Origin of the sequence: Vibrio qingdaonensis (assembly GCF_026191675.1) — a bacterium.
GTDB classification, from domain to species: domain Bacteria; phylum Pseudomonadota; class Gammaproteobacteria; order Enterobacterales; family Vibrionaceae; genus Vibrio; species Vibrio qingdaonensis.
In genome coordinates this window covers 173,015-230,685 of the sequence record NZ_JAKRRY010000001.1, presented here as the reverse complement: position 1 = coordinate 230,685, position 57,671 = coordinate 173,015, and the positions used below count along the sequence as shown (strand labels likewise).

Annotated in this window: 52 protein-coding genes and 1 riboswitch (2 of these 53 running past the window's edge); of the genes, 22 read left to right on the top strand and 30 right to left on the bottom strand. The window is 44.1% G+C overall.

Annotation, left to right across the window (positions count from 1 at the left end; translation table 11 throughout):
- The 6 genes in view from MD535_RS00980 to MD535_RS00955 are tightly spaced (at most 11 nt apart) and all read left to right on the top strand, a layout consistent with a single transcriptional unit that may run on beyond the window.
- A protein-coding gene (locus MD535_RS00980; protein WP_265673026.1) for a flagellar hook-length control protein FliK crosses the window boundary here: on the top strand, positions 1 to 99 show its 3' portion. It extends 1,254 nt beyond the left edge of the window; the window shows 99 of its 1,353 coding nt (coding positions 1,255-1,353); the start codon falls outside the window, past its left edge; the stop codon is at positions 97 to 99.
- Positions 100 to 101: 2 nt separating this feature from the next.
- Entirely contained in the window at positions 102 to 536 is a 435-nt protein-coding gene (locus tag MD535_RS00975; protein ID WP_265673025.1) for a flagellar basal body-associated FliL family protein, read from the top strand.
- Between the two features lie 7 nt (positions 537 to 543).
- Positions 544 to 1,251: a sigma-70 family RNA polymerase sigma factor gene (locus tag MD535_RS00970; RefSeq protein WP_265673024.1), complete on the top strand. Its 708-nt coding sequence runs from the start codon at positions 544 to 546 to the stop codon at positions 1,249 to 1,251.
- A complete protein-coding gene (motA, locus tag MD535_RS00965) occupies positions 1,239 to 2,111 on the top strand; it encodes a flagellar motor stator protein MotA (RefSeq protein ID WP_265673023.1) in 873 nt (290 codons plus the stop codon). Before MD535_RS00970 ends, motA begins: the two co-directional genes overlap by 13 nt.
- Before the next feature lie 11 nt (positions 2,112 to 2,122).
- A complete protein-coding gene (locus MD535_RS00960; protein WP_265673022.1) occupies positions 2,123 to 3,109 on the top strand; it encodes an OmpA family protein in 987 nt (328 codons plus the stop codon).
- Positions 3,102 to 3,392, top strand: coding sequence for a hypothetical protein (locus tag MD535_RS00955; protein ID WP_265673021.1), 291 nt, complete (start codon positions 3,102 to 3,104; stop codon positions 3,390 to 3,392). The genes MD535_RS00960 and MD535_RS00955 overlap by 8 nt, the downstream gene beginning before the upstream one ends.
- Before the next feature lie 47 nt (positions 3,393 to 3,439).
- On the opposite strand, the gene MD535_RS00950 is transcribed toward MD535_RS00955, so the two are convergent.
- The 20 genes from MD535_RS00950 to MD535_RS00855 form a co-directional block, all read right to left on the bottom strand.
- Positions 3,440 to 4,093, bottom strand: a complete 654-nt coding sequence (locus MD535_RS00950; protein ID WP_390902877.1) for a lytic transglycosylase domain-containing protein — start codon at positions 4,091 to 4,093, stop codon at positions 3,440 to 3,442.
- A gap of 250 nt (positions 4,094 to 4,343) precedes the next feature.
- Positions 4,344 to 5,135 (bottom strand): protein kinase domain-containing protein, encoded by a 792-nt coding sequence (locus tag MD535_RS00945; protein WP_265673018.1) that lies wholly within the window; start codon positions 5,133 to 5,135, stop codon positions 4,344 to 4,346.
- A 1-nt stretch (position 5,136) separates the two neighbouring features.
- Positions 5,137 to 8,595, bottom strand: a complete 3,459-nt coding sequence (tssM, locus tag MD535_RS00940) for a type VI secretion system membrane subunit TssM (RefSeq protein ID WP_265673016.1) — start codon at positions 8,593 to 8,595, stop codon at positions 5,137 to 5,139.
- Positions 8,596 to 8,673: 78 nt separating this feature from the next.
- A complete protein-coding gene (icmH, locus tag MD535_RS00935; RefSeq protein ID WP_265673014.1) occupies positions 8,674 to 10,038 on the bottom strand; it encodes a type IVB secretion system protein IcmH/DotU in 1,365 nt (454 codons plus the stop codon).
- 4 nt (positions 10,039 to 10,042) lie between these two features.
- The gene (tssK, locus tag MD535_RS00930) at positions 10,043 to 11,374 is read right to left on the bottom strand and encodes a type VI secretion system baseplate subunit TssK (RefSeq protein ID WP_265673012.1); all 1,332 of its coding nucleotides are present in this window, start codon (positions 11,372 to 11,374) and stop codon (positions 10,043 to 10,045) included.
- Between the two features lie 50 nt (positions 11,375 to 11,424).
- Positions 11,425 to 11,916, bottom strand: a complete 492-nt coding sequence (gene tssJ / locus MD535_RS00925) for a type VI secretion system lipoprotein TssJ (RefSeq protein ID WP_265673011.1) — start codon at positions 11,914 to 11,916, stop codon at positions 11,425 to 11,427.
- Positions 11,913 to 12,866: a type VI secretion system-associated FHA domain protein gene (locus MD535_RS00920; RefSeq protein ID WP_265673010.1), complete on the bottom strand. Its 954-nt coding sequence runs from the start codon at positions 12,864 to 12,866 to the stop codon at positions 11,913 to 11,915. The genes tssJ and MD535_RS00920 overlap by 4 nt, the downstream gene beginning before the upstream one ends.
- Positions 12,867 to 12,868: 2 nt before the next feature.
- Positions 12,869 to 13,609, bottom strand: coding sequence for a type 2 periplasmic-binding domain-containing protein (locus MD535_RS00915; RefSeq protein WP_390902872.1), 741 nt, complete (start codon positions 13,607 to 13,609; stop codon positions 12,869 to 12,871).
- 210 nt (positions 13,610 to 13,819) lie between these two features.
- Positions 13,820 to 16,501, bottom strand: coding sequence for a type VI secretion system ATPase TssH (gene tssH, locus MD535_RS00910; protein WP_265673009.1), 2,682 nt, complete (start codon positions 16,499 to 16,501; stop codon positions 13,820 to 13,822).
- Between the two features lie 154 nt (positions 16,502 to 16,655).
- Positions 16,656 to 17,726, bottom strand: coding sequence for a type VI secretion system baseplate subunit TssG (locus MD535_RS00905; RefSeq protein WP_265673008.1), 1,071 nt, complete (start codon positions 17,724 to 17,726; stop codon positions 16,656 to 16,658).
- Positions 17,717 to 19,477 carry a type VI secretion system baseplate subunit TssF gene (gene tssF / locus MD535_RS00900; RefSeq protein WP_265673006.1) on the bottom strand — a complete coding sequence of 587 codons (1,761 nt, stop codon included), beginning with the start codon at positions 19,475 to 19,477 and terminating at the stop codon, positions 17,717 to 17,719. Before tssF ends, MD535_RS00905 begins: the two co-directional genes overlap by 10 nt.
- Entirely contained in the window at positions 19,470 to 19,892 is a 423-nt protein-coding gene (locus tag MD535_RS00895; protein ID WP_265673005.1) for a GPW/gp25 family protein, read from the bottom strand. Before MD535_RS00895 ends, tssF begins: the two co-directional genes overlap by 8 nt.
- The gene (locus tag MD535_RS00890) at positions 19,889 to 21,295 is read right to left on the bottom strand and encodes a type VI secretion system contractile sheath domain-containing protein (RefSeq protein ID WP_265673004.1); all 1,407 of its coding nucleotides are present in this window, start codon (positions 21,293 to 21,295) and stop codon (positions 19,889 to 19,891) included. The genes MD535_RS00895 and MD535_RS00890 overlap by 4 nt, the downstream gene beginning before the upstream one ends.
- Before the next feature lie 60 nt (positions 21,296 to 21,355).
- Entirely contained in the window at positions 21,356 to 22,834 is a 1,479-nt protein-coding gene (gene tssC, locus MD535_RS00885) for a type VI secretion system contractile sheath large subunit (protein WP_265673003.1), read from the bottom strand.
- A complete protein-coding gene (gene tssB, locus MD535_RS00880) occupies positions 22,831 to 23,337 on the bottom strand; it encodes a type VI secretion system contractile sheath small subunit (protein ID WP_265673002.1) in 507 nt (168 codons plus the stop codon). Before tssB ends, tssC begins: the two co-directional genes overlap by 4 nt.
- A gap of 20 nt (positions 23,338 to 23,357) precedes the next feature.
- Positions 23,358 to 23,879 (bottom strand): type VI secretion system tube protein Hcp, encoded by a 522-nt coding sequence (locus MD535_RS00875; protein WP_265673000.1) that lies wholly within the window; start codon positions 23,877 to 23,879, stop codon positions 23,358 to 23,360.
- A 32-nt stretch (positions 23,880 to 23,911) separates the two neighbouring features.
- Complete coding sequence (locus tag MD535_RS00870; protein WP_265672999.1) at positions 23,912 to 25,324, bottom strand: type VI secretion system protein TssA; 1,413 nt, start codon at positions 25,322 to 25,324, stop codon at positions 23,912 to 23,914.
- A gap of 235 nt (positions 25,325 to 25,559) precedes the next feature.
- Complete coding sequence (locus tag MD535_RS00865) at positions 25,560 to 25,862, bottom strand: PAAR domain-containing protein (RefSeq protein ID WP_265672998.1); 303 nt, start codon at positions 25,860 to 25,862, stop codon at positions 25,560 to 25,562.
- Positions 25,859 to 26,440: a DUF6931 family protein gene (locus MD535_RS00860; RefSeq protein WP_265672997.1), complete on the bottom strand. Its 582-nt coding sequence runs from the start codon at positions 26,438 to 26,440 to the stop codon at positions 25,859 to 25,861. Before MD535_RS00860 ends, MD535_RS00865 begins: the two co-directional genes overlap by 4 nt.
- Before the next feature lie 3 nt (positions 26,441 to 26,443).
- Positions 26,444 to 28,435, bottom strand: a complete 1,992-nt coding sequence (locus tag MD535_RS00855) for a type VI secretion system Vgr family protein (protein ID WP_265672996.1) — start codon at positions 28,433 to 28,435, stop codon at positions 26,444 to 26,446.
- Positions 28,436 to 28,736: 301 nt separating this feature from the next.
- Here MD535_RS00855 and MD535_RS00850 point away from each other — a divergent pair, with 301 nt between their 5' ends.
- Positions 28,737 to 29,372, top strand: a complete 636-nt coding sequence (locus tag MD535_RS00850) for a hypothetical protein (RefSeq protein ID WP_265672995.1) — start codon at positions 28,737 to 28,739, stop codon at positions 29,370 to 29,372.
- Between the two features lie 99 nt (positions 29,373 to 29,471).
- On the opposite strand, the gene MD535_RS00845 is transcribed toward MD535_RS00850, so the two are convergent.
- The 3 genes from MD535_RS00845 to MD535_RS00835 form a co-directional block, all read right to left on the bottom strand.
- Positions 29,472 to 30,998, bottom strand: coding sequence for a tripartite tricarboxylate transporter permease (locus MD535_RS00845; protein ID WP_265672994.1), 1,527 nt, complete (start codon positions 30,996 to 30,998; stop codon positions 29,472 to 29,474).
- A gap of 8 nt (positions 30,999 to 31,006) precedes the next feature.
- The gene (locus MD535_RS00840) at positions 31,007 to 31,504 is read right to left on the bottom strand and encodes a tripartite tricarboxylate transporter TctB family protein (protein ID WP_265672993.1); all 498 of its coding nucleotides are present in this window, start codon (positions 31,502 to 31,504) and stop codon (positions 31,007 to 31,009) included.
- Positions 31,505 to 31,814: 310 nt separating this feature from the next.
- Positions 31,815 to 32,789 (bottom strand): tripartite tricarboxylate transporter substrate binding protein, encoded by a 975-nt coding sequence (locus tag MD535_RS00835; RefSeq protein ID WP_265672992.1) that lies wholly within the window; start codon positions 32,787 to 32,789, stop codon positions 31,815 to 31,817.
- A 291-nt stretch (positions 32,790 to 33,080) separates the two neighbouring features.
- On the opposite strand from MD535_RS00835, the gene MD535_RS00830 reads away from it, so the two are divergent.
- From MD535_RS00830 to MD535_RS00805, 6 genes are all read left to right on the top strand, one after another.
- Positions 33,081 to 33,767: a GntR family transcriptional regulator gene (locus MD535_RS00830; RefSeq protein ID WP_265672991.1), complete on the top strand. Its 687-nt coding sequence runs from the start codon at positions 33,081 to 33,083 to the stop codon at positions 33,765 to 33,767.
- Between the two features lie 66 nt (positions 33,768 to 33,833).
- A complete protein-coding gene (prpB, locus tag MD535_RS00825) occupies positions 33,834 to 34,730 on the top strand; it encodes a methylisocitrate lyase (protein WP_265672990.1) in 897 nt (298 codons plus the stop codon).
- Between the two features lie 103 nt (positions 34,731 to 34,833).
- Positions 34,834 to 35,964: a bifunctional 2-methylcitrate synthase/citrate synthase gene (prpC, locus tag MD535_RS00820; RefSeq protein ID WP_265672989.1), complete on the top strand. Its 1,131-nt coding sequence runs from the start codon at positions 34,834 to 34,836 to the stop codon at positions 35,962 to 35,964.
- A 24-nt stretch (positions 35,965 to 35,988) separates the two neighbouring features.
- Complete coding sequence (gene acnD / locus MD535_RS00815) at positions 35,989 to 38,601, top strand: Fe/S-dependent 2-methylisocitrate dehydratase AcnD (protein WP_265672988.1); 2,613 nt, start codon at positions 35,989 to 35,991, stop codon at positions 38,599 to 38,601.
- A gap of 9 nt (positions 38,602 to 38,610) precedes the next feature.
- On the top strand, positions 38,611 to 39,786 hold the full coding sequence (gene prpF / locus MD535_RS00810; protein ID WP_265672987.1) for a 2-methylaconitate cis-trans isomerase PrpF: 1,176 nt from the start codon (positions 38,611 to 38,613) through the stop codon (positions 39,784 to 39,786).
- A gap of 19 nt (positions 39,787 to 39,805) precedes the next feature.
- Positions 39,806 to 41,686 carry a propionyl-CoA synthetase gene (locus tag MD535_RS00805; protein ID WP_265672986.1) on the top strand — a complete coding sequence of 627 codons (1,881 nt, stop codon included), beginning with the start codon at positions 39,806 to 39,808 and terminating at the stop codon, positions 41,684 to 41,686.
- 25 nt (positions 41,687 to 41,711) lie between these two features.
- On the opposite strand, the gene MD535_RS00800 is transcribed toward MD535_RS00805, so the two are convergent.
- Complete coding sequence (locus tag MD535_RS00800; RefSeq protein ID WP_265672985.1) at positions 41,712 to 42,074, bottom strand: hypothetical protein; 363 nt, start codon at positions 42,072 to 42,074, stop codon at positions 41,712 to 41,714.
- 173 nt (positions 42,075 to 42,247) lie between these two features.
- Here MD535_RS00800 and MD535_RS00795 point away from each other — a divergent pair, with 173 nt between their 5' ends.
- Together MD535_RS00795 and MD535_RS00790 are read left to right on the top strand one after the other, a co-directional pair.
- Positions 42,248 to 42,745: a GNAT family N-acetyltransferase gene (locus MD535_RS00795; protein ID WP_265672984.1), complete on the top strand. Its 498-nt coding sequence runs from the start codon at positions 42,248 to 42,250 to the stop codon at positions 42,743 to 42,745.
- A 13-nt stretch (positions 42,746 to 42,758) separates the two neighbouring features.
- Positions 42,759 to 44,291, top strand: coding sequence for a bifunctional NUDIX hydrolase/phosphatase PAP2 family protein (locus tag MD535_RS00790; RefSeq protein ID WP_265672983.1), 1,533 nt, complete (start codon positions 42,759 to 42,761; stop codon positions 44,289 to 44,291).
- A gap of 345 nt (positions 44,292 to 44,636) precedes the next feature.
- Here MD535_RS00790 and MD535_RS00785 read toward each other — a convergent pair whose 3' ends face one another.
- A complete protein-coding gene (locus tag MD535_RS00785) occupies positions 44,637 to 46,004 on the bottom strand; it encodes an alanine/glycine:cation symporter family protein (protein WP_265672982.1) in 1,368 nt (455 codons plus the stop codon).
- 127 nt (positions 46,005 to 46,131) lie between these two features.
- Positions 46,132 to 46,245: riboswitch (glycine riboswitch) on the bottom strand.
- A gap of 387 nt (positions 46,246 to 46,632) precedes the next feature.
- Here MD535_RS00785 and MD535_RS00780 point away from each other — a divergent pair.
- From MD535_RS00780 to MD535_RS00765, 4 genes are all read left to right on the top strand, one after another.
- Positions 46,633 to 46,791: a hypothetical protein gene (locus MD535_RS00780; protein WP_265672981.1), complete on the top strand. Its 159-nt coding sequence runs from the start codon at positions 46,633 to 46,635 to the stop codon at positions 46,789 to 46,791.
- 118 nt (positions 46,792 to 46,909) lie between these two features.
- Positions 46,910 to 47,653, top strand: coding sequence for a chromosome partitioning protein ParA (locus tag MD535_RS00775; protein WP_265672980.1), 744 nt, complete (start codon positions 46,910 to 46,912; stop codon positions 47,651 to 47,653).
- 224 nt (positions 47,654 to 47,877) lie between these two features.
- Positions 47,878 to 48,741 carry a DNA ligase gene (locus tag MD535_RS00770; RefSeq protein ID WP_265672979.1) on the top strand — a complete coding sequence of 288 codons (864 nt, stop codon included), beginning with the start codon at positions 47,878 to 47,880 and terminating at the stop codon, positions 48,739 to 48,741.
- Positions 48,742 to 48,851: 110 nt separating this feature from the next.
- Complete coding sequence (locus MD535_RS00765) at positions 48,852 to 49,208, top strand: VOC family protein (protein ID WP_265672978.1); 357 nt, start codon at positions 48,852 to 48,854, stop codon at positions 49,206 to 49,208.
- An 86-nt stretch (positions 49,209 to 49,294) separates the two neighbouring features.
- On the opposite strand, the gene ppsA is transcribed toward MD535_RS00765, so the two are convergent.
- A complete protein-coding gene (gene ppsA, locus MD535_RS00760; protein ID WP_265673247.1) occupies positions 49,295 to 51,688 on the bottom strand; it encodes a phosphoenolpyruvate synthase in 2,394 nt (797 codons plus the stop codon).
- Between the two features lie 157 nt (positions 51,689 to 51,845).
- Between ppsA and ppsR the strand changes: the two genes are divergently transcribed.
- Together ppsR and MD535_RS00750 are read left to right on the top strand one after the other, a co-directional pair.
- Positions 51,846 to 52,679, top strand: a complete 834-nt coding sequence (ppsR, locus tag MD535_RS00755; RefSeq protein ID WP_265672977.1) for a posphoenolpyruvate synthetase regulatory kinase/phosphorylase PpsR — start codon at positions 51,846 to 51,848, stop codon at positions 52,677 to 52,679.
- A 139-nt stretch (positions 52,680 to 52,818) separates the two neighbouring features.
- Positions 52,819 to 53,463, top strand: a complete 645-nt coding sequence (locus MD535_RS00750; RefSeq protein ID WP_265672976.1) for a TPR domain-containing protein — start codon at positions 52,819 to 52,821, stop codon at positions 53,461 to 53,463.
- A 317-nt stretch (positions 53,464 to 53,780) separates the two neighbouring features.
- Here the strand turns inward: MD535_RS00750 and MD535_RS00745 are convergent, their stop codons facing one another.
- Together MD535_RS00745 and MD535_RS00740 are read right to left on the bottom strand one after the other, a co-directional pair.
- Positions 53,781 to 54,836, bottom strand: coding sequence for a 3-oxoacyl-ACP synthase III family protein (locus MD535_RS00745; RefSeq protein WP_265672975.1), 1,056 nt, complete (start codon positions 54,834 to 54,836; stop codon positions 53,781 to 53,783).
- Positions 54,833 to 55,522 carry a hypothetical protein gene (locus MD535_RS00740; RefSeq protein ID WP_265672974.1) on the bottom strand — a complete coding sequence of 230 codons (690 nt, stop codon included), beginning with the start codon at positions 55,520 to 55,522 and terminating at the stop codon, positions 54,833 to 54,835. The genes MD535_RS00745 and MD535_RS00740 overlap by 4 nt, the downstream gene beginning before the upstream one ends.
- A gap of 173 nt (positions 55,523 to 55,695) precedes the next feature.
- Between MD535_RS00740 and MD535_RS00735 the strand changes: the two genes are divergently transcribed.
- The gene (locus MD535_RS00735; protein WP_265672973.1) at positions 55,696 to 56,469 is read left to right on the top strand and encodes a ferredoxin--NADP reductase; all 774 of its coding nucleotides are present in this window, start codon (positions 55,696 to 55,698) and stop codon (positions 56,467 to 56,469) included.
- A 62-nt stretch (positions 56,470 to 56,531) separates the two neighbouring features.
- Here MD535_RS00735 and MD535_RS00730 read toward each other — a convergent pair whose 3' ends face one another.
- Both MD535_RS00730 and nrfA read right to left on the bottom strand, forming a co-directional pair.
- Entirely contained in the window at positions 56,532 to 56,963 is a 432-nt protein-coding gene (locus MD535_RS00730) for a hypothetical protein (protein WP_265672972.1), read from the bottom strand.
- Between the two features lie 214 nt (positions 56,964 to 57,177).
- Positions 57,178 to 57,671: the end of an ammonia-forming nitrite reductase cytochrome c552 subunit gene (gene nrfA, locus MD535_RS00725; protein WP_265672971.1), read on the bottom strand. 922 nt of this gene lie beyond the right edge of the window; the window shows 494 of its 1,416 coding nt (coding positions 923-1,416); the start codon falls outside the window, past its right edge — the gene reads right to left on this strand; the stop codon is at positions 57,178 to 57,180.

Below are 57,671 nucleotides of genomic sequence, written 5' to 3'. Positions count from 1 at the left end.
GGTAAAGATTACGATGACTTAATCCATGAGGTTGCTGAATCTACAGAGAAAAACGCTCAAGTACCACGTGAATACCGCGTGTATATTGCGAGGGTGTAGTGATGATCAAGATAGTAGTGACATGTATTGTGGCGGTTGCGTTGTCCGTATCGGGTTTTGTGTTGTATCAAAACGACGTGTTAACGGTAGCATCAATAACGGCGTGGTTAAGCCCAAGCGAACCAGAGCCAGAGTTGGTCGAGCATACTGAAATTCAAGTGGATAATGTGTTAGTGCCGATTAATTTAGGGCAAAGACAAAGTTTGTTGCTACTGGATATCTCACTTTATACCCCTAAGAAAAATGGCGCATACCTACACCATCAATTAAGCGTCATTAAAAATAGAATTATCAAAAAGTTCAGTGTGAAGAACGCGGAATATTTTCATAACAAACAGTTTATCTATGTCATTCAAGATGATTTAAAAGACGAGTTAGATGAATTACCGTCACTACAAGTGGACGAAGTTCTAGTGACAAAAGCGGTGTTTCAGTAGGTTCATTATGTTAATGAAGCCACGTTATCAACATACCCAAACTCATGACAGAGAAAGTCTGCAAGCGTTAGAAAATTTGGTGTTGCAGGAAAATATAAAGCTAATCAATGGCCTGTTATATCAATATCGTTATGTGGTAGATAAAGGGACGTTTGAAGATTTACAGCAAACCGCCATGATGACGTTAGTGATTGAATTGAGAAAATTTGATCATGTCGCCAATGATGATTTTCGACGTGCTGTTGCCGTTCGTATCCGAGGCGAAATTATTGATGAGCTTCGTCGCCGAGATTATATGGAGCGAGATAAGCGACAGCTCGTTAATAAGATCAAAAAAGCGGAAAGGGAGTTATTGCAACTGCTCGGTAGAGAGCCTGCCGTAAATGAAATTTGCAGACACCTTGGCATTCAAAATGATGACTTTCAACAGGCAATGATGCTGGTGGATGTGATGGACGACATTGAGCTTGATTCCGTGATGGGTAAAGCCAGTGATACCGATAGAGATGTATTACTAAGTGAAGTGCGGCAAGTGCTAGAAACGTTGCCAGAACGAGAAAAGCGGGTGTTGTATCTTGTGTACGTGAAAAATCTGAGCACCAAAGAAGTGGCACAAGTCCTAGATATTAACGAAATAAAGGTGCATCGGATAAAACATAGAGGTTTGGACATTCTGAAAAGCAGAATGAAGGAGAGTGGCGCATGCAAAAGATAATTGGTGTTATTGTTGTGATAAGCGTCATTTTTGGGGGCTTTATTTACTTGGGTGGTAAATTTGAGTTCATTTTCAAACTGTCGGAAATTATTATTATTTTTGGTGCGGCTTTCGCAAGCTTATTAATGTCGACCACTTCTAGTACATTAAAATTAATGACACAGCAAATAGGCATTTCCTTTCGGGCTACACCCTATAATAAGGATTATTACCAGCAGTTGTTATCGTTGATGTTTGAGCTGATTAATATCGCGCGTGTACAAAATATTAAAGCGTTAGATATTCATATTGAAAACCCAGAATCAAGTAAGATATTTTTGAAATACCCACAGATCACGCGGGATACACTAACCACACAATTTATTATTGATTCATTTCGACAAGTGATTACCGGTAAACAATCGCATCATTTACTTGAGGCATTTCTTGAAGAAGAAATTGAACATCTGGACGATGAATATACCAAGCCATCGGAAAAGCTCCACGCCACTGCTGAAGCGATGCCTGGTTTGGGCATTTTAGCGGCGGTAATGGGTATCATTCTTACGATGCAAGGCTTGGATGGCGAGATCAGTGAAATAGGACAAAATATTGCCGCCGCCCTCGTCGGAACCTTCACAGGGGTGTTTGGTTGCTATTGTGTATTAGGCCCCTTGTCGAGCAGCATTAAGGATATATCTGAAAATCAGCTTGCTCCACTGCAATGCGTTAAATCCATTCTATCGTCTTACGCTCAAGGGCAATCTGCTCATATGTGCGCGAATGCTGGAAGGAAGAATATAGAGACCCGCTACAAGCCGTCATTTGTTGAGCTTGAGAAAGCGGTTGATGTGCTAAGACAACAACCTTCATCAGGTTAATAGAGGCACGTATGGAACAACAAATCATTATTGCTAAAAAGGGCAAAAAGAAACGAGATCCATTGCAACATGGCGGTTGGAAGGTGGCGATGGCGGATCTTATGATCTCGATGATGTGCTTGTTTTTAGTGTTGTGGATACTTCAGGTGGTCGATGTTGATGACCAAAAAAAACTGCTCAACTACTTCTCTTATGGGAACGATCCAATTCAACACCATGGCATGGTGGAAAGTGGAGGTAATTCGATCAACCCTTTGCCGCTTCCTCATGTTGCTACCTCTCATTACGATGCAGAACTGCACCGCATTAACGACACATCACTATTAGAGGGGGAGTTCAATAGCCAACAAGAACTCGAGGTGTTGGCAAAGCGAATTGAACAAGATATTGCTGGAGTGGATGGGTTGGGGAGTGTGAGTGTCTTGGTCACCCCGCAAGGAGTGAAGTTGGTGATTGCTGATTCTGACAAAGGACCGATGTTCTTTCGGGGAGGGGCTAAAGTGACCCCATTTTATCAAGATCTTTTGTTGAATCTGGCTAAGCTGTTACAGCGTATTGAAAACAAGATGATTATTACTGGTCATACGGATGCGAGTCGATATAAAGGTAGCCGCATGACTAACTGGGAGTTATCGAGCAACCGTGCCAATAGTGCGCGATATTATCTGGACCGCGGAGGGCTACAAGAGCGTCATATCTTTCAAGTCACAGGAATGAGTGATACTGCACCAGTGGATATCAACAACCCTAAAGCTGCTATTAATCGCCGTATCGAACTCTATATTCTCACCGCCGAAACGCTGAGTCAGCTGAGTGATGTTTATAAGACCGTATTCCTCCCAGATGCTAACCTGCCCTCAGACGTTAGAGAAAAACAAGCCCCACTCACTCAGAAGCAGTTATCTCCAGAGGTAGAAAAAAGAAAGCGCGAAGCGATACAACAAGCATTAAAAAACCAGCCGGTAACCTCATTTGAGGTAATGAGCCGCTATGACTAATTTGATGCAAAAGTTTATCAACGTGCGAAAGTGTTTAGCATGGCTTGTCGTCATTGATTATTGCTTAATCGGTTTTTATGTCTATTTGGTAACGAGTCTTCTGTATGTTGATGTGTTTATCATCGGTATATTACTCGCGCTATATAATATTTTGCTAGTTACCTTTGTCGTTCATCAACCTGCGGGCTTCCTTTCTTTTGAGCGAGACAAGCATCTTGTCATTCCCATCTGTTTTGCCACGTTTTTGGGTTGTAGTATCGTTGTCTTAACACTGTTTTGGTGAATGAAGGCTGGTGCGACAATCGATAACACTTCTAACAGAGCACGAATTTAGAGCGAAATTAATGGCGGTAGTGGGGAGAGATTAATAAGAGGCGATTTTTGCCATTGCTGATCGGTGACAAAGAGCATGAAAGCTGCAGAGGGCTTTGACTTCAGTTCAGAAATGTTGACCAGCCGCTGAAGGGCATAAAAACGATGGACGTAGTTCACGGTTTCTTGCGGCAATGTTAACTGTGAAAACTGTGTACTACCTGCACGCTTTATCGCACGCTGAACACGTCCTTCCCCTGCATTGTAAGCGGCTAAAGTTAAACTTATGTCGCCACCAAATTTATGATGTAAGAACGATAAATATTGTAGTGCGGCTGACGTGCTTGCCGCAATATCGAAGCGTTGGTCGTTGTTTGTACTGACCTTTAACCCAAAACGTTGCGCCGTTAATGGCATGAGTTGCCATAAACCGGCGGCATTGGCATGTGAGACAGCGTTGGGGTTGAATGATGATTCTAGCATGGGTATGAGAACCAAATGGTCAGGTAGTGCGCGTTGTTCCAGCTGTTGAAAAATAGACGAAACTAAGGGTTCGAACTGAGTAAATTTGTCTAAAATTTGTTTCTGGTAAGGGGTAAGTTTAACTAAGTGTGGTGCAATTAATCGTTCTGGCGGTCGATATTGCGCGTGACTAAATGGGTGATACGCCATCAAGAGAGTAAATAGTATGATGTACAGGAAAGCCAGTCGATACCACGCTAACTGGCGCCGATTGTTGGCACTTGACGTTTGTGACGGACGAGTGAGTTGGGCGACTTGACTGTCAGCAGGTGTCGTCATTTGTTGAATCATATCCACCATACGCGCTTAACCATTTAAATCTTCATGAAACAGTATTTTCATGAAACAGCATCTTGATAAAACAGTATAGGGAGTCCGCGGGCATTTACTAGGTTACTTGTCACTGATGGTAGGCACGCAGCTTATTACGAATGATCATATGATATCGAGCCGGCAGTTCGGCTGGGAGCTGAAAAGCATTGGAATGGTCGGCAATGGCACGCGAGCTTGGTGTGCTATGACGTGGATAGTAAGGGTGGCTTTTAAATGAGGCGCAGAGCGTCAATGCCAGTGCATACCAATCATCAGAAGGACAAACACGTCCTTGCAATGTTTTTTGTTGTGGAGAGGAATAAGAGGGTGAAGTGGCGGCAAAGGGTAGGTGCTTAAAGTGCTGCCCAATGGGCATGGCGGTTGAAAAGTCAATTAAGTGAGCCTGCTTGCGACCAATGATAATGTTGTTTGGTTTGATGTCCCCGTGTATGAAGCCACTACTGTGCAAACGCGCTAGAGATTGTTCTATGTCTTGCAGCCATGGATGTTGGACATTCCCTTGCCTCACTTCATTTGAAAGGGTGTCGCCATGAATCCAATGAAGGAAAGATAAATGGAGATGTTCTTTTTTGTAGATAGCCTTTGGAGCACTAGTGTGTTGGGTACTATTTTGGGCATTATGTATCGCATCACGCTTTGGGTTACATAGCGCATCTAGGTCTTGCTCTTTACTCAGTCTAGTGTATATCGTTTGTTCGGTGTTCGTCGCCGTAATACACCGCCCTTTAAGCCAGCCTATTTTCTTGTGGTGCCAACGAAAAACCTCCTGAGATAACCATTTTGGATCACCATTAAACTCGTCGGCAAGGCTGCTAATTAATGCCTTTAGGTTTGCGTCATTAAGCGACAGTAACGCCATATTATAAATCCGCTGGTAATTTGAAATCAGTAAAAAAGTTCGGGGCGAAAGGATTAACCTGCCCTTGAGTCTTAATCGTTAACGTGACAGCGTTACTGCTGTCACCCAGCGAAATTTCGGCACCTTGATTCGCCGTTTTTACAGTCTTCGTGTGAATGAGGCGGAACCAGTTCCAGTTACCACTAAAGTTTTGACGCGCTAATGATGTGACATTATTTTTGAGCTCGATGTTTAGTGTGTCTTCAGCTTGCTGCTCACCCTCCCAACTCATGCTTTTCCATAAAGAAGGCCCGTGTTGATAAGTGAACAAGGGCTGATCATTATAAATGATGAATTCGGTAACAGACGCACTCATGTCAACGGCTTTGAGTTGGAAGTTGACTGAAACAATGTCCGGTTTTGCGAGAAAGAGAGCCGAACGAATTTGGTCAGCTTTTGTTGACATTGTCCAAACTTCTGGGGAGATCATTAGCCCAGAGCTTGGTAAGAATCCGGGTAAATAAGGGGAGCCTTCAGCAGGTTGTAAAAAGGGGGTGAGGAATTGGTTTTCAAAGTTGGCGAATACCCCTTTTGAAGAAAAGAAGGCTTGAACGTCAGCAATGCTCGCGTCAGTTTTTGAGTTATTATCAAAAGGATAATAACTAGCAATACTGGTTTGATAGGTTTGAATAACGGCGCTTTTCCACTGCTTGTTCAAATATTCATGGGCAAGCGACAAGATCGAATCGTTACTTAGCTGGGTTAAAGAGGTAACCAGTTGTTTGGCTAATGCAGGTTGTTGATCTGCGTTGGTTTCTAAATCGGCAATGGGATTGCTACTTTGCATTGGCTTTGCGAGGGTATCAAAAGCGAGTTTCCTTGCATTTTCAGATTGGTAAAAGGAATCAAGCCAAACTTTGAGCTTAGTAATTTTGGCTAACAGTGTATCGATGGGCTTTATTGAATCTTTTGCAGGCGTGACATAGTCGAGGTAACTGGAAAAGTTAGCATTAATCATACGTGCTGATTCAATTTTATCTTGTTTTTCTATAAGTGCTGGGTTGATTTCGCTTGACGCTTGAGTTTCGTCTGCATTATTACCGCTATTTGCGCTCGCATTCGAGGAGGGGGTACTGGTTTTTTTCGCCGACGTTTCACTGGGTAGCGTGACGTTTGTATACTTACTCAGTACTGAATAATAGTTTGTTAGTGGGTTATTGCTGGCGTTAGAGAGCAGGTTGACCGTTTGGCTTAATACCGTCGTATCGTTGACCGGCTTCATAGAGACGTTATTAATAAAGTCTTTCCAATAGTTTATGTAATCATTTTGGTACATTTGCTTTAAATCGCGACTAATTCGGTAAAGTTCTAGCGCACTCGGTGCATTTCCCGCCACTCCTGAGTAGGCGGACAGTGCTTCTTTGAGTAATGGTGAGTCAACAGAAAGGTCGAGTTCAATGAAACCGTTAGGCGTATACAAAAAAGGCACAAGATAACCAACGTAACTAGGCTCAAAGCTATATAACTGCCCGAAATTGCTGCCAAGTTCGCTGCGAATATCAATTCTTTTAGTAAATAAGGGTAGGTTTTGTATATGTTGATAAAGCAGTGTTTCAATGCCAGAACGATTGATGACACCTTTAGCAAGTTGCTCGAGATTAGAGTTCGCATTTAGCGGCACCAAACCACGATTAAACGCATCATCAAGTAAGACTTTGAGCTGCATAATTGTGGAGGCGGAACCAGAGTTCTGAGCCTCTAGAGAGTGAACAAAATAGGCATCCAGTTCTTCGGTATTTTTTTTGTTGGCGTCAAAAAGTAAGCGATAACTGTTCAGTAGTGACAGGGTAGTCGCTTGCTCTTCTAAATTAACATATACGAATAGATCATTAGCAATCGACTTTTCTAAAGAAGGCATCAGTACGGCCTGTAACTCAGCGAAGTAAGCAGTCTCTACTTCGTTTTTAATACTTGAGGAAGGCATAAAAGGTAGCACGTACCAAGGTTCAGCTTGATGATACAGCTGATAAATGTTGTGCAATGAGTACAAGTTTGGGACATTGTCAGCAAGATTTTCAATATCATATGGTGACGCAGCAATGGCTTCTTTATAGCGCTCTAATAAGGTGTCAGCACGCGCTTCCCTGTGACTTTGAAAGTCAAAATCGAGTTTGATTATTGTCAGTGTTGTGAGGAGTAGCCCTAAACACGCTAGTGTATAGCCAGCTTGTAATGTCAGCAGCCAGTTTTCTTTTTTCCGATTCACTCCAACGAGCAGTTGTTCAGGTAACAATACGTGGGTCATGAGGTGTTGAGAGAACAACACTTGTTGAATAGCTTGGCTCTCTTTAGGGTGATAGTACTCATTCCCCAAGTCATTACTTATTGTCGCCGCCAAGATATCGGTTTCTTCATCATGACTGGCGTCGTGAGTAAAGAAAAAACCCCGAAACATCAATCCTTCACCGAGTTGATTAAGTCCGTATAGCCGATTTAACATTAACCAGAAGTTCTGTTTCAGTAGACCAAATTGAAATGGGGCACTGGCGATTGATTTTCGATAGTCGAGGTTAAGTTGCCCGGATAGTGCGTTGGTCATATTAGCTGTGAGTTGACCAATGAGGCTATCGTATGCGAAGTTATACCAGTCTGCATCAATGCCACCATGTTTTCTATAGGGCATCATTGCGCCAAATGCCTCCTCTCGTCTTGCATCATCAAAGCCGGAGAAGTACTGGCAGAAATCACTCACTGCACCACTTTGAGTAACGACAACATAGGTAGGAACCGATAATCCTAGAAGGCGATTAAGCTTTGTACAATCACTTTTAAGTTGATCAGAGCGTTGTTTAATTAGCGCTTTTTGCCCCAGTAACAATTCGGCATTAGTCGCTAAAAGCAAACCATTGATTGCTTGTCTTGGTCGCCATGTCATCAAGCACTTTATTAGGGTCTTAATATAGTCCGGATGCTGATCGTCCCCTTGGCTGATTGAAATAAGTATAGAGTGTTCACTTAGCCAAAATAAGATAGGAAACTCAATATCGTTACCAAATTCATCCAGTCGATAAGCTTCGTAACCCATTTGAGTGATGACACCTTTATCCTGTGTCGGCGCGTCGCTGTACCAAAGATACACCGGTAGGTCATAACGGCTCTGTAAACGCTTGTTGTTTTTTTGCACTTTAAGCATAGAAAAGAAGTGTTTCTTAAGCAGCATACAGCGATGGGTGACCAAGGCTTTACTCTTGTTTGATTCTTCATCCGTTTTATGTTGATTTTTTTGGCTTATCCAAAAAACGATAAGTCCCAGAACGGTAGAAAGCACAAGGCAAGTGATCACAGCAATGAGCAAGTAGCTGTGGAGCGCAGGCGTAAACCACAGCGCAGTTGTCATCACAAGGCACAAGATAAAACCGCTAGATAGCCCTTGAATAAGAGGCTTGTGGTTCTTTTTTGTCTTTGTCTTCTCATCTGACATGGGTAGATCTTCCTTGTAAAACGACGGCGAACGAACGAAGTGGTCGGCCTCTGTCACCTAGAATCGGTAGTAAGCTCATTAGTTTTCATCTGCTTGAGCGTTGGATTTCTTGCTTCGGACTAAAATGGCATCAATCTCTTGGTGCTGTTTCAGCCAATTCTTCGCATTATCTGCTTCGGCTTTAGAGCGGGTATCAATGACGACTCGAAAATACTGTTTATAGCCGTCCACTCGCGGTTGGTATTTACTTGCCGACAGGCTATGTATATATTTTTCTGCGTTCGTTTGAGTTGAAAACGTTGCCATTTGCACCAACCAGTTATGACTGTTGGCACTCTCGGTGGCGGGTAGATTCTTGTCAGTTGTAACTTTGGCAGTAGAAGCATCAGCAGAGCTAATATTGTTAGGAGTGATGTTACTAGCACTGGTTTTAACAGCTTTGGTATCAATCTTATTGGCGTCAATAGCGCCAGTAGATAACGACAGGTTTTGTTCTTGATCGGTTGCTGCTCCAACACGTGATGACGAGACAGGTAAGGTGTCAGAACGACTTGCTCTCACGGGAGGATTTGCCAAGTCATCATCGCTTGATATAAAGACAAGATCGTTAGCTTGACCAGACACAATGTAACGCTGGCTGTATTCCGATAAGAAAGAGAAATCTCTCGCTCTTTGCGGCAAAGTCTTGTGGTACCAAAAATGGGTGAGGATTAGCGTAGATGCAATGAGAATTGTAAATAGTAACGTCGTGAGGGCGTAATATCGTTTACGACTTGGGCGGCGAGTTTTTGGGTGGGGAACTTTAGTCAGACAATGAACCCCATTTCCTTGTCTGTATTGACTCATGACTTGTTCTAGTTGGTAGATCATGCTTTTAAGCTGCTCTGAACCTTGAGAGTGGTATTGCCCTTTAAAGCCAACATTAAGAAATAGGTAGATCACTTCCAGAAGGTCGATCATTTTATTCGGTTGTCGCATTGCTTTATCGGTTACCGTAAAAAACAATTCTCCGCCATTTCTCATACCAAATAATTCACTAAGAAGTGTTTTATTCTCCCAGCTGCGCTTATCTCCCCAGTCGGTGTAAATGATGAACTCATCAAGAACCACTGCGAACAAAAAACAGAGTTTGTCTATGACGGCGACGGGATAGTTGAGATGGCTGCCTTTTTCTTTCAGTTCGCTTATTCTATGCGCTAATTGATTTCTGAGTTCTGCGATGTCTTCAGGTTCGGGAAGCGCATTAATCTTCAGTACAATACTTAACAACTCACTGCTAATGTTGATAAGTTGGTTCTCTGACTTGTCGAAATGCTTTAAAAACTCTGCCTGAGACGCATCCGGGCTGCGAAATTTTACTGCTTTATCGGCATTAACTTCTGCGTTTTTTTGGTTTGCGGTTTGATCCCAAATTAACGTCTTTTCATCCAAATACTCAAGCATCTCTTTACCTCAATGCATACAGGTGAACTTCAAGATCGGGAATACGAGCATCAACATGCAGCGCAAGCGCATCCCTTGTAGAGAGCATTTCTGTCCACGTAGGGTCTGCGGTATTTAACTCGAAGTAAGAGGTCCCATGAACGGGCTTAAGTTCACTTGGTGCAACGGGAAGTGGTGATAGTTGTATACCAGAGAGCGCATTTTTTACTAGCTCGACAATGCGAGTATTGCTGCTGATTTTTGTCGCGGAAACAAAACTATTACTCAATTCGCTGGCACTTAATGACGATTTGACGCTGAGAATAAAGCGTCGTTCTTGTACTGAAATTGGGTCTTTGATTATGGTTCTCAGTAACCGTCGCTTTTCAAATAATGACGTATCCCACGTAAACTCAATCACGGAATCTTGCTGAACTAAAGTAAGCAAGTTCCTTAACGTCGCAAATAGTGGGCTAAAACTCACGTATAACTGATCAATTTTTAACTCGGGTGTTTCGGTTGCCGCTTGAGGGGACAAAGCGAGAAGTTCAGAGCGAAAACGGTTGAGTTGCAAATATAAATCATAGGTACTGAAGCGAGGGTTTTTAGAGGTGAGGTCAAACCAAGGCATCCAACTGTTGAGTGTTTGCAGCCATAAATAATCAATCATTAAAGATTGAGCACTTTTTTGTGATTGCCCTGCTTGAATCCGCTTGATTAGATTATGGTTTCGGCTCGCCAGAAGGGCATGCGTTTCTTTAATTTTGTCCGACAGGTAACGAGATGCTCCGTAGTGGAGGCATGACGGTATAAAAGCTCTATCCAGAATGACTTCGTTAGACTCTGTGCATTCGAGTATACGCGCGATAGGAATCACGGAGTGGCCTGAGCGGTCACTTTGCTCTGACAATAATTGAATGTTTAGCCTGGCTACATCAACTTCTAAACTTGTATTTTCCTCGCTAGCAGAGTCAAAAATATTAATCGACTTGGCGACATATCGTGATGACGATTTGTCATTTTCGCTGTAGTCGTTGTTGCCTAGTAATGCTAATGGTAAGGCAAGGTAGATGGTGTTTTCTATGGTGCCTACAGGAATATCAAGGGTGATTTCTTTGGTCAGATTAAATTGCGTACCATCCGGGAAAATCCCCGAACACTGTGTAATCGCAAGCTTGCCAATTTTTAGAAGGTCAGTATTCATGGAGAGTTCTGTTAGACCAAAATACGGAGCGAAATGCGATAGGGTTTCGACTGTTTTTCCAACGTAATGTTGGACATATCTATCCTGCTGCTGAAAGTGTTGAGGGGCAATGAACATGCCTTCTTTCCATACTACTTTTTTATGTGCGTCCACGAAAAATCCTTTTTAATGAGTGCGAACAACCGTTATAAATCATTCTTGGCTTAGAATATGTTCCACCAGCTCGATTCTGGCGCGACAATATCAAGCTCCACGTTCAAACCAGAAAGACGAATCATCAGACTGCTTTCTCCATCTGTGGGAACGGGAGTGATAGCTTTGGCATTGCTTTCTTGGTAGTTCGCATATTCGACTAAAGCGGCTAAATACTGAGTTTTTTTATTGATGTCTATGGCTGTGCTCGATTCGCTTGCTGGCAGAATGGGTGGAAGTATTTGTTTTACAACTAGGCTATTACCTAGCGCTTGGCGGTCATTGTTATACAACGATATAAAGCTACTTTGCTCGAAGCTTTCTTTGCTCTCTAGCTGGTACAATCTAATCACAACAGGGTTGGCTTTATTTGAGCGATAAGGATTAATCGCATCATCGCTTACTGTCTTCAACGCATAACTGGTTGTGATTGGCGTTGGATCTGAAGAACATGCAGACAACAGAATGGCTAACGTTGCGCTTGCTATCGTTGGATATTTCATGATTTCTCTCCAGAGCGCTGCATGTTCTCAATGAAGAGCGCTTTAAAGTGGCGTCTAAATTCGCCGTTTTGTTGACGTCTTTCAAAATGCTTGCGATAAATTCGCCAATACCGTTTGTCTTTACTAACAAATAGACTTGAGCCCATATACTCATCGAACTGCGGCTCTAATTGTTGCGGAGAAAACTCGTCTAAGAAGGTATCAATAGTTTGTTCTAATGCGCTAAATAGAGCGTCGTGTTGAAAAGAAGGGTTTTGTAGCATGTCATGGTTTTTTTCAGATAGAGCAATTAACTGTTGAAGTGAACTGACAATATGATGGTTATCCTGATTGATAGGTAGGAATTCAACCGTATTGTTCTCAAGTTCACCATGATCAAGGGGTAGGGGCTCTAATGTCTTCTCGACCTCTTCAAATTTCGACAGTTCGTTTTCTGAAAAATCCTCGAAAGGATCAGAAGAGAAGGGATCATCTTGTAATACGTTTTCTGAAGAGTAATGCGGGCGTTGCTGAACTTTAGGTTGTGTTTCTCGACTAAACGATTCTAAAAAATCGGTGTCGTCATTGGCTAAATTCAGCGTAAACGTAGGCGTATCATTATCGTCGATTTCGGCTGACTGAGACGTTTGTGAAACGACCAGAGTACTAACCAAAAGGCTGTAGCCTTCTATGGTAATAATATCACCGTCATTAACGGCATAATCCGCCCCTTTCTGTAGCGCCTTAGCATTTAGAGATACACCATTATTGCTAGTATCTTTGAGAAAAAAACCGTCGGAAGTACGAGTGATTTCCGCGTGTTTTCTTGAAATTCGAGTTGTATGATCGGGCAACACAACACTGCAATCAGGCGAGCGTCCAATCGTACCACCGTCGGCTGGTAGGTGAACAACCCGAGACGTGACCGCCTCCTGATCAGGGATGGATACTAAATGTATACTGATGGTCATACTTAGCCCTTACATTTCTTAACGGCGGAGTTAAAACTGTCTAGAAAACCGGAATACTCATTTAAAAATTGATTCGAAAAATACACGCCCATTTGCTTAGTTTCCATGTGCTTCGAACGAAAGTAGTCTTTTGCTAGTCCGGCACTTTCTAGCGCATTGTCAAAAACCCGCTGATCTTCGAGGACAATATCAATCTCTCGACGTTTCAATAGTGTTAATAAAACTGTAGCATCTCTTGGCTGCTTAATGACGTTAAATCCATGTCTTTTAAGCCAAAACCATTTGTTTGAGCCAAATTTTGCAGAAAACTTCAAATTGAGCTTTGACAATTCGTTGATCGTTGGCTTAACGCCTGAGCCAAAGTACCAATTGATTGTTTGTTTCGCGATGGGCGCAGATAACGTTGCATATTCATTGCGCTCTTGGCTCTCGCTAGCAAGAAAAAAACCATGTTGCGCACCGCTTTGTACCCGAAGTTGTGCTTCAGACCAATTGGTCATCGTTAATTGATAGGGCTGACTTATCGAGCCAAGTGCGCATTTTACGGTATCAATTGCTAGCCCTTTCATTTCAGTATTTTGGTGAAACTGATAAGGGGCCCAGTCTTGGGTTGTTAGCATCAATCGAGATGGACCTATGGTCTTGGCATAGCCCGAAGATATGGTAAATAGGCTGATAAACAACGCCATCAAGCATGCAAATGTGATGTCATTGAGAGATGGCCTAATTGTGTTGAACAACATCTATCTTCCTTGTAAACGCCATGTTAATCCTTACTTCCTTAAGGGAAATCCTTGTTGACTTGTTTGTTGAATAGGAGGGTGTCACGCTTTATTCTTTTTGCGCTAACCGCACCATTGCGATCTCAACACCCATTATGACTTCAACATCTATTATGATCTCAACATCTATTATGTTCTCAACATCCATGCCGCGCATGAATTGAGCTAAGCCTACGAGATGCTTAGCTCGAAGTTACTTCCTGATATACCTGTAACTTCCACATGATTGATGGTTTCGCTTCGACTCAAGCGTAATATGCATTCCTCTGCGAGCTTAGGCATGAGAGAGCGGTTAATAATTTGTTCTACGGCTCGTCCTCCCGTGGTTGGATCGCTGTTTTTGTTGATGACATAATCAACGAAACTCTCATCCCAGTGAAAGGTTGCTTGATATTGCTCGGCGAGTTTCTTCTTAATTCGATTAAGAGCAATTTCAGTGATTTTCGCCAGTTCGTTGTCGCTGAGTGGGTAATAGGGAACAATCGTAGTACGACCTAGGAAAGCGGGTTTGAAAAACCGCTGCAGTTCTGGACGGATTGTTTCCAATAGCACGGCGTTATCTAGCGTCTCTTCGCTGTCATCACAGGCGTCACAAATCGCTTGGTCTGCAGCGTTAGAGGTCATTATGATAATGGTGTTTTTAAAGTCTACCGTTCGTCCTTCGCTATCTTTAATACTCCCTTTATCAAAAATTTGGTAGAAAAGGTCATGCACACCGGGATGGGCTTTTTCCATTTCATCTAGCAGTAATACGGAGTAGGGGTTTCGACGAATAGCCTCGGTTAATACGCCGCCTTCACCGAAGCCTACGTATCCGGCTGGGCTTCCAAGCAGCATAGAAATCTTGTGTTCTTCTTTGAACTCAGTCATGTTGATCACGGTCAGATCGTTTGTGCCACCGTAAAGTTGCTCAGCAAGGGCCATGGCGGTCTCAGTTTTACCTACACCACTTGGTCCACACATAAGAAACACGCCAATAGGTTTACGATTATCAGTCAGACCGGCTCTAGAGATCCGAATTGATTTTGCTAGCTCTTGTTTGGCCACGTTTTGCCCAATGACTCGTTGATCCAATTGCGATTCTAAACTTAGTAGTTTTTCTATTTCGTCACTGAGCATGGTGCCGACGGGAATACCCGTCCAGCTGCCAATGATTTCAGCGATGGTATTGGCATCTACTAGTGCTTGAACAAGTGGGGTTTCTCCTTGCAATGTTGATAAGTTCTCGCGTAGTGCAGAGAGATCGTGTTGTAACGTTGCGAGGTCGTTGCTATTGCCATCTTCTGCGCTGATGTCTGTTTGAGTATCACTCAGTTCATCATCGCTTGATTGAACATTGCTAGTTTCGTCATTGACATACTTGCCCCAATGCCCAATTTGAGTTTGTAGCGCTTTGATTTGGTCAACCAGGTCTACTTCTTTTAACCACTGGCTGTTAAGGCTTGTTAACTGCGCTTCATCCGCGTTAATTGAGGTCAGTAATGATGCGATTTCTTTTGAATCGCCACCAAACAAATCTTGTTCTTTTTGTCGCGCAACCAGTTCGTTTTTTTTGTATCGGATACGTTGTTCTAGCGATTCAATAAGTTCCGGCTTTGCGCCTTGTGTCAGTGCAATACGTGCACTGGCGGTGTCTAATAAGCTAATGGCTTTGTCGGGTAATTGACGAGAAGGAAGGTAACGAACAGACAGGTTGACCGATGCCTCAATTGCTGACTCGGTGATAAAAGCCCCGTGATGTGACTGCAGTGAATCCGCAACCCCACGTAACATTTGAATGGCATCCTCAGCGCTTGGCTCTTCAACCGTTACAAGCTGGAATCGGCGGGTGAGGGCTGGGTCTTTTTCAAAGTACTTTTTATACTCTGCCCATGTGGTTGCCGCGAGGGTTTTAAACTCTCCTCTGGCAAGTGCGGGTTTGAGTAAATTTGCCGCATCGTTTTGACCTGCGGCACCGCCCGCACCAATAAGGGTATGCGCTTCATCAATAAAGACGATAATCGGAGTTTCAGAATTTTTGACTTCGTTGATCACGTCTTTGAGTCGATTCTCAAATTCACCTTTAACGCTCGCCCCTGCTTGTAGCAAGCCTAAATCGAGAGAATGAAGCTGAACGCCTTGAATCGCGGAAGGGACATCGCCGGCTGCAATACGCAACGCTAGACCTTCTACCACCGCCGTTTTACCAACGCCCGGCTCACCAACGAAAATTGGATTATTCTGTCGCTTTCGACATAGGATATCGATAGCTTTGCGAACTTCACTATTTCGCCCGGAAATCGGATCAATTTTGCCATCGAGTGCTTGCTGGGTGAGGTTGATTGTATACTTGGACAATGCGTCACCTGAATCTGATGATGCTTGACCAGGGACGGAGCCTGCTTCTTTCGATACTTTAGTTTTAGTGATGAGTCCTTGCAGTGCTTGTGAAGAAACCTCACTTAAACTCGCCAGAGTGAGGGTGGACATGCCCATGACGTTTTGCTGCAGTAAACTTTGTATAAGGTGTAAGCTGATGATTTGCCCTTGCCCAAAATTGACAGACGCGATCATCCAAGCATCTTTAATCAGCTCTGTTAATTGCGGACTTAGCGTCGGTTGCCCCTCATTGCCCTTTGGCAATCGTCCTACTTTAGTGGTGAGCTCATTGACCACTTTCTCCACATCTATATTTTGTGAGCGCCATAATTGAGTTAAGCCGTCATCTTTTTGAGAAATTAACTGTAATAGCCAGTGCTCTATCTCAATTGCGGGAACGCCTTGGTTCATTGCAGCGCCAGCTGAAATCTCAAGGGCTTGTTTGAGTTCCGGTGATAGCTTACTTATTAAGTTAGTTAACGTTACTTGCGCCATGAATCCTTCCTTGTGTTCCATTACTCTTGCGGATGTAAAAATGGTTCGTTTCAATAATAAATCAATGGTTCGTTTCAATAACAAATAGTTGTTTCAGTGTTTCTTCGTGCTTACATCGTGGATGCAGATGTTACTGCTCCACCGATAACCACTTCTATCTCAGCCGTATTTTGACTTTCTTGTCTGGATAGCGCTCGGGAGCAAGGCAATCCACTTCTCCTAACCTTGCAGCATTGTGATCATGATGACTGAGAATGGGTGAGCCTAAATATCGGCGTAGAATCAACAAGTACACCATGACGGGGGTATCGTCCTTGAGGTAGTGCCGTACGATATCTTTAACCGAATTGGCTAAGTGGTGATCGGAGCGTAATTGTTTTACTTGTATCCGGTTTTCTGGCTCGATATAAACCTGGATACCGCTATTGGGCACTTCACATTGACTGCCGAGTAGTAGGCCTTCTCCTAACGCATTGTTGTTTCTTAGATGGGCAGACTTAGCAATAGTTGATTGAGCATTAATGGGTAGCTTTCTCTTTTCTGAATGCACGACGTCAACGTGAATTCTTAGTTCAAAATAGTCATTCAATATTTGTTTAAGTATTGTCACATTACGTGAGTTTTGACCGAATAGCAGGGTGTAACGAAACAGGGATTTGGCATGGCTGGGTAAGCCAGATATTTTCGCTAGACGGTCGTAAACATGGTTATCGTGTTCGTGTTGTAACAATAGCCAACGTTGAGTGCGTAAGGTGTATGTAATCTCGAAAAAACGGTGATTAAAAATATCTAAAAACGCTTGTAGTCCATTTTCTTCCTGATGTATTGAGGTCAACAGCTCCTCGTAGATATAGTCAGGAATCACCCCTTTTACACCTGAAAGGGCGGACATCGCGAGAGTCAGTTGAATACCAGTAAAGTCAGCGTTGACTGCATGAATTTCATGATTATCACCATCGGGCATTGGTGCCGCTTTATAATGAATGGATAACCGATTTTTTCCCGATGAATGGGAGTTGACCGCATTCAGTAACCTAACAGCTTGGGTAAAGTCAAAGGTATCTGGAGCACGGTACAGCGCATCAACTAATTGATGTCGTGGCAATGACGAGGCAGGAGGCATAAGCGCACGGTTTGTTGATGGAGTGATTGATGCCATCGAAATGACTCGCTTTACGGTCATGTTCTTTTGACTATTGTTGTTAGTACTTTTGCTCAAAGACATAACTGACCCCCATGCGCTTTTGGAAAGGTTATTCCACGGTGCTGTTTACCGTACTGACTAACGTGCAATTGAATATAGCGGTCAAAGCTACAAAACTGTTTGAAGAATTCGTTAAGAACGAGCGTAAAAGCGTGATGCGGCATGTCGGTATTTAGCTCAAGATAAATTTCAGTCCCGGGAACAAAAATATTTTTGTTGTGAACCCGAAGGGTGGAAACTTGAGTTTTGAAAGCGATGTTATGAATGCTGTTGATTTCGTCCAAATCCGTTGTGTCGCTAGAGAAAAGTTTAAACATATCTTTTATTTGCTTAGTTGGATCTTCACTACGAAGTAGCGAGTTAAAGTTACAACATAGCAACGCGATGACTTGACTTAGATTATCGTCATTGGCTTCCATTTCAACGGGGGCGGAAGGGGGATAAAGCAAGGTTAACTCCCCCGGCAAATCAATGTTTTCAAGTGAATCTAATTGACCAGATACACTGCAGGCTAATTTGCCGTTACTTGATAGTAAGCTGGCAACTAGAATTGCTTTTTCGCTTTGGTCATGAGTATGAGATACCACCAATTCGTATTGTTTATCTAGATCTTTTTTGGCTTCCCAATACATTGGGCTTTGGTTTATATCACTGCGCTTTTGGTGGTATTTTTCACCAAACATTGGGGTTAGAGTTTTGTCACCGTATGACGTGATTTGTCGTACAGATAACACGTCGATGATATCAATCGGTGAGTCGTCAAATGCGTCTGCCGCAATCGGGTAGGCTAACTTTCTCCCATCTAGATCAATAGGTTCACTGGTTTGAGTGAATAAATTTATGATGGGAACAACATTGAGTTTAATCACATCGGTATTGAATAAACGAAGAAACTCTGCGGGAATATCGCTCAGGAAAAAATTGATGAAGAGAGTACTATCGTTGATGGTGCTAATGGCTTGTTTAAATCCTACCAACTGGAAAAATTGTCGCTTCTCTTTGAAAAGAAAAAACTCGCGAATCATTTGGTAGCCATCAAATTGCTGGCCTTTTTGCGGTAGAAAGTGAAAAGAGGGATCGCAAACTCGATTGCTGAGTGCGGTTTGTTCCAACTGCGCGAGTGTATTACCTTGACTATCAGAAATAGAGATGGCTAAACCGTTAGCTAGGAGCATTTCGACGAGTGATTCTGCGTTATTAGCAAACCCTTTGACGAAAAAATCGAGCTCTTGGCTTTGTAGCGTGGAGAATAAAATATCGTCGTCGCCAGTAGACAACTTAATCTGTAGTAACCCATTCGCGAGTTCGGCTCGTTCTGGTTTGCTGATTGGGAATGGGGCGGTTGAGGCAATGACATCGTCAATATTAAATGGATTGATATGTAAGCGGTCGACAGTTTGAAATAAACATTCGTGTGAACCTATAGTCGACGCTAGACGACTGCCTTTAGGTAATTCGCTTAGCTCGGCTATTGGTTCGGCAGCGACAAGCTCTGCGTAGCCCACACTTGGCGTTGTTTGGTTAAGGGAAGGATAAATGACATTGATAATACTTTCGACAATGCTAGGGATCTGATTTTTTAGCGCCATTTCTGTTTTGGCATTAAGTAAGGCTACGCCATCTAAAAGGCGAGCGATACTGGGATCCTCAATTTGACCCTGATGAAGGTTAAGCGCTGAGGCAAACTGAGAATGCTCATCGGAATAGTGCCCTAATGCTCTCCTCAAAAAGGTCAATTCTCTTTCATAATAACGCAGCAATGGGTCAGTCATAGTCTTCCTCTGAGAGTTGAGCACTGAAATCACTGAGAGCGATTTTAGAATCAAAGATCAGCGTTTTTTTGCCTTTACTACTGGCGTAACGGGCAATAATGGTGAATAAGATAGCGTTGCATCCTTCGTGACGCTCGACCATCTCAACACTTACATCGGAGAGTCTTGGCTCAAAAGTGATTAACCAAGATTCCAAGCGTTTGGCCAGTTGGGCTTGGTCTAGATTGGCGTTGAGCAACTGTACATCAGTAATACCAAAAGCGTAGTTGGAACGACGGACCTCTTGGTAATAACTTGATATCGCCATAAGAGGCGCTTCGGATTCCAATAACTTGGTCAAATGATAGCGAATATCATCTAACTCGTTGTCGTTGCTGGTATGAGTAGGGCTAATAAATGCTTGATAGAAAGTCATTTCATCATCTCCCCAAGTTCCGTTGTTAGGACGACTTCGCCGTTGAAGTGATCAAACTGATATTGAGGAACGATCTTTAATGTACAAGAAAAATGACCGGGGTTGGTGACGGACTCATTAATTGAAACATGAGCTTTGCTTAGGGGGTACTTTGCGAGGGTTTCTTCATTAGCGTAATTGACGTTACTTGAGAATTTCTCTATCCAATTGCGCAGAAATTGTTCGCACTCGCGAATGTCGGCAAAGCTACCAATCATCTCTCTTACTTGTACTTTCAGGTAGTGAGCGACGCGGCAACACATGAGTGTTGTCTGTAACTGGGCTAAGACTTTGTCGTTATCATTGTCGCTTGGTGCCCACACCGAGTTATTACCATTAAACAAAAGCTTGCCAGTGAGGTTATTGCGAGCAAGAGGAATAAACCCTTGATTGGAGTAGAACGTCGCTATTTTACCAAATAAATAGGCGTCACATTCATGATAGCTTTCCGTTCTCTCAGCGCCATTCCAACCAATGACTGAGCCCTGATCTTTATCATTCCAACGTGCTTTTAGGAAACCAAACCACCCAATTCTATGGTGCTCTCTCATGATAATTCCGAGGAAAGCAATGCACGCATTTCCCCAAAGGGTTTCGGTACTTTCCTGGTATAGAAAACCAGCCCGACGATGTGTGTAGCGTTCACGAAGTTTGATACTTGGCATGGCCAAACCTAGAAATCGAGCACTCGGCATCGCTCTAAGTTCTTGCCATGCAAGGTAGTCGGTGCTTTGAAGTATTTTTTTGATTCGGGTTGTATTCGTGAGCCAATCGGCGCCAATATCTGAGAAAAACTGTCGGTCAGGAGAGCTCAACATAGGGCATAAGGTTTGTTCGCCAAGTTGACTAATAAGACCAAGTGTATACATGTCATCGAAATCACTATTGATACTTAAATCAATGGAAATAGGGGCAGTAAATGCGATACAGCCAAATGGTTGTCCACCGAGTGTGTTCAACTCATGGTTACCAATAACGTTGAATAGTCGAGTTTGTTTAATGGAATAGGATTGGTTAAGGTCCTTAGAGACTTCTTGCCAATTCATGTCGAGCAATTTTAACTTTGTTCTTTGGCGGCTCACAGGCTGGTGGCAAAGGTACTGGATCTGTCTCCAGTTTGCCTCCAAAGACTGAAATTCTGAATGATGTAAAATAGTGTCGAGCTGTTTAGACAAGCGGGTATCAAGTTCTAAAATAAGCTGACTGATAACGGATATAATAGACCGATCTTTAACCAGATTATTTACCTCGTCGTCTGGAAGTAATTCGGAGATCAATAATATGGCATCACGTAAAAACGTATGCTCGGTATGATTTAAAGCATTAAACTTATTTTGCCAGTCTGATTTAAACATCGTCATCAACTACTACAGCAATTACAGCAGATAGGGAGCCGCAGTAACAAATCACTGCGGCACGTTGTCCTATCCAGGTATTTTCGCAACCATGCGAACGGAAGTGGTGAGCTCTTCAAGTTGTAGCCAAGGTCTCAAATGCGCAATTGCGGAATAAGCACCTGGTTTACCTGGCTGTTCAACCACTTGGATTCTAGATTCGGCGAGCGGTGTTCTTGCTCTTGCATCGTTGCCAATAGCACCAGCGTTGGTGTATTGGTCGATCCAAAGTTGCAGTTCTCGCTGAACATCGTTGGCTTCAAGGTTAGATCCAAGCTTGTCTCGCCCCATAACTTTTAAGTAATGGGCAATGCGACCACTCGCCATAATGTAGGGCAGTCTAGCGGATATAGCAGCGTTGGCTGTGGCGTCAGGATCGGTATACGTCTTAGGTTTCTGTGTCGTTTGTCCACCAATAAACACGCCGTAGTTGGTGTTTTTATAATGAACCACCGGTAAGAAGCCGAGATCACTTAGCTCTTTTTCTCGTTCGTCAGTTAAGTTAACTTCTGTTGGACACTGCTGGACGAGGTCACCTGCTTCAGTTTTGTATGTAAGGTTTGGCAAATTCTCGACTTTGCCGCCGTTATCTAAACCACGAATAGCGGTACACCAACCATAAGCGGTAAAGGCTTGAGTCATTTTCAAACCCAGATCATAAGCGGCGTTTGACCATACAAGCTCGTTATTATTTTCTGGTTTTGGGTTACCATCCATATCGGTATCCAACTCTTCGTAAGCAAAGACGTTAGTGCTGAGACCTTTTTCCCCATATGGAAGACGAGCGAGGGTTCTTGGTAATGTGAGTGTTACGTAACGAGCATCATCACTTTCTCTAAATGAGTTCCATGCAGCATAGGCAGGAGAATCAAAGCCAGCCGCAACTGGTTTACCCTCGTCAAATGTAGAGAAACTGTTGAACTCGAACATATTTGCGTTAGCCGCGGCGACGAAAGGCGCGTGACAGGCTGCCGCTACTTCCCCCATATACCTAAGCAATGCGACATCTTCATCTTTAGCGCTAAACTCATAGTCACCAATAAAGGTGCCGTATGGTTCGCCGCCAGCAGTGCCATATTCGCCTTGATATAGAGCGTTAAATAGTGGGCTGCGATCAATCGCTGGTGCGTCTTCAAATTGCTCAAGTAGTTCTTCTTGAGAGAAATCGACCATCTTGATCTTTAACGAGCGACCAAGATCGCTTTCCTTAACCATCTTTTGTAAACCACGCCACGACCCTTCCAGCTTTTGAAAGTCATCTTGTTGCATGACAGTCGACAGCTGCTTTGATAACTTTTTATCAATTTCACCAATGGCATTTTCAATGGTTTTCGTTAGATTCTTATCCCAGGTTACGGTTCCAGAAAGGGCTTGTTGTGCTAAGACGGAAAACAGCTCTTTAGTGGTATCTGCTGGGGTTTGCACTGTGGCTTCAATTGCCCGATCGAGAAAACTCAATGAGCCTTCTTCGGTGGCACTTTGGCCTTGAACGTCTGCTTCAGTACTCATGATTCTTCTCCCTCTTTTTTAATACCTAGCTCCTCCGACAGTGCACTAATGGTGTCGGCGCTTTGCAAAACTTCCTTAAGCAGTTTTTCAAGGTCTCGAGAGCGGTCGGCTTTTGAGAGCAGGACTTTAAGTTGATTACGGGTTTCAACCAGTTTTTTTAGTGGTTCAACTTGGTCGATGATGGCTTCAGGCTCAAAATCTTTCATTGAATTGAAGGTAAGACTGGCTTCAAATTGACTGTCGTCATCGGCAAGCACATTATCGACTTTCATCGAAAGCTCAGGTCCAACGCGCTTCATAACGTTATCGAAGTTATCTTTGTCTACGTTATAAAACGTGCGATCTTCAACATCTTCTTTGTTGGCTTTATGTCCTGAATAGTCGCCAATGACGCCAACAACAAACGGAAGCTCTTTGGTTTCAACTGCACCATTTGTTTCGACATCATAGGTGATACTTACGCGGTTTTTACTTACGCGTTTATGCTGAGAATTTAGTGCCACAACATCTCTCCTTCGTTAAATTAGCTTGCGGTCGATGTGACTTTCGCTTGGGTAGCATCAAAACCAACTTCTGGACCCTTTTCTATCTTCCCGCCTTCACCTTCGATGTAGTACGCTTTAGAGATTTCGGTATAGGTGAGTGCAAAGGTTTCATTGGGCAGTGACCCATCTGTTCCCGTCATGGTGTAGCTAGACATCCGAGCTTCTTTGAGGGTTAAGATTAAATAGGGATCGGCACCGGAACCATCACGGTTTGGTTTGGTCATAACGATCTCAATCGTTTTCCCTTCTGGTCCGGGCGCATAAAGGAAGGTAGTTAGATACGGTGTCGCGCCATCACAGCCACGACCAATGGATATCTCGCCAAGTGCTACCATGCCTTGATCGGCATTGTTAGCATTACCTACATCAATGCCGACACCACGAACCGCACCCCAAGACACATTGTTAATGGAAAAAAAGCCGTCTTTGCCACCGATTTTCTCAATGGTTGCAGCGCCTTTTGGTTTTGTTCCGTCGATTCTCATAAAAATTGAAGCCATTTGTTTTCTCCTTAGCGTTTCGCTTTAAACAATTACCAATTAAAATCTGATATTTCAGATTTAGTATTGGTTTGATTTTCTTCGGATTCATTGTGCGCAGATGCCGAGCCAACTGCATCGGTATTGCTATTGCTATTGCTATTAGCGTTTATGGCTGTTGATGACATATCTTCAGCAACGCTATTGGTTTGACGTTTTGTTGAAGGGGTGGTCAACTTAATTGGCTTGTCATTAACACCAATCAGAGCATCAATATGGTTTAAGGCAGACGGGTCATGGCCCATGAGTACGCTCATCAATTCGGGCAAAGAGAGATGCCCCCACTGTATGGCGCGTTCTAATAGATAGGACGTTGGGCTATGAGGTTCGGTCTGTCTAAAGTACTCAGCAAGCTCACCAAGTTGTCTGAATGCTTGTTCGCGGTTTTTGAGTTGCTCGCATGAATTGAGCTTAGGTGTATTGAGCGCGTTCATTGGCGAGGTTGGTGTATTTGACTTACTCACTTTTGATACCGAGTCATTTGGAGTCAGGCTCTCTGACACGGTGTTATTTAATAGTGATGCGCCGAGAGTTGAGTCTTGTTTGATAGAAGCTGCGTTACCTTCTGTCGGTTGATTATCTTTTGATTCAGAGTTGACTGCGTCCAATGGCCAGCGGTCGTATTTATCGCCAACCAAAATACGCAGTGCTTGGAGTAGAGTTTGGAAAATATCGTGTACATACTTGAGACGAATAGGGGCAATATTAGCTTCTAAACATCGACGATTGAGTGCGGTTTCAACTTTTACTAGTTCAGATAAAATGCTATCGAGCGCGAGTACATTGTCTGTCACAGAGCTATTGAATTGATCACTGGCCTGTTTCTTTAGGGCATCAACTGTTCCACTATTTTCGGCATGGAGGTAGTTTGAATAATTAATATTACCGACAAGATGAATAAACTGTGCAGGCATGAAGAGAGCGCCAGCGTCAGGCGCATCCCCAACAAATTGCATCAGTGGTTTTATTCGAAATTCTGCGCGTTCTTTTTGTTGGTTATCATCCGTATCGCTGTTGGATTTGCTGTTGGGTAAGGTGGGGTGGAGTGAATCCCAAAAGGTATCAAGGTACACGACTAACAGCCGAAATCCGTTTGCTAAGTCCGGCAGTGGACTATTGCTAAAAGCAAGCGTAGTGATATACCAGCTTAATAATTCAAGGTCTTTGGTCTTTTGGCAAAGTGCTTGCTCTACGGTGTCTCGGAATGTTGACCAATTGTGACGATTTACGTCGACTAAATCCGCGTCGTTAAAAGTTTCTGGTGTTTCGATCAGTTGTCTGAAAGAAGACAATGACGCATTGTAGCGGTTTCTTATTGCGCGGTATTCGGTGCGATCTAGCTTAAGATAGCCGCCAGTTGGCGCTTCTGTAGAAATAGGGGCGATAAGATTCTCAAAACTATTCATGTCATTCCTTTGACAATGTTTCACTTTAACATCGTTACTTAACTTTCGATTGAGTTGTTTAATGTAGTTATTATCAAAAGTATTAACAAAGCTATTACATTATTAAGCTAATAGTAGAAGTGATTTCAGAAAAGTCTCGAAAAAACAGTATAATTTGTAATATCCACCCATTACACGGCTTTTTTTAGAGGAGTATCACATGGAAAGTGTCAATAACATGACCAAAAACAAGGGTTTATCCACCTATTAGTACTGTGGGCATTCCCACAACAATTGTACCGCCGTGTGAGGTTGTGTCGCCAAGTCGAGCGGCTGGGCGATTTGAGATGAGTACGGTTGCGCTGCCTTTTACTATCGAATCAGGTGGGCCGACGCATGTACACATGTCGCCCATTACCGACGCGGGCATGTTACCAATAAGAACCGTGGGTACCCCAGGCCCAATGATAGGGCCACCAACGTGAGGAATAGGCGGAACTGCAGGGGTTTGCATTGGGCAAACATGCATATCGGTGATTCTCGAGGCTGGTAATGTCATACGTCTCCTAAGCCTCCGTTGGCTATGTTCGTCGCGATTGTGATGGCTTGTTGGTAATACTCCTTTTGTCCGTCCCATTCAGGTAGCGCTGCAGCCATGTTAATCGCGCCAGAGGATGCTTTGGCGTAAAGTTTGGGGTCGGGCAAGACACTGGGTAATTCAGGAGAGACAATGCTCCCAGACCCATTCCAAAAGATACCTTGTGCGAGCCAAGATGGTGCGCATTGCAATTCAAGGCGATTGGCAAAAAGTTCGCAACGCCGTCTACCTTCTTCTGAAGGGGAAAATATCCATTGTTTACAAGCGGATAAGCAGGCCATTTGCGATTGGTTCCAAGTGTTGTTACGGCGAGATACGCAAAGGTAAGCCCAAAGTAATGCTTCCCTTACTGGCAACGCATGGGCTAGAAACTGGACAAGGTCAAAATATAAGGTTTGCTCTTGGAGTTCATTAATGACTTCTTTGATCGTCGTTTTTCCTACGATAACCGTTGGGAGATCTTCTGAAGCAGTAAACAAAGGCAAAATTTGTTCGGGACTGACGTAGGGGATTTTTTTGTATTCAAGTATTTGATTCATTGTCTAATTCACCTTAACGATCGCACCTTTGACTTCCGTCATGACGGCGCCATTGATGGAGGCTTTTAAGTTTGACTTTACATCCGCTGAGAGTTTCGCTTGTGCTGTTAATGTGGTCTGAGCATCTAGCGTAAGGCTTGCCCCTTTAATGGTTCCGCTCCCCGAAGCATCTACAGTGACAGAAGCGCCAGACAACTTTGCCGATGTTGATCCTTTTGCGTCTACGGTCATTCCGCTTAAAGTGAGACCATTTGACGCCTTGATATCCACGGCACTTGATTCTATCTTAATGGCGGATGAGCTAATGGTGATTTTACTGGACCCCACTTTTAGTTCTAGTGAGTCTTCCCCTTCAATGGTGACGGTTTTCCCTTTAGCACAAAGCGTTTTAGTCACATTCAGTGTCATAGCATCTTGAGCGGTATAGGTAACCTGCTTAGTAGCGGTGTAAGCCACTTCGCCTTTTACCGTTGTCGTGTGATTGTTTTCTACATCGATGGTGTAGTCTTTTGCAGCGTGTTGATAGAACAGTTCATTGTCTTTCTTATCGTCAAAGTACCATTCGTTACTTTGACCTGTCAGCATCGTCTTTACCCCAGATTTTGTAGCGTTGGCTTCTTTGTAGGGTGGACTATGCTGGCTGTTGTAAACGGACCCAGTAATAACAGGGCTATCAGGGTCGCCATTAATAAAACTGACTAATACTTCTTGCCCTGAACGAGGAATGAATTGGCTACCGTACCCTTTTCCAGCCATAAGTTGAGCAACACGGACGTAACAGCTCGTGCTGTCTCCGCTTGTTTGTGTGTCCCATTGGAAGAGTATTTTAACGCGTCCTTGCTCATCTTGATTGATGTCTCCCGCTGTCGAGCCTGCAACAATGGCACTTTGTAAACCATGAATACTCGGCTTCTTGATCAGCGACGGTAGGTAAGGCGTAGTATTGGGTATCACGGTGACTTCACTTTGACAATCGCCTTGTCCTGAGTTGCCCGAATGATAATGAATGGACTGTTTGACAACCAGATAATCGCCTAGTTGGGCGCTGTCAGCATGGCTTTCTAGGGAAAAGTACTGTCCGATAAAAAACGCATCAATATCGCTGGTGGCAATGATTTGACGGTAATGGCTTTGCATCGCTTCGACGCGTTTTTTTACCAAGGCTGCGAGATCCGTCATGTCCCCGGTAATTGAATCATTGCCGTATTGATTCAATGATAATTTGGTATTGTTGGCAATGGTATTCGTGGCTTTACTCGTTTTACTGCTGACCAACTTTGATTGGCTGTAGTCATAGTTAGTCAGCTCGATACTGGTTGAGTGAAATTGATGCTCTGATTGCCATGATTGAAGTAAGGGGTAATCTCCAGATGGCTCAGAGGCCATATCAAATTGATGGATCTCTGCTTTGCTAAATGGCTTTTCAGCATCTTGAAGAATAAGTTTATGGCTTGATTCAGAGTGCTCGAAGTAATATTGAATACCATCTTGAGCTAATAGCCGACAAATAAAATTGTAGTCTGACTCATTGTACTGGATACAGTACTCTCTTTTTGTAGAAGGTAGGGAGTTCGCACTATAAAGGCTGCTAAATCCAGCATCAGAAAATATAGAAGACACAATGTCTTTGGTACTTTGGTTTTGAAATACTCGGCTGTTTTGGGTGAACGTTAGTAGCCATAGCCAAGGTCTTAAAGTGATGGTATAGGACGCATATTGTTTGCCTTCGTCGTAGCCATTGTTGATGATATTTGTCACGTATCCATTGAAACTGCGTATGAGCTTTTGCTTCCCAGATTCAAAGGTATACCGATTAAGCGTCATCGTTTGCCCTAATTGCTCTGTTGCCGAAAGCCCCTTTGCATATAAAACTAACGTTATTTCATAGGGCTCGAAGAAGCGCTCGTGAACGGTAGCCTCAGATACCAAGTATTCATTGCTGTTGTAATCTTTCGCTGTGAGCTCACTGGTCGACGCTAAATACGGTTCGGCCATGTTATCTTCCTTGAATTAAGCGCTTGATAATCATCTAAGATTAGCAGCTGAGGAAATAAATAGGAAAATGAAAGGGATATTGTGAGGAATATCTACTAAAAGGATAAGTAATCACAATAAAAGCAAGGTTAAATCAGTGTAAGTTGCCGATAATTAATGATTTTTATGAAGTGTTGTATTTTGTTTCATTGATATTTGGGAATGTATCACATATTTAATGGCGAATACTTTGGTCTAAATAAAGCATGCTTTACTTAGACGTGTGACTCACTAATTAAAGTACGGCTAAAAAGGAAGAAATATGCCACTGTCATTACAAAATGCTTACGACCTGATGCAGAGTGATTTAGAAGAATTTCTTAATCGTGTACCTATCACTATCTCTGGCGCAGGGAGTAAAGTAAAAGCGGTTCAGTATTATTTATCAGATACAGGCTATAGCTCATTTGGCAAAATTAAGGGAATGCCGAGTAAAGAGATTCGTCGTCGATTTTCTACAATGAATTATGGCAGTACAAAAGGACCGGTTAGCTGTATACACATACCGGTGACGTCATTCGATAAGCTTACATCGGACTCTTTTGTCAGGGTCAATGGCTATAACACCTCCAATTTTTTATGTACCACACAGCTATCTGGCTGCACTTTTGCGGTTAGGAAAAATAAAGATGGGTTGGATTTTACCCATATTCAACCAACGGATACGGTACACGGACCCCAAGTTCAACAGCACATGGCGCAGAGTTACGAAGTCTCGTTTGGTCGTGGGCAAGTTAGTGACGGTACGACTTACGCAGCAGGGACGTCGGTCACGATTATGGGGCAAAGAAAAAACAACCTGTGGGAGGTGTTTGCTCAATATCAAGATACAGATAAAAATGTACTTGGTGTTGTGTGTATTTATAAGGAGCCAAGTTCGGTTGCTTATGTCACGTAACTTCGTTCGTCTGCAGTATCGAGAACGAAGGGGGAAAAAACGAGCGCAATGAATTAAGCCTTCCCTGGATGGTAAGTGCCACAGGGAAGGCATGGATTTTTAGGATTCTACCTTTTTCGGATGATAGAAGACTCTCTTTATTACTGAAATTAGCGCAGGGCCAATCAATACCGCGATTGCCAATGAAGTAAAGGCGAGTGTGATAGGACGATCCCACAAGAAACTCATTTCTCCATCAGCGATCATCAAAGCACGACGAAGGTTCTCTTCCATTAATCCACCCAATATAAACCCTAATAGTAGTGGTGCCAGTGGAAATTTTGCGAGCCTAAGAGCAATGGCTGCCATCGCCACAAGGATCATAATAAATACATCCATGGTATTGAATGAAACTAGATAGACACCAGTGATTGAGAAAAAGATGATCATGGGTAGCAGAACGGTTCTTGGTACCGCGAGTAGCTTAGAGATATATGGAATCAAAGGAAGATTCAGTATGACAAGTACGACGTTACCAAAGTACATAGAAATGATGACTGACCAGAATACGTCAGGGTGTTCAACGAACAGGCGAGGTCCTGGTTGAATACCATAGGCAATCAGTGCACCTAACATAATTGCTGTGGTCCCAGACCCTGGAATACCAAGTGTTAACAATGGGACAAACGAGCCGCTTGATGCTGCGTTATTGGCCGATTCTGGCGCCACGAGCCCTCGGATGCTACCTTTGCCAAATTCATCGCGCTTTTCTTTCGGAGCTAAGTTTCGTTCCATACCATATGACAAGAAGGCGGCAATAGTAGCACCAGCGCCCGGCAATACTCCGGTGAAGAAACCAAGAATCGAAGATCGAATGGAGACAGGAGCCACCTCTTTAAACTCTTCTTTGGTGACTTTCATGCTACCGATGTCACTCATGAGATTTTGCTCTTCACTTCTGGTGTCTTGTTCGGGCTTTAAAATACCCATTAACGTTTCACCTAGTGCAAAGGTTGCCATAGCCAGCAAAAGAAAGCTAAAACCATCCATGAGATCAGTTAAGCCAAAGGTAAAGCGCTCAACACCCACCCCTTTATCAATGCCAACGGTAGAAATCATTAGCCCTAAGATAGTCATCATCCAAGCCTTGATGACTTGTCCTTTACCAGCAAATGCAGCGACAGCAGAAAGACCTAGCAGCATGAGAGCAAAATAGTCCGAAGATTGGAAACTAAGAGAGACTTGGGCTAATGCAGGCGCTGCGATCAAAAGCATAATGGCAGAAAGTGTTCCGCCGGTAAAAGAGGAATAAGCTGCGAGCGCTAGCGCTTTGCCTGCTTGACCTTTTTGCGCCATTGGATAGCCGTCAAACGCCGTAACCACGGTGGATGAACACCCCGGAGCATTAATTAAAATGGAGGAGGTTGAACCGCCAAAAACCGCCCCGTAATAAACACCAGCCATAAGAATGAGCCCAGAAGATGGATCGAGTCCGTAGGTGATTGGGATCATTAGGGCAATCGCAGAGATAGGACCTAATCCCGGTAACATACCGATAAAAGTCCCCACAAAACACCCAACGATCACCATCATGATGTTCATTGGCATGATGGCCGTAGATAAGCCTTGTAAAATTCCGTCTAACATAATGGATCCTACCAAAGAGTAAATATAATGCCAGGCTCAAGGTAAATATCTAGGCCTTGAGTCAACATGAGATAGAAAGCGATCACAAATGGAAATGAAGCGCCGAACAGGACTTTTTTGCGTCGTTCACCCAGTAAATAGAAGCCGAACATCAGAAAAAAACCGGTAGCAAGGACAAAGCCCAAATAAGTCAGTCCTAACCCGTATAGCGCCATTAGAACAATGAACCCTCCAAGCAGGAGCCAATTCATATTAGTGTCAGATTCACTTTTTTCGTCGGGTTGTCCGGTGACAAGCAGTAGCAGAGATAAACCGATACCAATAAAGGTGAGTATGGTAGGTAAGGTGCGAGCGGTGAAAGGTTCGTATTCATCTCCGGGAAACATAGGAATAAGCGATGCTTGGTATCCATACCCAAGGCATAACACGAGAAAAATCATCGCACCTATACGATCACGGCAGAGTAAATTCTGCTTAGTAAACGTCTTTGAGGTGAAATTTGACATAACTGGCTCCAGTGAATAATCAAATAAACTGCAAAAATGAAGCAAAGAAAAAAGCCATCCATAAGGGGTCGATGGGCATTCGACCGAAGAGGGTAGTTAACAAAGACTTCGCTAAGGACTCATAACGAGAGACTCTGTCAGCGATACCCAATAAACAAAGGAGTACAGCTAGTCACGCTAACGAATTGAAGGATTCGTTGTTGTGTCTTATGGACGGCAAAAATAAAGGTTAGAAGAGGTCTACTCAACTAAATTAATACCCGGTAGACCGGAGAGCGATTTACCAGGACATAGGCTCTAAGAGTCATGACTATTTATTAAGGAAACCAAGTTCTGTCATCAGTGTACCCATTTGTTTTTCTTGATCTTCTAGGAATTTATAGAAGTCTTGGTCAGGTTTGTAGTTGTCGATCCAACCATTACGGTCACGAACCACTGCCCATTCATCGGTGGTGTACATTTTCGACAACGCATCTGTCCACTCTTTTACTTTTTCTTCGCTAGCTCCAGGGGCTGCAAAGAATCCACGCCAGTTAGCAAAGACGGTTTCGTTACCGTATTCGGTGAGTGTTGGGATATCAGGTGCGGCTTCTAAACGCTTTGGTGCTGTCACGGCAATCACTTTCACTTGGCCTGATTTAGACATTTCCAATACTTCGCCTAAGCCAGTAGAAAGTAGCTGAGTTTCACCAGATAACAGTGCTGCCATCGCTTTACCGCCAGCATCGTAGGCGATGTAACGTACTTTCTTAGGGTCAAAACCTTCGCCTTTAAATGCTGCTGCTACGACGAGGTGGTCCATACTGCCACGCGCTGAACCGCCAGCAATTTTCACTTTTCTAGGATTTTCTTTGAAGTCTGCGACCACGTCTTCCCACGTGTTATATGGCGAGTCTGCAGGGGCGACAATCGCGCCGTAATCGGCAATAGTTGCCGCGACAGGCGTTAAATCGCGGAAAGATTGTGGAAAGACACCAGTTAACGAGCGAACCACGATAGGGGTGGAATTCACCATCAGCGTATCTTCTTGGCGTTCAGCGGTTTCGATTAAGTGAGCAATGGCTTTGCCGCCACCGCCGCCGGATAGGTTTTGAAAAGAAACATTGTCGACAATATCCGCTTTTACCAATACGTCACCAGTTCCACGAGCCGTCATATCCCAACCGCCACCTGCACCACCAGGGATGATGAAATGTATTTTTTCAAGATCAGCTGCATAGCTACTAAATGACAGTGTTGCGGCCACGATTGACGCTGCGAGTGTTGGTTTTAATGCCTTAAACATGTTCACGTTCCTTATGTTGACTTTTGTCTGCCAGTATTTGCTCACCTGACGGGACCTCTTTGGGTTAGTTAAAGGTTATGCATTTGTTACAAACTCATCAATAAAGCGTCGATATTGAGAATAAAGAGCATAGGGTGAATATTGTTCATAAAGTTCGCGGAGTAGGTGAATGTTAGACATTAGTCTACATTGTCGACAGTGTGATTGATTTTTGCTCGATATGTTGCTTAAATAGCCAGGAGTTTAGCGAGATTGTTAACAGTTTGGCTTTTGTAATAGGTGATAGCGTAGATGAATGTAGATCTAGTAATGAGCGTTGAAGTCTCTTCCAAAGAAGCAACCAAGTCAGAGAATTTAACAGAGTGTCTTATAGAAGATATCGTTCTGGGTAGAATTGCATCCGGGAGCAAAATATCTGAACCCGAATTGGCAAAGCGTTTTGAAGTGAGTCGTGGTCCCTTGCGTGAGGCCATCATGCGACTAGAAGGACTTGGACTTATTGAACGTATTCCGCATGTCGGTGCTAGGGTCATCTCATTGTCTCAAGATAAGTTAATAGAGCTTTACTCCGTGCGTGAAGCTTTAGAAGGGATGGCTGCAAGGTTGGCTGCACAGCATATTAGTGATGAAGAAGTGATTGAGTTGGAAGGGTTATTGGCAAGGCACTCAGAGCATATCGATGAAGTCGACGGAGCATCGTACTTTCATCAACATGGTGATTTTGATTTCCATTATCGGATAATTAAAGCGAGTCAAAATAGCCAGTTAGTGAACTTATTATGCAATGAGCTATATCACCTACTCAGGATGTACCGCTACCAATCACCAAGAACTCAGTCTCGTCCAGAAGCCGCCTTGAAAGAGCACTTATTTATTTTGGATGCCATTAAAAATAGGGACCAAGAATTGGCAGAGCTTCTTATGAGACGCCACATATCAAGAAGCAAAGCCTTAATAGAGAAAAATCTAAATAGTTAATCAACATTAATCGCGGTGCTCATGATTGTAGACAATTAGAGCAGGACCCTCGACAAGGAGAGGAAAATGTCAGTATCCCCAGGTCAATTATTTCGTGACGCTGTCACAAGCGCTAATCCATTGCAAGTGGTCGGCACGGTAAACCCTTATTGCGCCATGATGGCAAAAAATGTCGGGCACCAAGCCATCTATCTCTCTGGCGGCGGAATTGCCAATGCGTCGTATGGTTTGCCAGATCTTGGTATTACCACCCTTAACGATGTCTTAGTCGATGTAGAACGTATAACCAACGCCTGTGATTTACCGTTGCTTGTTGATATTGATACTGGATTTGGCGGTGCTTTTAATATCGCGCGTACGATTAAAGCACTAGAAAAAGCGGGCGCGGCTGCCGTTCATATTGAGGATCAAGTCGCACAAAAACGCTGTGGACATCGTCCTAACAAAGCGGTGGTAAGCCAACAAGAAATGGTTGATCGCATTAAAGCAGCGGTGGACGCCAAAGTGAACGATAGCTTTGTCATCATGGCGAGAACCGATGCTCTAGCAGTCGAAGGGATGGATAAAGCGATACAGCGTGCCATTGCTTATGTTGAAGCGGGCGCTGACATGATTTTCCCCGAAGCGATGACGTCATTAGCGCACTACCAGCAATTTAAGTCGGCGTTAAACAAGGCAACGGGGAAAGAGGTACCTATCCTTGCCAATATTACTGAATTTGGTCAAACCCCTCTGTTTGGTTGTGATGAGCTTGCCAGTGTTGGTGTTGATATGGTGCTTTATCCTCTTTCAGCATTCAGAGCGATGAACAAAGCGGCGGAAAACGTATACCAGCACTTACTAGATGTTGGTAATCAAGAGGCGTTGACGGGGGAGATGCAAACGCGAGCCCAGTTGTACGAACACTTGAATTATCACAGTTACGAAGACAAGCTAGATCAGTTGTTTGCTGATCAGAAATGATACGTGAAATAACGAACGGTAAGAAAAACAATTAACTAATCCAATAACATGATGCCGTGATAATAGATCCTATAAAGGACAAGAGCGGGAAAAGGAGTTCAATATGCCTAATTCAACACTAGGTGGAGCAGGTCTTAGAGGCCAGAGCGCGGGTACCACATCGTTATGTACCGTCGGTCAGTCGGGAACGGGGTTAACGTATCGAGGCTATGATATTACCGATCTTGCTAACAATGCACAATTTGAAGAAGTGGCGCACCTGTTACTTCGAGGTCACTTGCCGAATCAAAAAGAGCTGGATGAATATAAAACAATATTAGTCGGATTGCGCGGGTTGCCAGAACCTCTGAAGCATGCGCTAGAGTTGATTCCCGCCGACGCTCATCCAATGGATGTAATGAGAACGGGTTGCTCTATGCTAGGCAACTTGGAGCAGGAATTAGACTTTTCACAGCAAGAATCTGCGACAGAAAGAATGTTAGCGTTATTTCCTGCGATTATTTGTTATTGGTATCGTTATAGCCATGACGGGGTGCGAATTGACACCCAAGACTATACGGAAGATTGTATTGGTGGGTACTTTCTTAAAATGCTCACTGACAAAGCACCCTCAGAGCTGCATAAGAAAGTCATGCATTGCTCTTTGATCCTATATGCTGAGCATGAATTTAATGCGTCTACGTTTGCCGCCAGAGTCTGTGCGTCAACGCTTTCAGATATTCATTCATGCGTCACAGCTGCAATTGGCACCTTACGTGGTCCACTGCACGGTGGGGCAAATGAAGCGGCAATGGATATGATCCAAGATTGGCGTAGCGCTGAAGAAGCGGAAGCCAACATCATGCAAATGTTGGTTAATAAAGACAAAATTATGGGCTTTGGTCACGCCATTTATCGAGAGAGTGACCCAAGAAATGCATTGATCAAACGTTGGTCAGAATCGTTATCTGAAGCGGTTGGGGATACATACCTTTATGACGTTTCAGTTCGGGTTGAATCGGTAATGAAACGTGAGAAAGGTTTGTTCTGTAACGCTGACTTCTTCCATGCTTCTGCTTATCACTTCATGGATATTCCCACTAAATTGTTTACACCAATTTTCGTTATGAGTCGATTAACTGGTTGGGCTGCGCACGTCTACGAGCAGCGAGCTAATAATCGCATTATTAGACCAAGTGCGGATTATGAAGGACCTGATGCAAGAGAATGGGTCGCTATTGACGAGCGTGATTAACCGGTAAGGCAAAGGATGTGGAATATGTCTAATCAAACAAGTGACTCTAACCCAACCGTTAACTATCAATATCGCAAGTCGTTCCCCAATTCGCAGCTGGATTATTATGACGCGCGTTCGGCGGTCAATGATATTGAAGCGGGCGCGTACGAGCAGCTCCCGTATACGTCACGGGTATTAGCCGAAAATCTGGTGCGTCGTTGTGACCCATCTGAGTTAGAAGTTTGTCTGTCCCAGCTTATTTATCGACGTCGAGATAAAGACTTTCCCTGGTATCCGGCGCGTGTCGTTTGTCACGACATTCTTGGACAAACTGCGCTGGTTGATTTAGCGGGCCTACGTGATGCCATTGCTAAGCAAGGTGGCTATCCTGCTAGTGTCAATCCAGTGGTAGAAACCCAGCTTATTGTCGACCACTCGTTAGCGGTGGAGCATGCGGGCTTTGAAGCGGACGCTTTTGAAAAAAACCGTGCTATCGAAGAGCGTAGAAACGAAGACCGTTTCCATTTTATAGAGTGGTGTAAAACCGCATTTGAGAACGTCAGTGTCGTGCCTGCTGGTAACGGTATTATGCACCAAATCAATCTAGAGAAGCTTTCCCCTGTTGTACAAGTTAAGCAGGGTGTTGTATTCCCCGATACGTGTGTGGGTACCGATAGCCATACTCCGCATGTCGATTCACTTGGCGTCATCGCTATTGGTGTTGGCGGACTTGAGGCTGAGACGGTTATGCTTGGCCGCCCTTCAATGATGCGATTACCCGATATTGTCGGCGTGCGTTTAATTGGTGAGCGTCAACCGGGGATCACCGCGACGGACATTGTTTTGGCACTGACGGAGTTTCTTCGTGCGCAACGAGTAGTGTCGAGCTATTTGGAATTTTTTGGAGAAGGAACTAAAAATTTAACCATTGGCGATCGAGCAACCATATCGAATATGACGCCAGAATATGGGGCATCGGCCGGGATGTTCTATATTGATGAACAAACTATCAATTACCTTAAGCTCACCGGACGCGATGATGAACAAGTTAAGCTTGTTGAACAGTATGCGAAACACACAGGTTTATGGGCGAAAACACTAGAAAATGTTAATTATGAACGGGTGTTGGAGTTTGATTTGTCTGCTGTGGAACGTACATTGGCAGGACCGTCTAATCCGCATCGACGTTTACCCACTGCGCAGCTTACCCTGCAGGGTATTGCGGGTGAGTGGCAACAACACGCTGACGAAATACCAGATGGCGCTGTCATCATTGCAGCCATTACTTCTTGCACGAATACGAGTAACCCAAGAAACGTGGTAGCAGCTGGCCTTATTGCAAAAAAAGCCAACCAGTTAGGGTTACTTCGTAAACCTTGGGTGAAATCTTCATTTGCTCCGGGATCCAAAGTCGCTAAATTGTACTTAGAAGACGCCGGGTTACTGCCTGAGTTAGAGAAACTAGGGTTTGGTATCGTGGCCTATGCTTGCACAACGTGTAATGGCATGAGTGGCGCACTGGATCCCAAAATTCAAAAAGAGATAGTCGACAACGATCTATACACGACAGCAGTATTGTCTGGAAATCGAAATTTTGATGGGCGCATTCATCCTTATGCGAAACAAGCGTTCTTAGCATCACCACCTTTAGTTGTCGCTTACGCGTTGGCGGGGACGATTCGATTTGATATTGAGCGTGATGCGCTTGGGCTTGATGCATCAGGTCAGCCTATCTATCTGGCTGATATTTGGCCAAGCGACGAAGAAATTGATGCGGTGGTGAACCAGCACGTCAAGCCTGAGCAATTTAATCAAGTTTATATCCAGATGTTTAAACCGGATGAAGCTGAAAAATCCAGCAGTCCTCTTTACGATTGGCGGGCGCAAAGTACCTATATTCGTAGACCGCCCTATTGGGAAGGGGCGTTAGCTCGGAAATGCACACTACAAGCGATGAGGCCGCTGGCAATTTTAGGTGACAACATTACCACTGACCATCTGTCACCTTCCAATGCCATCTTAGCAAGTAGTGCCGCGGGTGAGTATTTAACCACTATGGGTGTACCTGAAGAAGACTACAACTCGTATGCGACGCACCGAGGTGATCATTTAACCGCGCAACGAGCTACTTTTGCTAACCCTAAGCTATTTAATGAAATGGTGGAAGAGCAGGGAACTGTCGTTCAAGGTTCATTGGCGCGTATAGAGCCAGAAGGCAAGGTGACTCGCATGTGGGAGGCGATTGAAACCTACATGGCTCGCAAACAACCATTGATTATTATTGCAGGTGCCGATTATGGGCAAGGCTCGTCTCGAGATTGGGCTGCGAAAGGTGTGCGCTTAGCGGGAGTTGAAGCGATTGTAGCGGAAGGCTTTGAACGGATTCACCGTACCAACTTAGTGGGGATGGGTGTATTACCACTGCAATTTAAAACTGGAACAGACCGAAAGACCTTAGCGCTTGATGGAACGGAGTCTTACGATGTCGCAGGAGAAATTAAGGCGGGTTGCGATCTAGCATTGGTGATCACTCGAGCTAACGGCGAAAAGCTTGATGTGGCCGTGACATGCCGGCTGGATACTGCAGATGAAGTGAAGGTGTACTCCGCTGGCGGCGTTTTACAACGTTTCGCTCAAGATTTTCTAGCTCAGTAGGGGGGATTTATGACGAAGCAAATCAGAGTTCCGGCAACCTACATGCGAGGTGGCACGAGTAAAGGGGTATTTTTTAATTGGCAAGACCTGCCGATAAAAGCCCAACAGCCAGGAGAGGCACGCGATAAGCTGCTTATGCGCGTTATTGGTAGCCCAGACCCTTATGCTAAGCAGATTGATGGATTAGGGGGCGCAACCTCAAGCACCAGTAAAGCGGTGATTGTGTCTAAGAGTGCTTGCTCAGAGCATGATGTCGATTATCTGTTTGGTCAAGTGTCCATTGATAAGGCGTTTGTAGATTGGAGTGGTAATTGCGGTAATTTATCGGCAGCGGTAGGTCCATTCGCGATTCATAGCGGACTTATCGATGAAGAGCGGATTCCTGAAAATGGTGTTGTGCCAGTGAGAATATGGCAAGCCAATATTAGCAAGACGATTATTGCCAATGTCCCTATTGTCGATGGTGAAGTACAAGAGTTGGGTGACTTTGAATTAGATGGCGTGACATTTCCTGCTGCGGAGATCAAGGTCGCGTTTGTCGATCCTAGTGACAGTTCGGGTTCGATGTTTCCAACGGGTAACCTTGTCGATGATCTTAGTGTTCCTGACGTCGGGGTATTCAACGCAACATTGATAAATGCGGGTATTCCGACAATCTTCATTGATGCGCATGAACTTGGTTTAAATGGCGATGAGCTTCAAGATGATATTAATAGTGACCCACACTGGCTCGAAAAATTTGAGGCCATCCGCGCGGTTGGCGCGTTGAAAATGGGTCTGATTGATTCGATAGAACAAGCAAAGACACGACAACACACACCGAAACTGGCGTTTGTTTCACCGCCTAAAAGCTACCTCTCATCCAGCCAAAAGCCAATTAATGCTCATGACGTAGACCTGTTAGTGCGAGCGATGTCTATGGGGAAACTGCATCACGCGATGATGGGTACGGCCGCCGTTGCTATCGCTTGTGCCGCGAGTGTGGAGGGCACGGTAGTCAATTTGGCAGCAGGCGGTGGCGCTCGGCAAGCGGTGACATTTGGCCATCCGTCTGGGACATTGAAAGTCGGCGCGACTGCGTCACAAGCATCAACAGGTTGGACTGTCGATAAAGCTATCATGAGTCGAAGTGCGAGAATCCTTATGGAAGGCTGGGTTCGCGTGCCATCGGATACAATGAATTAGACATATTGGAGGACGCATTATGTCTGCATATCAAAAAGAATATCAGTGGGCCGAACAACAACCAGAATTATTTTGGCAGCATCAGTCAAAAGCGATTGATTGGTTTGAAGCACCAAAAACAATATTAGGAAAAGATGAAAATGGTATTGAACGTTGGTTCCCTGATGGTGTAATGAATACCGCTTGGTTGGCATTGGATTATCATTGCGAACAAGGCCGCGGAGATCATACCGCCCTTATTTATGACTCACCGGTTACTGGGGTTAAGCAGAAAATTAGCTACTTTGTATTAAGAGACAAGGTGGCGAAAATTGCCGGAATGTTGGCTAAGCAAGGCGTGACGAAAGGCGACCGTGTTGTTATCTACATGCCGATGATCCCTGAAGCAGCGATGGCAATGTTGGCGTGCGCACGGCTTGGCGCGATTCATTCGGTAGTGTTTGGTGGATTTGCTCCTAGCGAGCTTGCTGTGCGGATTGAAGATGCGGAACCAAAAGTCATCATGACCGCTTCTTGCGGCGTTGAGATTAACAAAGTTCTGCCTTATAAACCGTTGGTTGATAGAGCGATCATGGACAGCCGATGGAAGCCTGAAAAAGTCTTCGTGCTTCAGCGCGAACAATGTCAAGCTGAGTTGGGTCAAGATCGCGATTTAGATTGGCAAGAGTCATACGACCAAGCCCTACCTCATGCGTGTGTGCCAGTGTTGGCGACGGATCCCCTGTATATTCTTTATACGTCTGGAACAACGGGAAAGCCAAAGGGTGTCGTACGTGATAATGGTGGGCATGCCGTCGCGATGAAATATTCAATGAGTACGGTTTATGATATGCCTACCGATGGTGTGTTTTGGGCGGCTTCGGATGTGGGTTGGGTCGTTGGGCACTCGTATATTGTTTATGCTCCGCTTATTCATGGCTGCACGTCAATATTGTTTGAGGGTAAACCGGTCAGAACACCCGATCCCGGTGCGTTTTGGCGAGTTTGTGAAGAGTATGATGTGACGGTCTTATTCTCAGCGCCAACGGCGTTCCGAGCGATTAAGAAAGAAGACCCAGATGGTTTAGCGCTCAGAAACTATGACCTAAGTCGACTGAAAAGTATCTTCATGGCTGGTGAACGACTTGATCCACCAACCCTTGATTGGGTAGAGCAACAGACGAATAAACCCGTGATTGATCACTGGTGGCAAACCGAAACTGGCTGGGCTATCGCGTCCAACCCGGTGGGTATTGAAGCCATGCCAATTAAAGCCGGTTCCTCCACCAAACCAAGTCCGGGTTTTAAGGTGGAGATATTGAATGAGTTAGGTGAACCTGTTGCAGCCAATCAACAGGGTTTTGTTTCGCTGAAACGGCCGCTCCCCCCAAGCTGTTTGACGACGGTATGGCGAAATCACGATCGCTTTGAATCAGGCTATATGAGCCAATTTGCAGGTTATTATGTGTCAGGTGATGGTGGGTATTTAGATGAAGAGGGGTATTTATTTATCATGGGTCGCGTCGATGATGTTATTAATGTCGCTGGACACCGACTCTCAACTGGTGAAATGGAGGAGATAGTTGGCGGTCATCCAGCCATTGCGGAGTGCGCCGTAGTGGGGGTGCATGATGACTTAAAAGGGCAACTGCCACTTGGCCTTGTGGTATTGAAAGATGGTGTGAAAGTGGACAGTAGTGAGTTAGAGCATGAATTAGTTGGCAAAGTACGACAAGAGATAGGCGCGGTTGCGTGCTTTAAACATGCATTGGTCGTCGAGCGCTTACCAAAAACGCGTTCTGGTAAAATATTGCGCCGTGTTATTCGACAAATTGCGGACGGTGAGAGCTATACCGTGCCATCGACAATAGATGACCCGAGCAGCTTATCTGAAATTGAAAAAGCGCTGCACGCTGACTAACTTGTTGTTAAACGCAGCGTCGACATTAGTTGTCATAAGGAACCGAACTCATGTGCCACATTTTAAGGATATGGTTTGGTTCCTCGCAGAGACCAAATAACACTTGATACCTTGGAGTAAAGGGTTCGCCGATATACGTGGTCCGGCTGAACTTTCCTGTTTTCAGATCGACTTGCGTGACGACTCTGCCTTTAAAATTTTGAAAAATAACGAACTGCTCACTTTCAAAGACACGCTGCTCTTGATAAAACCAAAAGTGGTCACTGGTTGCGGTTAAGGAACACTTCATTGGTAATGCCGCGAATGAATAGGGCGCCCATACTAATAGTGAAAACAGTGAAAACAGTGAAAACAGTGAAAACAGTGAAAACAGCGGTAATGGTCTCATCTTGGTTTTCCTTGGCTTTTTGGTAAGTATAGTCAGTGATTGTCGTGATGTTGTGCCAAGACTATTGGTGATCCTATTTCCTTATGTTTTTTTATTTGCACATCCCTGACAAAACCCTCACACTAGGCGCACATTTGTAAGCAGCGCTCTTTTTTACAACATTTAATCCCGTTATGACCGACTTAACCTTTACTATCCGTTCAGCGAAAACAGACGATTTGGACACGTTGAATGATCTCATGTATGAATTGCATCAGTATCATCATCACGCTGTGCCAGAAGACTTTAAGTCGGCGGAAGAAGTGCAACAAGAAAAGAGCGTTGCTCGTTATCTTGATTCACCGGATTGTTTGGTCCTTGTACTTACCGTTGATGGTTCAGAGTCTTCAGCTAACTCAATCGTTGGTTTTATCACGGCGCAGTTTTGTGAATTGGTATCGCCGATCAGTCGACCTTGTTTAGTCGGGAGTATCGATGAGCTGTTTGTCCTACCCAGTCATCGACAGCACGGTTATGCACAAGCATTGCTCGCACAAGCAGAACATCGCTTAACAGAGTTGGGCGCATCGCAAATAATGGTTGAAGTGTGGGATTTCAATCAATCGGCCCTCAACTTATATAATAAAGAGGGATTTTTCTCTCATATTCATTGTCTTAGAAAAAAAATATAATTTAGGTACTTTTGTGACTCAAATTTTGAGCCATATTGCTTTTACGCTTTTGCTTGCGTTATTAACAATACATCAGAGCTTCGCTTCTTCGAACACCACCGCTGTGACGTCGTCTAAGATGCCAGTGACTGCATTTAATGAACTATCGGATAGCCTCCGACAACCTTTTGTGCATAACGATCCGCCGTTAGCTCCAACAGTGAGAGGGGCGTTATGTCTGGTTCGCAGCGATGATAGAATTTTACTCGTCGATGAAATTGTCACAAATAAATTATCACTCCCCGGTGGAACGATCGAGAATAACGAGAACCCACGGTTAACCGCTCAACGAGAAACATGGGAAGAAGCTGGACTTGTCGTTGTCGTTGGCCGAGAACTTGGAAGAACGGACAGAGCCGTATTTTATGAGTGCTTAGTTGAGTCCGATATCATTGCTTACAGTGAAACCAACTATGGGCGCGGTGTAGAGTTACCGATTTACTTCGCTCCGCATTTTGGTGTGGAAGTTCGCAGCGCCAATTTACTCAGCCCTAAAAGTGTGTCGCCAGTGGAGTACCGCTACCCACAACAATGGCCTTTGGTTGAGGACATGTTTTTGTCATTAAGCAATCAGCCAATTCGTTATATTGATAATTTAATTAGCTCGGCGCCTCGAGTCCATCAAGTGGAACTATCTTGGCTATCAAGCACACAAGAAGCATTAGTGACTGCCCCCAAACAACTCCAAGAAGTGGTGTTATTGGGTGGAAATATCCTCTATGTACTAATTCAGCCCTTATTGCTTCTCGCTTTTTTACCGCTGTTTATCTGGTTGTGGGGGCGGCATTTTACCGCTCAGCTTATGTTTGCCGTGACCGCAACATCATTGTTTATTCTCGTGGCAAAGCAAGGCTTTAGCTTTCCTGTGCCCCACGCTTATCTGCCAACGCTCAATTATAATGAACGCAGTGGATTTAGCTTCCCCGATTTATTGATGGCGAACTGGATCTGTATTTCCAGTATCGTAGTGAGCCAGATAAAACCGAGGCACCTTGGTAAGTTTGCGATTGCAGCTTTTTGGGTCACTATCATTATTGCGTTCTACCAGTTTATCAGTGGTGGAGCCTTTTTATCGGACATGTTTGCAGGTGCTATTATTGGCGCGTTAGTGGGCTGGCATTTTATTCGACACTATTTCAGCCTTACCGTGAGTGAAGATTATACGTTTACAAGCACGAAGGTATGGATAGTCTTAACGAGTATTGCTGCCCTGTTTGCGTATATATGGCAATTCCCTTCATTTTTGAGTTGGTTAGCACTTTGCATTGGGATGTTGCTCTTTGCTGTCGCAAGTAGCTATTGCCCACCACGCTCACGAATGTGTTTGCGAGAATTGTTGTATTCGCTATCGGTAATTTTAGTTATGTTGATAGGCTATTTTCATTTAGAAGATGTGGTAGCGCATAGTGGAATAGGGTCACTACTACTGCAAACCTTAGTCGTTCCTATCATCATAATTGTACCGGCCGTCGTGATGATTTTGTTTCGTAATCAGCATTGTCGTTAACCGTTGTTTCCAATGGTATTGTTGTTTCCAATGGTATTATTGTATTTAGATGGAGACTTGTCTTCGAAGGCTTAATATTTATACTTCCTCTGTTGGCGTATAAAGGCAAATTTTGGTTTAAAACTTGTACTAATCTACAGCTCTAATGAAGAGGAGCATTCAAATGATTATTGCAGTAATAGCAGCGTGCACTGCGCTGATGGCCAATTTAGCCAGTCAATTAAATGGGGCAGCTGACGCGACGATCGATAGTGTTGCGGATATCATGTTTATATAGAGCAAAGGTCTGCATAAAGCAGACCTTTTTGTTTAATATGACTGGATAATCAAGGCGCAATGGTGGTGTTAGTGATTAACAGCCAGTGTGGTATTTGAAGACTTACCAGCGAAGTACAGCTTAGTCTCTTCGATGACAACATTTCTTAGCAGTACAAGGCCAATCAAATTGGGAATTGCCATTAACCCGTTGACGATGTCGGCGATAATCCAAATCATATCTAGATGTAAAAATGCGCCAGATGCCACTAATCCAACGAAGATGATTTTGTAAGGCAATACTGCTTTTGTTCCCATAAGATAAACGACGCAGCGCTCGCCGTAGTAGTTCCAACCTAAAATTGTCGTAAAGGCAAAGAAAATAAGGCCAGTAGAGACCAGAAGCGGGCCCAGAGTGTCGTTATTAAGTCCAATAGCGAATGCATGAGTCGTCATTGCCGCGCCCGCAAGATCACCTTGCCAAGCACCGGTTAAGATCAGTGCCAATCCCGTCATGGTACAAATAATGATGGTATCGATGAACGTTCCCGTCATAGAAATAAGTCCTTGGCGTACACAGCTATCGGTTTGTGCTGCCGCAGCTGCCATAGGGGCGCTACCCAGTCCGCTTTCGTTGGAAAATACGCCACGAGCGATACCAGACTGAATGGCAAGCATGATGCTGGCTCCAACAAAACCACCTGTCGCGGCCGTTCCGGTAAATGCCGACACAATCACAAGTTCAATGGCGCCATACAGCTGGTCTGCGTTGATAATGATGACGCTCATGCACGCAATAACATAAAAGACCGCCATGGCTGGCACGACTTTACCCGCGACTTTAGCTATCGACTTGATACCTCCTAATGTAACAAAGGCAACAAGAATCGTTAGGACGGTTGCTGAAATTTCTCGCGATACCCCGTAGGAAATTTCGCTGGCATCAAGAATGGCATTAACTTGTGGAAAGGTACCAATACCAAAGCAAGCTACGCCTAATGCGAAGACGGCAAACATGGTGGCTAGGACGCGGGAGCCAACCCCGTCCCGAAGGTAGTACATTGGCCCACCCAACATTTGACCTTTGTCGTCAGTCGTACGATATTTAACCGCTAATAAACATTCAGCGTATTTCGTTGCCATACCAAATACGGCCGCGAGCCACATCCAAAATAGCGCGCCTGGGCCCCCCAGTTTAATGGCAGTCGCGACACCAACAATATTCCCGGTACCAATGGTTGCAGAAAGGGCTGTGCACAATGCCGCAAAGCTAGAAATATCTCCATTGCTGGAGTTTTCTTTGGAAAAGATTAAGCGAAGTGCGGTGGGTAAATACCGAAACTGCAGTAAACCGAGCTTGAGCGTAAAATAAACGCCGGTGCCGACTAACAGAATGAGTAATGGTGGTCCCCAAACAAAATTATCGATGGTTTGAAGCGTAGATTGTAGGTTGTTCATGATTTCCCCTTAATAAAACTAAATTTAAGGAGAAGAGAGAAAGGGCAGTCACACTTAGAGGCCGCTTGATGACGGGTACTCTAAATACATGACTACTCATGAAAACGATGAGTTGTTCAATATTGTTTTTCTCTCCTCTGTCCTTTTGCCTGAGAGTTTCACTCAACGTTTGCGTTGAGCTTGCTCCTTCGGCGGCCGCTTTCTACAACAAAGTAGTACGGCTCTCTCCAGAGGTTCCTCCAACAACAGTCCTCACTTTACGCTTCGAATAATTCGAAGTCTGATTTCTCAGAATAAAGCACCTGAAAGATTTACTTCTTCGGTGGGTTTAGTTAACTAAATGTAAAAATCTAGTTAATAACCGCTCTCCTGCTGTCTTCATCGGAACAATTATCTATTTTGTAGATAATCTGCGAAAGCAATCGTAGCGCAGTTAATTAGATAAGTCATGAATAAATTTACAATTTATTTGCACTTATTCGAGTGCAAGCGTTCGCCATTTGTTATATTTGAACAAGTTTCTGACTTAGTGCATCTTACATTAAGTTAGAGTGGTGTAGAGTCAGGTTAACCCCTTGGAAATACGCTATTTTGTTCATTTCTTAGCCTTGTTGCTAAAGGAGGTGTTATGACTCGTTTAATTGCCATTGCATTTTTGGTAACGTTAGCCTTTATGCTTTTTCGTTACCGAACGAATGAAAAGGTTCAGCAAGGTGTGGTCATCACCCTGTTGTCCGGTTTTGCTATTTACGTCGCAACATTAGTGTTTACTGAACTCATTCGCTAATTTATTAACTCGATAGCTAATTTATTAACTCGATAGCTAATTTATTAACTTGATAGCTAATTGTCTCGTCGACGACGTAATTGCCCAGATGATTGTACAAGCGCCATAAGAGGTCTGTGTGGAAAACAAAACGGAAGAGCAAGAACAACATAATGAAGATGTTGTTGTCATTGAACAAAAGGACAAGCGTGCTCGCTTGTACATTGGTATTGCTGCTGCTCTAGGTCTTGCAGCAGGTGGGTTGATTGGCGCGATGATTACTCAAAATGACTGGCAGCAACGCTACCAGGCATTAGACACTCAGTATCAAAGTACACTGAAAGTCACTCAAAAACAGGACTCAGAGCTTACCGAACAATTGGCAAAAGCGGATTCCGACGCGCAACTTAGGCTGCGCCAAGCGGTTGAACTTAAAGTCGCCGCGCATCAAGAAGAGCTTGATAAACTGAATGAAAAAATCACTCAGTTGGAAAAGGCGAACGCGAGTCTTAAAGGCAAGATAGTTACTCAGAAAAAGGCCATCGTCACACAAGAAGAGAAGAACAGTCAATTAGTTCGTAAGACCGATATTCAAAGCTCGATGTTTGAGCAATCTCAAGAGCTGTTTAAACGAGAAAGTGAGTTAAAAACAGAAGTCGCGAAGCTTGAACAAGAGAAAGCGAAACTCGTTCCTGAGAGCAAGTCTCTGAAAAAAGACTGTGATCTATTTTTAGCTGGCACCTCATGGGACGCTAAATCAGACTCTTGTGATCGCCATGACCGTGTGACATCTAGGCTAAGCCAGATAGATCAAATGCTCAAAGTACACAACATGGATCTGAACCACATCGCTACGTTGAAACAAGAGCTCGGTATCCAATAACATCAATTTAGTCGCACGCTTCCCTCACTAACGTTAGCGCTCGTGAAAGTAGTGAGGGTATTTTAGGTTGGTGAGTTTGAACCCTCCCTAAAAATTGTGTAATTGATAACTTTCCGTTTAAAAAATCATTCACTATGAGTCGTAATTGTTAGTCTGATGGGCTGATAGTGAGCGGTATTACCGCTAAATTGAGAAAACAGTCTATCGTCATAGGATGTTTTCTTTTGCCAAAGTCCGCTCGATTTCCAATTACCACACTTGCTCTCCTTGTTTGTTCCTCTGCCCCTTTTGCCGAGCCGGTTCAGTTCGTTAAAGGAAAACCTGCAGTGGTTAACGCTATCAACTATCACCAAGAGCTCGACATCTCTTCTTATTATGTCAGCGAAAAGCTGGATGGTGTCCGTGCTATTTGGACTGGGAGTAAATTGGTAACGCGCTCTGGGCGGGTACTTAATGCGCCAGATTGGTTTACGAGTGAATTGCCTGATATATCGGTTGAAGGGGAGTTATGGGCCGGAAGAGGTCAATTTTCTCAAGTACAACGGACCGTGCTTGATACGGTTCCTGATGATGAGCAGTGGCTAGATATCCACTATATGTTATTCGATGCCCCTGGTCATATGGGGAAATTTGAACAACGCTATCAATTTCTTACGGCGTTTTGCGAAAGCATCTCAGGAACCCACCTTCGATGTGTTGAACAGATGTCATTTGACACCCATGAAGATCTGCAACATTACTTAGGATCACTGACCAGTGCAGGCAGTGAAGGGCTAATGTTAAAACAAAAAGGTGAGTTGTATCACCCAGGACGTAATGCTTCACTGGTTAAAGTAAAAAATGTTCAAGACGCAGAAGCAATCGTCGTTGGTTACAAGCCCAGTAAGGGGAAATATGAGGGGAAAATGGGTGCGATTTTAGTGGAGCTAAGTGACGGCGCTCGATTTTATATTGGGTCGGGGTTTACCGATGCAGAACGCAGTGACCCGCCAAAACTTGGGGATATGGTAACGTTCGAGCACAATGGTTGGACGGAAAATGGTATTCCGCGTTTTGCTCGCTACCATCGGATCAGGCTACCGGAATAGTGATGTGAGTAGCGGTTAATTATGGGTCAAGATCCTATACTTTAGCCTTCTTTAATTGTTACCGACTCGTCGAGTGCGAGAGTAAAGGTTGCCCAGCGGAGAGAGTGAACATGAGTATGCATGAAAAATTAGACTATGTTGAGTTTGCCGCACGGAACTTGACGGCAACTAAATCCTTTTTCAACGCGGTATTTGGATGGGAGTTTCAAGACTATGGCGATGAATATTCTGCGTTTTCTGGACAAGGTATGAACGGTGGCTTTTATCAGGCCGATTTGAACTCAGTTTCAGCGCAGGGTGGTGCCTTATTGGTATTTTATAGCAATAATATCGAAGAAACCTATCAGAAAGTGGTGCTATCCAAGGGGCGTATTATCCGTGAGATTTTTGAATTTCCGGGTGGGTGCCGATTTCACTTCATAGAACCAAGTGGCAATGAGTTTGCGGTTTGGTCGGAGTCTAGATAAGAAAAAGGCGTTAGCGAGTCGCTAACGCCTTAACATATTTGAGTTGCTCTATATCACTTGTTTACGAATCGAGTAATGACTCGCAGTTACTGATGGCCTGCCACTTTGCCGAGTTTTAACCAAGTGTCGATAACCGTATCCGGATTTAATGAAACCGAGCTGATACCTTGTTGCATTAACCATTCCGCAAGGTCGTCATGATCCGATGGCCCTTGACCACAAATTCCGACATATTTGCCTGCTTTTGTGGCAGCATCAATCGACATTTTCAGCATAGCCTTAACCGCAGGGTTGCGTTCATCAAATAAATGAGCGACGTCACCGGAATCACGGTCTAGTCCTAAGGTTAGCTGTGTCATATCATTTGAGCCGATGGAGAACCCATCGAAATACTTCAAAAACTCATCCGCAAGTACGGCATTTGATGGCAATTCACACATCATAATGACCTTTAGCCCTTCTTCTCCACGACGTAGTTCAAATTTAGCAAGTAGGTCAATCACCGATGCTGCTTCACTTGGTGTGCGAACAAAAGGAATCATGATTTCAACGTTTTTCAGTCCCATTTTGTTGCGAACACGCTTGATAGCCTGAGTTTCAAGCTCAAAACAGTCCTCGAAAACCGGAGAGATATAACGAGATGCACCACGGAAACCCAGCATTGGGTTCTCTTCATGCGGTTCGAAATCACGGCCACCTACGAGGTTGCTGTACTCATTAGATTTAAAATCAGACATACGAACGATGACACGTTTCGGCCAGAATGCTGCAGCAATGGTGGCGATACCTTCGGTTAGTTTACTCACGTAAAAGTCGATTGGGTCTCGGTAACCACGAATACGCTGTGTGATCTCGGCTTTAAGTTCATCGTTTTGAGCGTCAAAGTTAAGTAGAGCTTTCGGGTGAATACCAATCATTTTATTGATGATAAATTCGAGTCGAGCAAGTCCTACGCCTTCATTTGGCAATTGCGCGAAGTCGAATGCTCGGTCTGGGTTACCAACGTTCATCATGACTTTGGTCGGTAGCATTGGCAATTCATCAACCTCAGAACGACGGACTTCAAAATCAAGTTCACCTTCATAAACGTAGCCGGTTTCACCTTCCGAACAAGACACGGTAACCAATGCGCCATCTGACAAGGATGTCGTTGCGTTGCCACATCCTACAATCGCAGGAATGCCGAGTTCACGAGCAATGATTGCAGCATGACAAGTACGACCACCTCGGTTGGTCACAATTGCAGATGCTTTCTTCATGACAGGTTCCCAATCTGGGTCTGTCATATCGGTGACGAGTACGTCGCCTTCTTGTACTAGCGACATTTGATCAAGTGAATCGACTAAGCGAACTGGTCCGCTACCAATACGCTGACCGATTGAACGGCCTTCAACCAAGACATCCGCTTTGCTATTGAGCTGGAAACGTTCGATAACATTGGTCTCGCTTTGAGAACAAACGGTTTCTGGTCGTGCTTGCACGATATAGAGCTTGCCGTCGATGCCATCTTTTGCCCACTCAATGTCCATTGGACGCTGATAGTGCTTTTCGATGATCATCGCTTGTTTCGCTAGCTCTTTGATCTCATCATCCGTCAGGGAGAATTGGTTTTGTTCTTGCTCCGTGGTATCAACGATATCGACTTGTTTGCCAATTTCCTGATTCGTGGAGTAAATCATTTTGATCAGTTTAGAGCCAAACGTCTTTTTGACGATCGGTGCTTGGCCGGCGTCTAGTAATGGCTTGTGGACATAAAACTCGTCGGGATTCACCGCACCCTGAACGACCATTTCTCCTAGACCCCAAGCTGAGGTAATAAACACGACTTGGTCAAAACCTGATTCAGTATCAAGCGTAAACATCACACCTGATGACGCTTGGTCTGAACGAACCATGCGTTGAATACCTGCCGATAGGGAGATACCGCGATGATCAAAACCTTGGTGAACACGATAGGAGATAGCTCGATCATTAAAGAGCGAGGCATAGACGTGTTTCGTCGCTTCGAGCACGGCATCAATACCATGCACATTCAAAAATGTTTCTTGTTGTCCGGCAAATGAGGCGTCAGGTAGATCTTCCGCTGTAGCAGAAGAGCGCACCGCGACAGAAAGCGCTGGATTGTCATTAATTAGTTCACGGTAGTTAGAACGAATGTCTTGCTCTAGGTCCGCAGGGAAGGGGGCATCGAGTACCCATTGACGAATGATTGCGCCTGTCTTTCGCAGTGCGTCAACGTCGTCAACGTCTAGTTCATCTAACAGTCCGTGGATACGCTCATCAAGGCCTTCGAAGTCAAGGAATTGATTAAACGCATGAGATGTGGTGGCAAAGCCATTTGGGACAGAAACACCGGCATTGGAAAGGTTAGAAACCATTTCACCTAATGACGCGTTTTTGCCGCCGACTTTGTCGACATCTTCCATGGAAAGTCCATCGAACCAGAGGGTATTATTTTGCATGTCTATCTCCAGAAACATTGCAGCGTAGGGTAATAAGCAATCGTTTACGTATTCAGCCGAAAAATAGATAAGGTTATTTTTCAAAACTGTGGGGGAACGTTCTTGAATGCTAGGGTTTGTTATCGATATTATGTAACGCATCCTACTTAAAATAATCTGAAAACTTAACTATAAAATGAAAAATTTAGGTCAAAGTCGTGACGTATTCTACGTTTCTGACGGAACAGCGATTACTTGTGAAACATTGGGGCATGTGGTTTTGGGGCAATTCTCGGTGACGGCTAGAGAAAAGACGTTTCCATTTGTAGAAAGTGACCATAAGGTGGATGAACTCATTAGAGAAATTAATCAATCTTATGAACGTAACGGTGTTAAACCCTTGGTGTTTTTTTCGATCGTCGTGCCACATATCCGCACAAAACTGTTGGCGTCTTGTGCACATTGTTACGATGTGTTGGAAAGTGTTGTCGCACAGGTAAAAGGCGATTTAAACATGGAGCCTAAACCTCAGCTCCAACGCTCACATAGTGTGGCGAAAGACTCGGATAAGTACTTTGATCGGATTGCCGCTATTGAATATACCTTAGCGCATGATGACGGGGTGTCTCTTAAGAATATTGATCAAGCGGATATAATCTTGCTAGGGGTTTCACGAAGTGGCAAGACTCCGACGAGTCTTTATATGGCAATGCAGTTTGGTCTTAGAGTGGTGAACTACCCATTTATTGATGACGATATTAAACGTTTACGCCTACTGCCTGAATTTGAAATCCATCGCCATAAATTATTTGGATTAACGATTGATCCTGAGAGACTTACCGAAATACGAGAAAATAGACTGGCGGGCAGTGATTACGCGAGTACTGAGCAGTGTTTACAGGAGTTAGCGAGTGTAGAATCCTTGTTCCGTAGAGAAGCAATCCCTTATATTAATACGTCGTCATTGTCTGTAGAAGAGATCTCGACTCGGGTGTTGGAAAGGGCTGGGCTCAAGCGCCGTTTGTTTTAGCCTCCTTAACTTCGTTAACTTATGCCAGTGCCAGTGACTTTCATTAGGGAGCCGCCGAATCTCGACCGAGTATCACAGTAATTATAGCGTGGCGAGGTATACTCATGATTACCTAGTATTAATCAGTAGTATTTGAAGTATGTCGTTCGCGCTATTTGTTGCCTTTTGTTTTTTGATGATGGTGGTGGTTTGTTATTTTGGGCTAGTGACGCGTGGAACTGAAGCCCCCAGTCAACGATGGAAAACATTAGGTATATCGACCACGCTATCTGCCCTGGTGTGTGGGATTTCTCTATTGGTCTGGAGTCAGTTGAAGTCAGATATTCCTGAACTTGTGAAACCGACGCCATTTAAAAATGGGGAAACGATGATGCTTGAACTACAGCAAGCATTAAAGAATGACCCTAATAACAGTAAAGATTGGTTTGCCTTGGGGCAAATGTACATGCAAACTAATGAGTTTGATGCCGCCATTACCTGTTTTGATTACTCCATACGGCTGTCGCAGAATCCTTACGCTGGACAATACGCAGCTATTGCTACGGCAAAATACTATTCTGAATCGCAAACTATGACGCCAGATGTGTTGAGTTTTTTAGATAAAGCACTGCAAATGGATGAGCTAAACGATACAGCGTTATTATTGATTGCCTCGGATCATTTTTTGAACTCGCGCTATGCCGACGCAATTGTACAGTGGACGAAAATATTAGATTCCAACCGACCGGGCATTCAGCGAGCTGCTCTCATCGAAAAAATTAATCAAGCGAAAAGTATGCTTTAAAATTACCGACCAAAAATTGTTGACACTGTAGGTGGTCAGTTGGCGTCGATGAGTTCTTTTAAGGTAAAAAAAGTGGTTTTTTTACAATGGGTACAGCACCATTTTTGTTTGGACGCTTTAAATAATTTTTCAATCCTAGTCCGACGAACTCTAGTAAAACTGGATGGGTTATTACACCCAGCACAAATACTTTTATTACTCATACATCCCCCTCCTTTTTGTTTTTACAGGATGCTATTCTATTTATCCGCGATGAGTCAAGGTTTCAATGGAGAGAGTCGTGTAGCCTACTGTATACGATGAAGTACAGCTGGGGATTAATGACGGTAAATGAATCCTCCGTACATATATTTAGTGGCTTCCGCGCCTAAAATAGCCACTTTGTTTCCGGGTTGTAGCATGCCGCTGTTGACCAGTTTGGCAAAACTTGCCCAAATGGCTGCAGAACCGAGATTTCCCCAATTCTTCGCATCATTAATGACTTTACAGCAGTCAATTCCCAGAGCTTCGCTAAGTTGACTATCAATGTGGCCAGTGGCCTGGTGCGGAATGATATAATCAAAGTCTTGAACGTTATAACCGCGTTGAGCCAGAGCTTGTATGCTAGCGTTAAACAACGCTTCGCCACTTTGCCTAACATTCGTCGCATTGTGGTGAAAGCGAGCAATTGTTTTTTGGGTATGGACGGATAGAGAACCACCATCTAAAGAAAGTCCGGGCGCCATATCGACACCAATTTGCCCCATAAAACAATCGCTAATGATGCCATGACCAGAGCCATCATCAGGGCCTAGAATGACACCGCCAGCACCGTCTCCCATTTGCATGTAATTGACCAGTTGAGATTGGTCCAAAAATGCTTCTTTAAAGTCAAAGTAAACTGAACCTGTTTCACTGCCGACCAAGGCGACGGGTTTACCTAATAAAGCGATGCGCGGGATCGCAATTTGCAGCGCGCTGGCGAAGCCGGTGCAGGCTTGCCTTAATTCCATAAATGGGCCATAAAACTTTAGCTTCTCCGTAACCCATGCAATGCTTGGAGGGAGTTGCGTATCGGGTGTGGTGGTATGACCGATTAGGTAGTCAATATCACTTAAAGACACTTGTGATTGAATCATCAATCGCTGCATGACTTCCACTACTAAATCTGAATTGGTTGGTGTTGGTGGGCTAACATAGTGATGAATGCTTCGGCTAAAGTGGCGTTGCTCAATGCCAAGAAAAGGCGCGATGCGAGCGGCAACTTTGGCATACCGTCTTCCGGACAACTTCTCTAACGCTGTAATTAACTGCTCGTTGTTGAGTTGTTGATCTGGGAAGGCGTTGCTCGCCGCTAGCAGCTTTACTTGACCGGGTAGAAAAACAGTGTTCATTGATCGCCTTCCTTTGAATCAAAAATAGTATCTAGTTCAACGCCTATTGTTTCGAAAGCGGAACGCTCGCTTGCAAGTAGCGTATATAAACGGTCGGCAATACTGCTTTTTAGTGATTGCCATTGAGAGTGCTCGAAACCTAAAGCAAGAGCATGGCGTTTAGACAAGGTTACGTGCTTTGCTTCGTCTTGTTTAATGGCTCTACATAGCAAAACAAATGGATGCTCGCTATTAAGGCTGCCTTTCTCAATGGCTAACATGAGTCGGCAAACGAGCGCGTCCAAACAAGCTATTTGCGCAAAGTGAACATCAAAATTTTGTCTTAGCCCTAGGGCAGCAAAAAAGCGTTGGCTACGACGCTTAATTTGGGTGATATCAGCAGGCTCTGGTAGCGTTAGACGTACCAGCTCTAATGCTTTTTCATGATACTGCTCATCGGCAACGATAGATTCAAAGTCTTCAACCGCTTCTTGTAGAGGATTATCGTCGCGTTGTCGTTGAACTTCGTTATGAAATACCCACTGAGAGGACTGCTCGCCGCATATCAGTAAAGGTAACAGACGAGCAAGGGCGATCTGTTGCTCAGTTGTGAAGTCGATGGGCTGCTGGCGATACAAAACTAGCCAGTTTTTTACTGGACTGTGGCTCTGAGCCGACTGAGGAAGAGAGGGAAAACAGGGTTTCATAAGTCTTAGTCACAGTTCCTTCGATAACACGTACTATATATAGACCGTGAAATGAGAAAAATCTTTCAACGATTTGTATTAATTACTCATTTATTTTCAAATTGTAGTTTAAGTATTTGAGAATAACGACCTAAGCTATGAGTCATAACGGTCGATTTTGGTGGGGGTAACGAATGCAAGGTATACCAAATGGTCTAATAGAGGGGCGGGTTCTAGCAAAAAAAGAGTGGGCGGAAAACCTATTTAGTTTAGAGGTATCGGCTGCTATTTTGCCTTATGAAGCGGGTCAATTTACCAAATTAGCGTTGCTGGATGAGCAGGGGAACTGGCTAAGACGTGCCTATTCAATGGTCAACCACCCGTCACATGCTTATGGATACCAACATTTAGAGTTTCTTATCGTAGCGGATGATTTAGGGCAACTATCACCAAGGTTACAGGCATTAAATGTTGGAGATACACTCTTTGTTGGCAAGCAGGCATCGGGTTTTATGACATTGGACGAAATTCCAAAAGATGCACGTGAGTTATGGATGCTTGCAACAGGTACGGCGGTAGGGCCATTTTTATCCATTTTAGAAGATGATTCGATCGCGACGCGATTCGAGTCAGTGACATTAGTGCATGCAGTGCGCACGGCGAATGAATTGGTTTATCCTGAGATGACGTCAGCACTACACGAACGACTGGGTAGCACATTTAATTACTTGTCGATTGTTTCAAGGCAAGACCATGAGCCAAGCTTACGAGGTCGAATTCCAGCACTGTTACAAAGTCACGACATTCAAAATAAGGTAGGGATAAATTTGGACTCCTTAAGAAGTTTTGTGTATTTATGTGGTAACCCACAAATGGTTAAAGATACCAGTGCAACACTTGTGGAATTAGGCTTATCAAAACATTTACGCCGCAAACCAGGTCAATTTGCGAGTGAAAATTATTGGTAGTCCGCTTATTTCTATCCGGTCGCTATTGTTAATCTGATAATCAAGGCATACATGTATCTAGACTAATACGTGTAACCGACGCCAAAAAATGCCGATTCCAAACCTGTGTTGTAGCCTACATCAGCGGTGAACCCGGTAACCCCTGTTTTGAATAGTAAGCCGATATTGCCGTTAAAGCGCAAATCTGATTCGTATTCTTTAAACGGAAGGTCGTTGACTTTTTCGATGCTGCGATTGGCCACGCCAGCCCCGACATAGCCTGCAATGTTATCACTTAGCGATTTCACCACGCCAATATTCAACGCAAAATCATCATTGTTTGGTCCTGTACCACCGGATAGATTTGAATAGAAGCCAAAGCTGAGGTTTCTATCGTGATAGAGGCCGACACCAAATCCACCATCACTGGTGGTACCAACGGTGACACTGTTATAATCACCCGCTAAAGCGGGGGCGCTGAGAAGGAATAAAGCGGTGAGTAAGCGTAGTTTCATAATGACCCTATTGAGTAATGTTACCCTGTGAGGTGAAGGCTAGCGTCAACTTAAATATAGCGTTTATAAGTTAAGGCGCTATTAATAAAAGGTTATAGTAGATGTGAAAAAAAAGCCCTAACTTTTGGTTAGGGCTTTGGCAAAAAATCGAATAGGTCACATCATCGTGTATAGATTGCAATGACGAGAAGCCTAAGGCTTAATCACCTTTTGTTTAGTATTTCGACTCTCTTGCTTTTTGCTCCGCTTCCCATTGCGGTACAACCGTGTCTAGGAAGTGTTGCTTGTCAGCATTCATCTTATCCATATCCATACCCAGAGCGGCTTGCGCTTTTTCTTTGGTTGAAATATCGGGTATTTCTACTGGGTCGGTAATACCTTTCTTCGCGAGTAAACGAATCAGCTTCGTTCTGGCATCGGCGGCTTTGTCTACGGAGGTACCAAGCACTTCAAGTGCAACTTCTGGTGCGTGCATGTGCACACCGTGCGACGCAATCGCATAATCCCAGCGCCATTGAGCGTGACGAATATCCATAAGGATAGGCTTCATCTCTTCTTCTGTTGCACCAGCATCCCATGCTGCGCCTGCTTCAAAGTGAGCAGCGACAATTTGTTTTTCAGCGGTCAGTTTCATGTTTAGCACTTGAGCTTTACGTGAAGAAACAATACCTTGTAACTGGTCTTTAGACTGTGTGTGACAGTTTGCAC

Coding starts and splice junctions, on each gene's coding strand:
- MD535_RS00865 (WP_265672998.1), bottom strand. CDS start 25,862: ATGACATTACCAGCCTCGAGAATCACCGATATGCATGTTTGCCCAATG.
- MD535_RS00750 (WP_265672976.1), top strand. CDS start 52,819: ATGTCGTTCGCGCTATTTGTTGCCTTTTGTTTTTTGATGATGGTGGTG.
- MD535_RS00785 (WP_265672982.1), bottom strand. CDS start 46,004: ATGAACAACCTACAATCTACGCTTCAAACCATCGATAATTTTGTTTGG.
- MD535_RS00955 (WP_265673021.1), top strand. CDS start 3,102: ATGACTAATTTGATGCAAAAGTTTATCAACGTGCGAAAGTGTTTAGCA.
- MD535_RS00975 (WP_265673025.1), top strand. CDS start 102: ATGATCAAGATAGTAGTGACATGTATTGTGGCGGTTGCGTTGTCCGTA.
- MD535_RS00945 (WP_265673018.1), bottom strand. CDS start 5,135: ATGGCGTTACTGTCGCTTAATGACGCAAACCTAAAGGCATTAATTAGC.
- icmH (WP_265673014.1), bottom strand. CDS start 10,038: ATGCTTGAGTATTTGGATGAAAAGACGTTAATTTGGGATCAAACCGCA.
- MD535_RS00745 (WP_265672975.1), bottom strand. CDS start 54,836: ATGAACACTGTTTTTCTACCCGGTCAAGTAAAGCTGCTAGCGGCGAGC.
- MD535_RS00765 (WP_265672978.1), top strand. CDS start 48,852: ATGAGTATGCATGAAAAATTAGACTATGTTGAGTTTGCCGCACGGAAC.
- MD535_RS00735 (WP_265672973.1), top strand. CDS start 55,696: ATGCAAGGTATACCAAATGGTCTAATAGAGGGGCGGGTTCTAGCAAAA.
- MD535_RS00870 (WP_265672999.1), bottom strand. CDS start 25,324: ATGAATAGTTTTGAGAATCTTATCGCCCCTATTTCTACAGAAGCGCCA.
- MD535_RS00920 (WP_265673010.1), bottom strand. CDS start 12,866: ATGACCATCAGTATACATTTAGTATCCATCCCTGATCAGGAGGCGGTC.
- MD535_RS00845 (WP_265672994.1), bottom strand. CDS start 30,998: ATGTTAGACGGAATTTTACAAGGCTTATCTACGGCCATCATGCCAATG.
- MD535_RS00850 (WP_265672995.1), top strand. CDS start 28,737: ATGCCACTGTCATTACAAAATGCTTACGACCTGATGCAGAGTGATTTA.
- MD535_RS00835 (WP_265672992.1), bottom strand. CDS start 32,789: ATGTTTAAGGCATTAAAACCAACACTCGCAGCGTCAATCGTGGCCGCA.
- motA (WP_265673023.1), top strand. CDS start 1,239: ATGCAAAAGATAATTGGTGTTATTGTTGTGATAAGCGTCATTTTTGGG.
- MD535_RS00800 (WP_265672985.1), bottom strand. CDS start 42,074: ATGAGACCATTACCGCTGTTTTCACTGTTTTCACTGTTTTCACTGTTT.
- prpB (WP_265672990.1), top strand. CDS start 33,834: ATGTCAGTATCCCCAGGTCAATTATTTCGTGACGCTGTCACAAGCGCT.
- MD535_RS00805 (WP_265672986.1), top strand. CDS start 39,806: ATGTCTGCATATCAAAAAGAATATCAGTGGGCCGAACAACAACCAGAA.
- acnD (WP_265672988.1), top strand. CDS start 35,989: ATGTCTAATCAAACAAGTGACTCTAACCCAACCGTTAACTATCAATAT.
- MD535_RS00780 (WP_265672981.1), top strand. CDS start 46,633: ATGACTCGTTTAATTGCCATTGCATTTTTGGTAACGTTAGCCTTTATG.
- ppsA (WP_265673247.1), bottom strand. CDS start 51,688: ATGTTTCTGGAGATAGACATGCAAAATAATACCCTCTGGTTCGATGGA.
- MD535_RS00740 (WP_265672974.1), bottom strand. CDS start 55,522: ATGAAACCCTGTTTTCCCTCTCTTCCTCAGTCGGCTCAGAGCCACAGT.
- MD535_RS00855 (WP_265672996.1), bottom strand. CDS start 28,435: ATGGCCGAACCGTATTTAGCGTCGACCAGTGAGCTCACAGCGAAAGAT.
- MD535_RS00915 (WP_390902872.1), bottom strand. CDS start 13,609: ATGTTGTTCAACACAATTAGGCCATCTCTCAATGACATCACATTTGCA.
- tssM (WP_265673016.1), bottom strand. CDS start 8,595: ATGTCAGATGAGAAGACAAAGACAAAAAAGAACCACAAGCCTCTTATT.
- MD535_RS00875 (WP_265673000.1), bottom strand. CDS start 23,879: ATGGCTTCAATTTTTATGAGAATCGACGGAACAAAACCAAAAGGCGCT.
- tssC (WP_265673003.1), bottom strand. CDS start 22,834: ATGAGTACTGAAGCAGACGTTCAAGGCCAAAGTGCCACCGAAGAAGGC.
- MD535_RS00905 (WP_265673008.1), bottom strand. CDS start 17,726: ATGTCTTTGAGCAAAAGTACTAACAACAATAGTCAAAAGAACATGACC.
- MD535_RS00895 (WP_265673005.1), bottom strand. CDS start 19,892: ATGACTTTCTATCAAGCATTTATTAGCCCTACTCATACCAGCAACGAC.
- MD535_RS00970 (WP_265673024.1), top strand. CDS start 544: ATGTTAATGAAGCCACGTTATCAACATACCCAAACTCATGACAGAGAA.
- prpC (WP_265672989.1), top strand. CDS start 34,834: ATGCCTAATTCAACACTAGGTGGAGCAGGTCTTAGAGGCCAGAGCGCG.
- prpF (WP_265672987.1), top strand. CDS start 38,611: ATGACGAAGCAAATCAGAGTTCCGGCAACCTACATGCGAGGTGGCACG.
- tssF (WP_265673006.1), bottom strand. CDS start 19,477: ATGACTGACCCATTGCTGCGTTATTATGAAAGAGAATTGACCTTTTTG.
- MD535_RS00950 (WP_390902877.1), bottom strand. CDS start 4,093: ATGGCGTATCACCCATTTAGTCACGCGCAATATCGACCGCCAGAACGA.
- ppsR (WP_265672977.1), top strand. CDS start 51,846: ATGAAAAATTTAGGTCAAAGTCGTGACGTATTCTACGTTTCTGACGGA.
- tssJ (WP_265673011.1), bottom strand. CDS start 11,916: ATGAAATATCCAACGATAGCAAGCGCAACGTTAGCCATTCTGTTGTCT.
- MD535_RS00960 (WP_265673022.1), top strand. CDS start 2,123: ATGGAACAACAAATCATTATTGCTAAAAAGGGCAAAAAGAAACGAGAT.
- MD535_RS00860 (WP_265672997.1), bottom strand. CDS start 26,440: ATGAATCAAATACTTGAATACAAAAAAATCCCCTACGTCAGTCCCGAA.
- MD535_RS00830 (WP_265672991.1), top strand. CDS start 33,081: ATGAATGTAGATCTAGTAATGAGCGTTGAAGTCTCTTCCAAAGAAGCA.
- MD535_RS00840 (WP_265672993.1), bottom strand. CDS start 31,504: ATGTCAAATTTCACCTCAAAGACGTTTACTAAGCAGAATTTACTCTGC.
- tssH (WP_265673009.1), bottom strand. CDS start 16,501: ATGGCGCAAGTAACGTTAACTAACTTAATAAGTAAGCTATCACCGGAA.
- MD535_RS00795 (WP_265672984.1), top strand. CDS start 42,248: ATGACCGACTTAACCTTTACTATCCGTTCAGCGAAAACAGACGATTTG.
- MD535_RS00730 (WP_265672972.1), bottom strand. CDS start 56,963: ATGAAACTACGCTTACTCACCGCTTTATTCCTTCTCAGCGCCCCCGCT.